This window comes from Streptomyces sodiiphilus (genome assembly GCF_039529215.1).
Classification (GTDB): domain Bacteria; phylum Actinomycetota; class Actinomycetes; order Streptomycetales; family Streptomycetaceae; genus Streptomyces; species Streptomyces sodiiphilus.
The window spans coordinates 170,742-224,902 of sequence record NZ_BAAAMJ010000015.1 but is presented as its reverse complement, the minus strand read 5'-3'; the positions used below and the strand labels follow the sequence as shown (position 1 = coordinate 224,902).

Annotated in this window: 57 protein-coding genes and 3 pseudogenes (2 of these 60 cut by a window edge); 21 read left to right on the top strand and 39 right to left on the bottom strand. The window is 72.6% G+C overall.

Going from position 1 to position 54,161, the window contains the following annotated elements; translation table 11 throughout:
• On the top strand, positions 1-138 hold the 3' portion of the coding sequence (locus ABD299_RS09580) for a tetratricopeptide repeat protein (RefSeq protein WP_344260399.1). 453 nt of this gene lie to the left of the window's left edge; 138 of the gene's 591 nt are visible here — the last part of the coding sequence; the start codon falls outside the window, past its left edge; the stop codon is at positions 136-138.
• On the opposite strand, the gene ABD299_RS09575 is transcribed toward ABD299_RS09580, so the two are convergent.
• From ABD299_RS09575 to ABD299_RS09555, 5 genes are all read right to left on the bottom strand, one after another.
• A complete protein-coding gene (locus ABD299_RS09575) occupies positions 125-394 on the bottom strand; it encodes a metal-sensitive transcriptional regulator (RefSeq protein WP_344260397.1) in 270 nt (89 codons plus the stop codon). The two genes, ABD299_RS09580 and ABD299_RS09575, sit on opposite strands and share 14 nt — an antisense overlap.
• Before the next feature lie 162 nt (positions 395-556).
• Complete coding sequence (locus tag ABD299_RS09570) at positions 557-973, bottom strand: carbonic anhydrase (RefSeq protein WP_344260395.1); 417 nt, start codon at positions 971-973, stop codon at positions 557-559.
• Position 974: 1 nt separating this feature from the next.
• The gene (locus ABD299_RS09565; RefSeq protein ID WP_344260393.1) at positions 975-2,741 is read right to left on the bottom strand and encodes a SulP family inorganic anion transporter; all 1,767 of its coding nucleotides are present in this window, start codon (positions 2,739-2,741) and stop codon (positions 975-977) included.
• Positions 2,738-3,319, bottom strand: a complete 582-nt coding sequence (locus ABD299_RS09560; protein WP_344260391.1) for a rhodanese-like domain-containing protein — start codon at positions 3,317-3,319, stop codon at positions 2,738-2,740. Before ABD299_RS09560 ends, ABD299_RS09565 begins: the two co-directional genes overlap by 4 nt.
• Before the next feature lie 131 nt (positions 3,320-3,450).
• A complete protein-coding gene (locus ABD299_RS09555; RefSeq protein ID WP_344260458.1) occupies positions 3,451-4,836 on the bottom strand; it encodes an MBL fold metallo-hydrolase in 1,386 nt (461 codons plus the stop codon).
• Positions 4,837-5,251: 415 nt separating this feature from the next.
• Between ABD299_RS09555 and ABD299_RS09550 the strand changes: the two genes are divergently transcribed.
• Positions 5,252-6,934 carry a DUF885 domain-containing protein gene (locus ABD299_RS09550; protein ID WP_344260389.1) on the top strand — a complete coding sequence of 561 codons (1,683 nt, stop codon included), beginning with the start codon at positions 5,252-5,254 and terminating at the stop codon, positions 6,932-6,934.
• A gap of 310 nt (positions 6,935-7,244) precedes the next feature.
• Here ABD299_RS09550 and ABD299_RS09545 read toward each other — a convergent pair whose 3' ends face one another.
• Positions 7,245-7,367, bottom strand: a complete 123-nt coding sequence (locus tag ABD299_RS09545; RefSeq protein WP_344260387.1) for a hypothetical protein — start codon at positions 7,365-7,367, stop codon at positions 7,245-7,247.
• A gap of 270 nt (positions 7,368-7,637) precedes the next feature.
• Between ABD299_RS09545 and ABD299_RS09540 the strand changes: the two genes are divergently transcribed.
• On the top strand, positions 7,638-8,120 hold the full coding sequence (locus ABD299_RS09540) for a hypothetical protein (protein WP_344260385.1): 483 nt from the start codon (positions 7,638-7,640) through the stop codon (positions 8,118-8,120).
• Positions 8,121-8,206: 86 nt separating this feature from the next.
• Here the strand turns inward: ABD299_RS09540 and ABD299_RS09535 are convergent, their stop codons facing one another.
• From ABD299_RS09535 to ABD299_RS09520, 4 genes are all read right to left on the bottom strand, one after another.
• On the bottom strand, positions 8,207-8,431 hold the full coding sequence (locus ABD299_RS09535; RefSeq protein WP_344260383.1) for a CsbD family protein: 225 nt from the start codon (positions 8,429-8,431) through the stop codon (positions 8,207-8,209).
• A gap of 90 nt (positions 8,432-8,521) precedes the next feature.
• A complete protein-coding gene (locus ABD299_RS09530; protein WP_344260381.1) occupies positions 8,522-8,734 on the bottom strand; it encodes a DUF2277 domain-containing protein in 213 nt (70 codons plus the stop codon).
• Between the two features lie 196 nt (positions 8,735-8,930).
• Positions 8,931-9,998, bottom strand: coding sequence for a L,D-transpeptidase family protein (locus tag ABD299_RS09525; protein ID WP_344260379.1), 1,068 nt, complete (start codon positions 9,996-9,998; stop codon positions 8,931-8,933).
• A gap of 284 nt (positions 9,999-10,282) precedes the next feature.
• Complete coding sequence (locus ABD299_RS09520) at positions 10,283-11,818, bottom strand: ATP-dependent DNA ligase (RefSeq protein WP_344260377.1); 1,536 nt, start codon at positions 11,816-11,818, stop codon at positions 10,283-10,285.
• 248 nt (positions 11,819-12,066) lie between these two features.
• Between ABD299_RS09520 and ABD299_RS09515 the strand changes: the two genes are divergently transcribed.
• Positions 12,067-13,284 (top strand): S8 family peptidase, encoded by a 1,218-nt coding sequence (locus tag ABD299_RS09515; protein WP_344260375.1) that lies wholly within the window; start codon positions 12,067-12,069, stop codon positions 13,282-13,284.
• A gap of 69 nt (positions 13,285-13,353) precedes the next feature.
• On the opposite strand, the gene ABD299_RS09510 is transcribed toward ABD299_RS09515, so the two are convergent.
• From ABD299_RS09510 to gvpO, 10 genes are read right to left on the bottom strand one after another with little or no spacing between them, the layout of a single operon-like run.
• Positions 13,354-13,635, bottom strand: coding sequence for a gas vesicle protein K (locus ABD299_RS09510; protein ID WP_344260373.1), 282 nt, complete (start codon positions 13,633-13,635; stop codon positions 13,354-13,356).
• Complete coding sequence (locus ABD299_RS09505; RefSeq protein ID WP_344260371.1) at positions 13,632-13,862, bottom strand: gas vesicle protein; 231 nt, start codon at positions 13,860-13,862, stop codon at positions 13,632-13,634. Before ABD299_RS09505 ends, ABD299_RS09510 begins: the two co-directional genes overlap by 4 nt.
• Complete coding sequence (locus ABD299_RS09500; protein ID WP_344260369.1) at positions 13,849-14,697, bottom strand: GvpL/GvpF family gas vesicle protein; 849 nt, start codon at positions 14,695-14,697, stop codon at positions 13,849-13,851. The genes ABD299_RS09505 and ABD299_RS09500 overlap by 14 nt, the downstream gene beginning before the upstream one ends.
• On the bottom strand, positions 14,694-15,077 hold the full coding sequence (locus ABD299_RS09495) for a gas vesicle protein (RefSeq protein WP_425581291.1): 384 nt from the start codon (positions 15,075-15,077) through the stop codon (positions 14,694-14,696). Before ABD299_RS09495 ends, ABD299_RS09500 begins: the two co-directional genes overlap by 4 nt.
• On the bottom strand, positions 15,074-16,285 hold the full coding sequence (locus tag ABD299_RS09490; RefSeq protein ID WP_344260367.1) for an SRPBCC family protein: 1,212 nt from the start codon (positions 16,283-16,285) through the stop codon (positions 15,074-15,076). The genes ABD299_RS09495 and ABD299_RS09490 overlap by 4 nt, the downstream gene beginning before the upstream one ends.
• 6 nt (positions 16,286-16,291) lie before the next feature.
• Positions 16,292-17,200 carry a histone protein gene (locus ABD299_RS09485; RefSeq protein WP_344260365.1) on the bottom strand — a complete coding sequence of 303 codons (909 nt, stop codon included), beginning with the start codon at positions 17,198-17,200 and terminating at the stop codon, positions 16,292-16,294.
• Between the two features lie 25 nt (positions 17,201-17,225).
• Positions 17,226-17,489 carry a gas vesicle protein GvpG gene (locus ABD299_RS09480; RefSeq protein WP_344260363.1) on the bottom strand — a complete coding sequence of 88 codons (264 nt, stop codon included), beginning with the start codon at positions 17,487-17,489 and terminating at the stop codon, positions 17,226-17,228.
• A 1-nt stretch (position 17,490) separates the two neighbouring features.
• A complete protein-coding gene (locus tag ABD299_RS09475) occupies positions 17,491-18,258 on the bottom strand; it encodes a GvpL/GvpF family gas vesicle protein (RefSeq protein WP_344260361.1) in 768 nt (255 codons plus the stop codon).
• Positions 18,259-18,261: 3 nt separating this feature from the next.
• The gene (gene gvpJ, locus ABD299_RS09470; RefSeq protein ID WP_344260359.1) at positions 18,262-18,729 is read right to left on the bottom strand and encodes a gas vesicle protein GvpJ; all 468 of its coding nucleotides are present in this window, start codon (positions 18,727-18,729) and stop codon (positions 18,262-18,264) included.
• A 39-nt stretch (positions 18,730-18,768) separates the two neighbouring features.
• Positions 18,769-19,104, bottom strand: a complete 336-nt coding sequence (gvpO, locus tag ABD299_RS09465; protein ID WP_344260357.1) for a gas vesicle protein GvpO — start codon at positions 19,102-19,104, stop codon at positions 18,769-18,771.
• Between the two features lie 269 nt (positions 19,105-19,373).
• Between gvpO and ABD299_RS09460 the strand changes: the two genes are divergently transcribed.
• Together ABD299_RS09460 and ABD299_RS09455 are read left to right on the top strand one after the other, a co-directional pair.
• A complete protein-coding gene (locus tag ABD299_RS09460) occupies positions 19,374-19,796 on the top strand; it encodes an Asp23/Gls24 family envelope stress response protein (RefSeq protein WP_344260355.1) in 423 nt (140 codons plus the stop codon).
• Positions 19,797-19,876: 80 nt separating this feature from the next.
• Positions 19,877-20,035: a hypothetical protein gene (locus ABD299_RS09455; protein ID WP_344260353.1), complete on the top strand. Its 159-nt coding sequence runs from the start codon at positions 19,877-19,879 to the stop codon at positions 20,033-20,035.
• A 73-nt stretch (positions 20,036-20,108) separates the two neighbouring features.
• On the opposite strand, the gene ABD299_RS09450 is transcribed toward ABD299_RS09455, so the two are convergent.
• From ABD299_RS09450 to ABD299_RS09440, 3 genes are read right to left on the bottom strand one after another with little or no spacing between them, the layout of a single operon-like run.
• Positions 20,109-22,253 (bottom strand): M48 family metalloprotease, encoded by a 2,145-nt coding sequence (locus ABD299_RS09450; protein WP_344260456.1) that lies wholly within the window; start codon positions 22,251-22,253, stop codon positions 20,109-20,111.
• Positions 22,253-23,125 (bottom strand): RNA polymerase sigma factor, encoded by an 873-nt coding sequence (locus tag ABD299_RS09445; RefSeq protein ID WP_344260351.1) that lies wholly within the window; start codon positions 23,123-23,125, stop codon positions 22,253-22,255. Before ABD299_RS09445 ends, ABD299_RS09450 begins: the two co-directional genes overlap by 1 nt.
• Entirely contained in the window at positions 23,122-23,331 is a 210-nt protein-coding gene (locus ABD299_RS09440; RefSeq protein WP_344260349.1) for a hypothetical protein, read from the bottom strand. The genes ABD299_RS09445 and ABD299_RS09440 overlap by 4 nt, the downstream gene beginning before the upstream one ends.
• A 220-nt stretch (positions 23,332-23,551) precedes the next feature.
• Between ABD299_RS09440 and ABD299_RS09435 the strand changes: the two genes are divergently transcribed.
• The 5 genes from ABD299_RS09435 (at position 23,552) to ABD299_RS09415 (ending at position 27,284) form a co-directional block, all read left to right on the top strand.
• Positions 23,552-24,352, top strand: coding sequence for an SAM-dependent methyltransferase (locus ABD299_RS09435; RefSeq protein WP_344260347.1), 801 nt, complete (start codon positions 23,552-23,554; stop codon positions 24,350-24,352).
• Between the two features lie 126 nt (positions 24,353-24,478).
• On the top strand, positions 24,479-24,916 hold the full coding sequence (locus tag ABD299_RS09430) for a hypothetical protein (RefSeq protein ID WP_344260345.1): 438 nt from the start codon (positions 24,479-24,481) through the stop codon (positions 24,914-24,916).
• Positions 24,917-24,965: 49 nt separating this feature from the next.
• On the top strand, positions 24,966-25,472 hold the full coding sequence (locus ABD299_RS09425) for a hypothetical protein (RefSeq protein WP_344260343.1): 507 nt from the start codon (positions 24,966-24,968) through the stop codon (positions 25,470-25,472).
• A 67-nt stretch (positions 25,473-25,539) separates the two neighbouring features.
• Entirely contained in the window at positions 25,540-26,364 is an 825-nt protein-coding gene (locus ABD299_RS09420; protein ID WP_344260341.1) for a DsbA family protein, read from the top strand.
• Entirely contained in the window at positions 26,364-27,284 is a 921-nt protein-coding gene (locus ABD299_RS09415) for a cytochrome c biogenesis CcdA family protein (RefSeq protein ID WP_344260455.1), read from the top strand. The genes ABD299_RS09420 and ABD299_RS09415 overlap by 1 nt, the downstream gene beginning before the upstream one ends.
• A 490-nt stretch (positions 27,285-27,774) precedes the next feature.
• Here the strand turns inward: ABD299_RS09415 and ABD299_RS09410 are convergent.
• Positions 27,775-27,876, bottom strand: a pseudogene (locus ABD299_RS09410) (SDR family oxidoreductase); the annotation flags it as partial.
• Between the two features lie 503 nt (positions 27,877-28,379).
• Between ABD299_RS09410 and ABD299_RS09405 the strand changes: the two are divergent.
• The 3 genes from ABD299_RS09405 to ABD299_RS09395 all read left to right on the top strand — a co-directional run bounded on the left by ABD299_RS09405 (position 28,380) and on the right by ABD299_RS09395 (position 31,666).
• Entirely contained in the window at positions 28,380-29,657 is a 1,278-nt protein-coding gene (locus ABD299_RS09405) for an extracellular solute-binding protein (protein WP_344260339.1), read from the top strand.
• 177 nt (positions 29,658-29,834) lie between these two features.
• Complete coding sequence (locus ABD299_RS09400; protein ID WP_344260337.1) at positions 29,835-30,836, top strand: carbohydrate ABC transporter permease; 1,002 nt, start codon at positions 29,835-29,837, stop codon at positions 30,834-30,836.
• Positions 30,833-31,666, top strand: coding sequence for a carbohydrate ABC transporter permease (locus tag ABD299_RS09395; RefSeq protein ID WP_344260335.1), 834 nt, complete (start codon positions 30,833-30,835; stop codon positions 31,664-31,666). Before ABD299_RS09400 ends, ABD299_RS09395 begins: the two co-directional genes overlap by 4 nt.
• 82 nt (positions 31,667-31,748) lie before the next feature.
• Here ABD299_RS09395 and ABD299_RS09390 read toward each other — a convergent pair whose 3' ends face one another.
• Positions 31,749-32,372 (bottom strand): DUF305 domain-containing protein, encoded by a 624-nt coding sequence (locus ABD299_RS09390; RefSeq protein WP_344260333.1) that lies wholly within the window; start codon positions 32,370-32,372, stop codon positions 31,749-31,751.
• A gap of 209 nt (positions 32,373-32,581) precedes the next feature.
• On the opposite strand from ABD299_RS09390, the gene ABD299_RS09385 reads away from it, so the two are divergent.
• Positions 32,582-32,860 (top strand): SHOCT domain-containing protein, encoded by a 279-nt coding sequence (locus ABD299_RS09385; RefSeq protein WP_344260331.1) that lies wholly within the window; start codon positions 32,582-32,584, stop codon positions 32,858-32,860.
• 84 nt (positions 32,861-32,944) lie between these two features.
• Here the strand turns inward: ABD299_RS09385 and ABD299_RS09380 are convergent, their stop codons facing one another.
• On the bottom strand, positions 32,945-33,829 hold the full coding sequence (locus tag ABD299_RS09380) for a F510_1955 family glycosylhydrolase (RefSeq protein ID WP_344260329.1): 885 nt from the start codon (positions 33,827-33,829) through the stop codon (positions 32,945-32,947).
• Between the two features lie 171 nt (positions 33,830-34,000).
• Between ABD299_RS09380 and ABD299_RS09375 the strand changes: the two genes are divergently transcribed.
• From ABD299_RS09375 to ppsA, 4 genes are all read left to right on the top strand, one after another.
• Positions 34,001-34,957: an ABC transporter ATP-binding protein gene (locus ABD299_RS09375; protein ID WP_344260327.1), complete on the top strand. Its 957-nt coding sequence runs from the start codon at positions 34,001-34,003 to the stop codon at positions 34,955-34,957.
• Positions 34,954-35,739 carry an ABC transporter permease gene (locus ABD299_RS09370; RefSeq protein ID WP_344260325.1) on the top strand — a complete coding sequence of 262 codons (786 nt, stop codon included), beginning with the start codon at positions 34,954-34,956 and terminating at the stop codon, positions 35,737-35,739. Before ABD299_RS09375 ends, ABD299_RS09370 begins: the two co-directional genes overlap by 4 nt.
• Positions 35,740-35,744: 5 nt before the next feature.
• Positions 35,745-36,365: a TetR/AcrR family transcriptional regulator gene (locus ABD299_RS09365; protein ID WP_344260323.1), complete on the top strand. Its 621-nt coding sequence runs from the start codon at positions 35,745-35,747 to the stop codon at positions 36,363-36,365.
• A 274-nt stretch (positions 36,366-36,639) separates the two neighbouring features.
• Entirely contained in the window at positions 36,640-39,027 is a 2,388-nt protein-coding gene (ppsA, locus tag ABD299_RS09360; protein ID WP_344260322.1) for a phosphoenolpyruvate synthase, read from the top strand.
• Between the two features lie 36 nt (positions 39,028-39,063).
• Here ppsA and ABD299_RS09355 read toward each other — a convergent pair whose 3' ends face one another.
• The 5 genes and pseudogenes from ABD299_RS09355 to ABD299_RS09335 form a co-directional block, all read right to left on the bottom strand.
• Positions 39,064-40,389, bottom strand: a complete 1,326-nt coding sequence (locus ABD299_RS09355) for a hypothetical protein (protein ID WP_344260320.1) — start codon at positions 40,387-40,389, stop codon at positions 39,064-39,066.
• Positions 40,379-42,382, bottom strand: coding sequence for a hypothetical protein (locus ABD299_RS09350; RefSeq protein ID WP_344260318.1), 2,004 nt, complete (start codon positions 42,380-42,382; stop codon positions 40,379-40,381). Before ABD299_RS09350 ends, ABD299_RS09355 begins: the two co-directional genes overlap by 11 nt.
• Positions 42,383-42,637: 255 nt before the next feature.
• The gene (locus tag ABD299_RS09345; RefSeq protein WP_344260316.1) at positions 42,638-43,771 is read right to left on the bottom strand and encodes a methyltransferase domain-containing protein; all 1,134 of its coding nucleotides are present in this window, start codon (positions 43,769-43,771) and stop codon (positions 42,638-42,640) included.
• Entirely contained in the window at positions 43,768-43,926 is a 159-nt protein-coding gene (locus tag ABD299_RS09340) for a hypothetical protein (protein ID WP_344260314.1), read from the bottom strand. The genes ABD299_RS09345 and ABD299_RS09340 overlap by 4 nt, the downstream gene beginning before the upstream one ends.
• Positions 43,927-44,202: 276 nt before the next feature.
• Positions 44,203-44,566, bottom strand: a pseudogene (locus ABD299_RS09335) (VOC family protein).
• Between the two features lie 63 nt (positions 44,567-44,629).
• Here ABD299_RS09335 and ABD299_RS09330 point away from each other — a divergent pair.
• Positions 44,630-45,310, top strand: a pseudogene (locus ABD299_RS09330) (helix-turn-helix transcriptional regulator); the annotation flags it as partial.
• A 60-nt stretch (positions 45,311-45,370) separates the two neighbouring features.
• Here ABD299_RS09330 and ABD299_RS09325 read toward each other — a convergent pair.
• Positions 45,371-46,687: an ABC transporter permease gene (locus tag ABD299_RS09325; protein ID WP_425581294.1), complete on the bottom strand. Its 1,317-nt coding sequence runs from the start codon at positions 46,685-46,687 to the stop codon at positions 45,371-45,373.
• A 206-nt stretch (positions 46,688-46,893) separates the two neighbouring features.
• Complete coding sequence (locus tag ABD299_RS09320) at positions 46,894-47,562, bottom strand: ABC transporter ATP-binding protein (protein ID WP_344260310.1); 669 nt, start codon at positions 47,560-47,562, stop codon at positions 46,894-46,896.
• Positions 47,563-47,874: 312 nt separating this feature from the next.
• On the opposite strand from ABD299_RS09320, the gene ABD299_RS09315 reads away from it, so the two are divergent.
• Complete coding sequence (locus tag ABD299_RS09315) at positions 47,875-49,008, top strand: glycerophosphodiester phosphodiesterase family protein (RefSeq protein ID WP_344260307.1); 1,134 nt, start codon at positions 47,875-47,877, stop codon at positions 49,006-49,008.
• A 27-nt stretch (positions 49,009-49,035) separates the two neighbouring features.
• On the opposite strand, the gene ABD299_RS09310 is transcribed toward ABD299_RS09315, so the two are convergent.
• The 6 genes from ABD299_RS09310 to ABD299_RS09285 form a co-directional block, all read right to left on the bottom strand.
• Entirely contained in the window at positions 49,036-49,989 is a 954-nt protein-coding gene (locus tag ABD299_RS09310; protein WP_344260305.1) for an NADP-dependent oxidoreductase, read from the bottom strand.
• A 47-nt stretch (positions 49,990-50,036) separates the two neighbouring features.
• Positions 50,037-50,747: an HAD family hydrolase gene (locus ABD299_RS09305; protein WP_344260303.1), complete on the bottom strand. Its 711-nt coding sequence runs from the start codon at positions 50,745-50,747 to the stop codon at positions 50,037-50,039.
• Between the two features lie 77 nt (positions 50,748-50,824).
• A complete protein-coding gene (locus tag ABD299_RS09300) occupies positions 50,825-51,079 on the bottom strand; it encodes an acyl carrier protein (protein WP_344260301.1) in 255 nt (84 codons plus the stop codon).
• Positions 51,080-51,156: 77 nt separating this feature from the next.
• On the bottom strand, positions 51,157-52,170 hold the full coding sequence (locus tag ABD299_RS09295; RefSeq protein ID WP_344260299.1) for a beta-ketoacyl-ACP synthase III: 1,014 nt from the start codon (positions 52,168-52,170) through the stop codon (positions 51,157-51,159).
• Between the two features lie 29 nt (positions 52,171-52,199).
• Positions 52,200-53,183: an AvrD family protein gene (locus ABD299_RS09290; protein ID WP_344260297.1), complete on the bottom strand. Its 984-nt coding sequence runs from the start codon at positions 53,181-53,183 to the stop codon at positions 52,200-52,202.
• A 121-nt stretch (positions 53,184-53,304) separates the two neighbouring features.
• Positions 53,305-54,161 carry the 3' portion of an MFS transporter gene (locus ABD299_RS09285; protein WP_344260295.1) on the bottom strand. It continues 598 nt past the right edge of the window, so only the last 857 of its 1,455 coding nucleotides appear in the window; its start codon lies beyond the right edge, outside the window — the gene reads right to left on this strand; the stop codon is at positions 53,305-53,307.

Below are 54,161 nucleotides of genomic sequence, written 5' to 3'. Positions count from 1 at the left end.
CGGCGGGAGAAGGAGGACCCGGAGCTGCTGGCGTCCACCGAACAGGCGCTGGCGTACTGCCGGCGCCGGGCGCGGGAGGCCGGTGCGGCGGACGCCGGCGCGGTGCGGGAGGGTGGGGAGGGCGTCAGGCGAGGGTGAGGAAGAGCTTCTCCAGCTGCTCCTGGCTCATGGGCGGCTTGTTGTGCTGCTGCTCCTCGGTCAGGCACTGACGCATCCCTCCCGCCAGGATCTTGAACCCGGCCCGGTCCAGTGCCTTGGAGACGGCTGCCAGCTGGGTGACGACGTCCTCGCACTCGCGCCCCTCCTCCAGCATGGTGATGACGCCCGACAGCTGGCCCTGGGCTCTGCGCAGCCGGTTCAGCACGGCCGCGGTGGTTTCCTGCTCAACTTTCATGGTGTGCTCCTTGGGTTGCCTCTGGGGCGGTATGTCCGATATCCAGTATACCCCTAGGGGTATATAAGCGGGAGTGCGCACCGGAAGCCGGTGCGCACGGATGGACAGGGAATGGGGCCGGGACGGCGCCCGGACCGGCCGGCAGCAGCCGGCCGGGCGGGCTCAGGCGGTCACGGCGGAGGGGGTGATCTCGGTGACCACGACCGGAAGCCAGCAGTCCTCACCGCACTGGCCCGCGTGCAGCGCGATGATTCTCAGGTCCGGCAGCAGGGCGGCGAGCTGTGTCGCGGCCTGCCGGAGCTGGCGGTGGTGCTCCTCGTCGGCGACCGGGTTCCCGGCGCAGTCCGAGTGCCCGGCCACCACCAGGACCCCGCTGCCGTGCGCCCGCTGGGAGACACGGACCTTGGCCACCAGGGCGGCCAGCCCTTCCTCGCCGAGCGAGCCGATCGCCGAGTCCGGGCCGGGCTCGGTGACGGTGTCGACGTAGTCGACTTCCAGGTGGGACTTCGCCCACTCGCTGAGCGGGGCCTGGATCCGGCCGTCGATACAGGTGAGCATGGTCGCGAAACGGTGCGGCACCTCAGAACACCTCCTGGGTGGGTGACGGCGACCGGGTACCGGAGCCGGAGGACCGGCCGAAGCCACCGGCGGCACTGACCGCCGCGGCGACGTCGGGGTGGACCTGGTTCGCTTCGCGCAGAGACTGCCACACTCCGGCCCTGGTCAGAAGGTCTCTGACAGGACCTCGTACGGTCGCCAGACGCAGCGTGATACCACGGTCACCGAGACGTTCCCGCAGCTCGGCCAGCGCGTGCGCGCCGTCCGCGTCGGCGTCGTTGACGGCGCTCGCGTCGAGCACCAGCGTGTGCAGCTCCGGCCGCTCCTCCACGAGACCGGTCAGCGAGTCCTCGACCTGCTGGGCGCTGGCGAAGTAGAACGGTCCGTCCACCCGGACGACCGCGATGTGCGGGTCGGTCGTGAGCCCGCTGTACCGGGCGACGTTGCGGAACGTGTCGGTCCCGGGCACCCGGCCCAGTTCCGCCTGGTGCGGGCGCGAGGACCGCCACAGGAAGACCGCCAGGCTGAACGCGACTCCGGCGGCCAGTCCGGGTTCCACACCGGCCAGCAGCGTCACCACGAAGGTGATGCCCAGGGCGATGCCGTCCACCCGCCGGGTCCGCCAGGCGCCGGCCGCGCTCTTGACGTCGATCAGTCCGACGACGGCCACCACGATGATCGCGCCGAGCACCGCCTTGGGCAGGTGGTAGAAGGCGGGGGTCAGCAGGAGCGCGGTCAGTGCCACCACCAGGGCGGTGACGACGGTGGCGAACGGGGTCCGGGCGCCGGCCGAGAAGTTCACCGCGCTGCGGGAGAAGCCACCGGCCACCGGGAACGCCGCGAACATGCCGGCCGAGACGTTGGCCGCGCCGACCGCGACGAGTTCGGTGTCGGGGTTCACCTGCTGCTTGGACTTCGCGGCCAGGGCCTTGGCCACCGCGATGCCCTCCATGTACGCGACCAGGGCGATGGCCAGCGCGGCGGGCAGCAGCGCGGTGACGTCCTGGGCGGACAGCGTCGGCAGGGCCGGCATGGGCAGTCCGCTGGGCACATCGGTGAGGATGCTCACCCCCCGGTCGCCGAAGGACAGCATGGCGCTGGCCGCGGTCACACCGGCCACCACCAGCAGCGCGCCCGGCAGCTTCGGCCAGAAACGCTTCAGCAGCACCAGGCCGGCGATGCTCACCACCGAGATCACGACGGTCAGCCCGTGGGCGGTGCCGGCCGCGTGCCAGACCGAGGAGACGATCTCCGGGAAGCCCTCCGCCCGCTCGGCGTCGAGCCCCAGCAGGTCCTTGACCTGGCTGGCCGCGATGATGATCGCCGCCGCCGAGGTGAAGCCGGCCAGCACCGAGTGGGACATGAAGTTCACCACCGCACCCAGCCGCAGCACGCCCATGGCCAGCTGGATCGCACCCACCAGGAGGGCGAGCAGCCCGGCCAGGGCCGCGTAGCGGCCGGGGTCCCCGCCGGCCAGCGGCGCCAGTGCGGCGCTGGTCATCAGCGCAGTGATCGCGACCGGGCCGACCGCCAGCGAGCCGGAGGTGCCGAACATGGCGTAGACCAGCAGCGGCACGACCGCGGCGTAGAGCCCGGTGACCGGCGGCATCCCGGCGAGCGCGGCGTACGCCATGCTCTGCGGGACCAGCATCACCGCGACCGTCAGGCCGGCGATCAGGTCGTGCCTCAGGTACCGGCCGTTGTACTCGGGGAGCCACCCCAGCAGCGGCAGGAACCGGGCTGCCCCGGTCCGCCGCTGCTTGGGGTAGGCCTGAGCGGTGTCGCTCATGCCTTCACTCCCCTCCGGCGCATCCGGGCCAGGGAAGCCTTGACGTCCACGGGCTTGGAGGGCCGGTTGTAGGGCAGCTTGGTCAGCATCATGCCCATCGCGCAGGTGTTGGTGACCGCGGCGAAGGTCAGCCCGGCGCCGACGAATCCGGCGACGAACCGGGCGGCCGGCCACCACAGGGAGGCGACGATGGCCACCAGGATGATGCTGCCCGCGACCAGGCGCACCTGACGCTCCAGCTCCCAGCGCTCCCGGCCGCGGACGACGGGGGCGCCGGCCGAGGACCAGGCGTTCATGCCGCCCGTCATGACCACGGCGTCCTTGATGCCGGCGGCCTCCAGCTTGGACTGGCACTGGCCGGCGCGGTTGCCCGACTGGCAGATCAGCACCATCTTGCCGCCGGCGTCGGCGACGATCTGCTGCAGGTGCGGGTCGACCTGGTCCAGCGGCAGGTTGATGGAGTCGGCGATGTGGGCGCTCTCGTACTCGCCGGGCGTGCGGACGTCCACCAGCAGGACGTCGGGGTTGCTGTCGATCAGGGTGCGGACGGCTGCGACGTCCATGGTCTTGTCAGTCACGGGGTGCTCTCCTGAGAGGTGAGGGGTCCGGTGTGGGGGTCGATGTGACGGCCTCCGTTTCCGGCGGGAGCCGGAGGCCGTGGCCCGTCCGGCTCGGGAGGNCCCCCCCCCCCCCCCGCCCGCCGGGCGGGTCAGGCGTGGGCGGGTGCGGTCAGCACTGCCCAGGCCCCGTAGCCGCCGAGCACGTCGGAGACGTCCTCGAAGCCGTGGTGCCGCAGCACGCTGGCGGCGATGGACGAGCGGTGTCCGCCCGCGCAGTGGACGACCAGCGCGCGGTCCCGGGGCAGTTCACCGACCTGGCCGGGCAGCTCGTTGAGGGCGATGTGCTCCGAGCCCTCGATGAAGCCGGCCTCCCGCTCGCTGCACGAGCGGACGTCGATGACCAGCGGCGGGTTCTCGCCCTGGAGCGCGGTGCGGAGCTGGTCGGCGGTCAGCCGGCTGGCCGGGGCCACCTCGTCGGCCATCTCGCCGAGCGCGGACTCCGGGTCGCGCAGGTAGCCGGTGACCTGGTCGAGACCGATGCGGGCCAGCCGGGTGACGATCTCCTCCTCGCGGTTCTGCGGGGCGATGACCACGATCTCCCGGCCGGGGGAGACGACCGTGCCGGCCTGCTCGGCGAACCGGCCGTCGGCGGGGACGTTGATCGCCCCCCGCAGGTGACCGGTGCCGAAGTCCTGCGGGCTGCGGGCGTCGACCACCACGGCACCGGCGTCGCGACGGGCCAGGAACTCCGCGGCGGACAGCGGGCGCATCCCCGAGGACGGGTCGTACAGCTCGCGCTCCTTGCGGTTCTGGGTGGCGTCGAAGACGAAGTAGGCCGGGGCCGGGGGCTGGCCCGCGGTCACCACCGCGAGGAAGTCCTCCTCGGACATCGGGGCGCAGGCGTAGTTGGTGGCGCGCTGCTCACCGATGGTGGACTGCCGCTGGGTGGAGAGGTTCTTGCCGCAGGCGGAGCCGGCGCCGTGGGCGGGGAAGACGCGCACCTTGTCGGGCAGCGACATCAGCTTGCGCTGGACGCTGTCGTAGAGCATCCGGCCGAGCTCGTCGGCGGTCACGCCGAGGGAGGCCAGCAGGTCCGGTCGGCCGACGTCGCCGATGAACAGCGCGTCTCCGGTCAGCACACCGTAGGCGGTCTCGTCGTCGGCCTTCTCGTAGACCAGCACGCTGATGGACTCGGGGGTGTGGCCCGGGGTCTCCATGATCTCCAGGGTCACGTCGCCGAGGCTGACCCGCTCGCCGTCGGCGAACTTGCGGATCGGGTACTCGGTCTCGGCCTTGCGGCCGTAGCCCATCCAGGCGCCGGTGCGGGCGGCCATCTCCAGGTGGCCGGCGATGAAGTCGGCGTGGAAGTGGGTGTTGATGACGCCGACGATGGTGAAGCCGTGCGCGTCGGCGTCGGCCAGGTACTCGGTCACGTCCCGGCGCGGGTCGACGACGACGGCCTTGCCCGTCTTCTCGTCGGCGATCATGTACGAGGCGTGGGACAGGCAGTCGAGGTAGTACTGGGCGAAGAACACGGAAACCTCCGGATGGGTGGGCCGCACCTCTGTGGTGTGCGGTGGGACGTCGGGGTCGAGGGGCGGCCGGGTCACGGTGCGGTCGCGCGTCCGGGCCTGCCCGGGGAGCGGACGGGCCCGGACGGGCCGCCGCAACGGTCCCGGCCTTTGAGTGCCGTGGGGGTGCGTCCGGACGGCGGCGCCCTCGTCCCGGCAGCCAGGGGCTGCCTCGAACGCCTGGGGATCCACGTCACGATCCATGCCGGATGCTCCTCCTGTTGATACCCCCTGGGGTATCTCTGCCCCGAAGGTAACCCCTTCTCCAGGGGGCTGTCAAATACCCCCCTGGGTATCCCTCTCCAGTGTCCCGGATCCGCCGCGAAACGGCACGGCCGTCGCCTTCCCCGCCCGCCGGGGGATCTTGCAGGATGGCCCGATGGAGTCCACCGAATCCGCACCCCGCCGCATAGCCGACCGCTATGTCGAGACCCTTGCCGACCTCGACCCGATCGTCCGCACCTCCCTGGGCATCCGGCCCGGCACCGACGACCTGCCGGACTACTCGCCCGACGGCTACCGGGCCAAGGCCGATGCCGAACGCGCCACCCTTGCCGAGCTGACCGCCGCGGAAAAGGCCGCCGAGAGGGACGGAGGCTTCCCGGAGAACGAGCGCCGGGCCGCCCGGCTGCTCCGCGAACGCCTGGACTCCTCCCTCGCGCTCGACGCCGCCGGGGAGAACCTCCGCCACGTGAGCAACCTCTTCTCCCCCGTCCAGCTGCTGCGCTCGGTCTTCCTGATGATGCCCGCCGCCACCGGGGAGGACTGGGCGGTCATCGCCAGGCGGCTGCGCAACATGCCGTCGGCGCTCGACGGCTACCGCACCACCCTGGAGACCGGCGCCGCCCGGGGCCTGCCGGCCGCGCCCCGGCAGGCCGCCACGGTCGTGGAGCAGATCGACTCCTGGCTGGCCGCCGACTGGTTCACCGGCTTCGTCTCCGCCGGGCCGGCGGAGCAGCAGGAGGAGCTCAAGGGCGCGGCAGCCATGGCGAGCGAGGCCCTGGCCGGACTCCGCGGCTACCTGGCAGACGGCTATCTGCCGGCCGCCGAGGGCACCCCGGACGCCGTGGGCCGCGACCGCTACGCCCTGCACGCCCGCCGGTGGACCGGGGCCGACCTCGACCTGGAGGACGCCTACGCCTACGGCTGGGAGGAGTACCACCGGCTGGCCGCCGAGATGAGGGCGGCCGCCGGGCAGATCCTGCCCGGGGCCACCCCGCTGGAGGCCATGCGCCACCTCGACGAGCACGGTGAGGCGGTCCATGGAGCCGAGGAGATCAGGGCCTGGCTCCAGCGTCTGATGGACGAGGCGATGGATGCCCTGGACGGCACCCACATCGACCTCGCCGAGCCGCTGCGGACCGTCGAGGCGATGATCGCGCCCCCGGGGAGCGCCGCCGCCCCCTACTACACCCGTCCCTCGCTGGACTTCTCCCGGCCGGGCCGGACCTGGCTGCCCACCCTGGGGGCCACCCGCTTTCCGGTGTGGAACCTGGTCAGCACCTGGTACCACGAGGGCGTGCCGGGCCACCATCTCCAGCTCGCGCAGTGGGTGCACCTCGCCGACCGGCTCTCCCGCTTCCAGGTGAGCGCCGGGTCGGTCAGCGCGACCACGGAGGGGTGGGCGCTGTACTCCGAGCGGCTGATGGACGAGCTGGGCTTCCTCACCGACCCCGGACACCGGATGGGCTATCTGGACGCCCAGATGATGCGGGCGATCCGCGTGATCATCGACATCGGCATGCACCTGGGGCTGCGGATCCCGGAGGGGGAGGCCTTCCATCCGGGCGAGGTGTGGACCCCCGGGCTGGCCCGGGAGTTCTTCGCCGCCCACAGCGGACGTGAGCCCGCCTTCATCGACTCCGAGATCGTGCGCTACCTCGGCATGCCGGGCCAGGCGATCAGCTACAAGCTCGGGGAGCGGGCCTGGCTGAAGGGCCGGGAGGCCGCCCGGGCGGCCCGCGGCGCGGGCTTCGACCTCAAGGCCTGGCATATGGCGGCGCTGTCCATGGGCTCCCTGGGGCTCGACGACCTCGCCGACGAACTCGCCCGGCTTCCCTGAGGCGGGCGGGCCACGGGCCCGGACGCGGCGGCCGCATCCGCGCCGGCCGCCGCGTCCGGGCCCGCCGCCCGGGACTCACGGTCAGAACCGCCGGACGCGCTCGGGCCCCTGCCGCCCGGCCCTTCTCCGCCGGAACCAGCGCCACGCCGCGTAGGCCACGGCCAGAACTCTCGGATTCATGTGCACCTCCGGGTCGGTTGTCTCCGCCGGCCCCCGAGTGTCATGAAAGGGGCCTTCTGACACCTCCTGGCGCCCGTCAATCCGTAGCGGCCCTCTGCGACAGGTGGCCGCGGGAATGACTGACGGGCCGTCAGAACCACGGCCACGGTACGTCCGGCACCTCGTGCAGCCATGTCCCGCAGGCCGGCGTCTGTTCCAGGCCGTCGGCCCGGCCACCCGCGCCGTCCCCGTCCGGCAGGACGGCGAACGTCATGTCGGCCGGCATACCGGGACCCGACGCGGCGGGCGGCCGGTGCCCCCGAACGGCCCGGGGGCTGCCTCACCTGCTCCGGCCCGGTGCTCCATGGCGCTCCTCCCCGAGGCCGCGGCGGACGGGGGCGTCCCACCGGCCGACGGCAACGACACTGTGTCGCCGCGCCGGGACTACGGGCAACAGAAGAGCGCAAAGACCCCTCGAAAGTGTTCATGCGGGTGTTCTGCGCGAAGCCGTGCTAACCGGGGAAGGAGGGGGTACCCGCCCGCCATGGAGAAACTGCTGAGCATCTATCTCAACGACCACCTGGCCGGATCGACCAGCGGCATCGAACTGGCGCGCAGGCTCGCCCGGCAGCAAGCCGAGTCGCGGCTGGGCGAGCCGCTGGGCGCCGTCGCGAAGGAGATCGCGGAAGACCGGGACGACCTGCTGGAGATGATGCACGCGCTGGACATCACCCCGCGCCGCGCCAAGGTCTACGCGGGGTGGGCCGCGGAGAAGGCGGGGCGTCTGAAGCTCAACGGACGGGTGATGAACCGCTCCCCGCTCAGCTTCGTGCTCGAACTGGAGACGCTGATGCTGGGAGTGGAGGGCAAGCAGGCGCTGTGGCGGACGCTGCGCACGCTGGCGGAGCACGAGCCGCGCCTGGACGACGAGCGGCTGGCCCGGCTGGAGGAGCGCGCGCAGCGGCAGCACGACGCTCTGGAGGAACTGCGCAGCCGCAGCGCGGGGCGCATCCTCACCACGCACTGAGCCGGTGCCGGGAGCGGCACAGGCGGACGGCCCGTCCCCGGCCGGTGCCGGGGACGGGCCGTCCGCCTGCGGAAAGGAGCGCGTCGTCAGAACCGCTCGTCGCTGCCGCGGTCGCGGTCCCGGAGTGAGTCGCCGACCCCCTTGGCCTTGCCCTTGGCGTCGTCGAAGGTTTCCTTCGTGTCGCCCTTGGCCTGGTCGGTCCTGCCCTCGGTCTCCTTGCGCTTGTCACCGGTGAGCTTGCCGGCCATCTCCTTGGCCTTGCCCTTGATCTTGTCGGTGGTGCCGCGATCACCGCTGTTGTGCTCGGTCATCGTCGTCTCCTCTCTCCCGTGGGCCCCGTTGGTGTCGCGGGTACCCCGGTTTCGCGGGACGAATCGGGCACGGCCGGGTATTCTGCCCGCTCAGTGCCGACCGCGCACCTCCAGCCCGTCCAGCAGCCGCCGGGTGGCTTCCGTCACCGCCTCGACCGCCTCGTCGAAGACGGCCCGGTTGTGAGCGGCCGGGGCCCGGAATCCGGACACCTTCCGGACGTACTGCAGTGCGGCGGCCGTGATGTCGTCCTCGGTGACGTCGGGGGTCGCGGGCGCCCGCAGCGTCTTGATGCTTCTGCACATGACTCCAGTGTGCCGCGCCCCCGCGGGCCCCGGAGGGCTTTCCGGGCGGAGCCGCCGGCCGCCCGGGACCCGCGGAACGCGCGGTCAGCCCACCTCGGCCGCGACCTGCGAGGCGGTCAGCGAGCCCGACGCCCGCCCCTCCCGGGCGAAGGCGTTGGCCGGCCCTCCGGTGGCGGGGGTGGTGTGCCGGGAGCGGTCACCAGTGCACGACCACCTTGTCGCCCTCGCGGACCTCGTCGAAGAGCTTGGCGAGCGCCGGTTCGTCACGGACGTTGACGCACCCGTAGGACCCGCCGTTGTAGCCGTTGGCGGCGAAGTTCTCCGAGAAGTGCACGGCCTGGCCGCCGTCGAAGAACATCGCGTACGGCATCGGGGAGTCGTACAGCGTGGAGTGGTGGTGGCGGGACTTCCAGTAGACGGTGAACTGGCCCTCGCGGGTGGGGTACTCCTCCGTGCCGAACCGGACGTCCATGGTGCTGCGGACCTTGCCGTCCACCACCCAGGACAGGGTGTTCGTCGACTTGGAGATGCACAGTGCCCGGCCGGTCATGCAGCGTTCGTCCAGCCCGGCGGGCGTGGCGGTCGGTACCTCGGGCACCTCGATCGGCGGGAACATGTCGTCCCTGGACGGCTTGGCCGTCTGCGAGACCAGTTTGTCCCAGGTGGGCTCGTAGACCGTGCCGGAGACCTCCAGGCCGGCCGCCCGCTGGTAGGCCGACACCGCCGAGGCGGTCACCTCGCCGTAGTAGCCGGTGGGGTTGTCGTCGAAGTGTCCCAGCTGCCCCAGGCGGGCCTGGAGTTCACGGACCTTGTCGGAGTTCTCGCCGTACCCCATGACGAGCTTCTTCGGGTACATCTCGTCCCGGGTGGGCTCGGTGGTCTCGGCGGTCAGGGCGGCCCAGGTGCTCTCGTAGACGGTGCCGGAGACCTCCAGGTCGCCGGCCTCCTGGTACTGCGACACGGCGCCGACCGTCACGTCGCCGTAGTAGCCGGTGGGCTCGCCGGCGAAGTGGTCCACCTGCTTGAGACGGGCCTGGAGTTCGCGGACCTGCTCGGAGTTGTCGCCGAATTCGAGGACGATCTCCTCCTCCGGCTCGGTCTCCTCGGGTTCGGGGGAGCTCTCCGCGCTGGCGGGTTCCGGCGAGGGGGCAGCGCTGCGCTCGGCCGCGGAGGGGTCGTCAGCCCCCTGTGAGCCGCAGCCGGTCATCAGCACGGCAGCGGCGGCGAATCCCGCGAGGGATCTGCGGAACAACGCGGAGCGCATCGGTGGTACCCCCAGAGGTCGGTGTCATCCACTGATAAGGATGGTCCACGACTCGCGATAGTTGCCCGCAGAAGCTAACGAATGGGCCACGACTGCCCCAAGATCACCGGAGGTTGGGGTGTATGTGCCGCCATGGGGCTTTCGCTCCCACTCTCTCGCGGGACGGCGCGTCGGAGTGCACAGGGGCGTGAAACGGCAGAAAGGGGGCGTTCGTTGCGGAAAGGGGGGAGCTCCCCTCCATGAGCGCCTTGTCCGGGCCCCGCTCAGGGGGACGGTCCGACGGGTCAGCCGCGCAGAGCGAGAACGCTGTCGACCGGGTCCGCCTCGGCGGGCGTCTTGTCCTCGCGGTAGCGGAGCACCCGGGCGAAGCGGAGTGTGACCCCCGCCGGGTAACGGGTCGAGCGCTGCACGCCGTCGAAGGCGACCTCCACCACGAGCTCGGGGCGGACCCGCACGCCCCACGGCTCCTCGTCGACCGCCAGTTCCCGCAGCCGCCCGGTCTGCCAGGCGAGCATCGCGTCCGTCATGCCCTTGAAGGTCTTGCCGAGCATGACGAAGCCGCCGTCCGGCCCGCGGGCGCCCAGGTGCAGATTGGAGAGCTTCCCGGCCCGCCGGCCGTGTCCCCATTCGGCGGCCAGCACCACCAGATCCAGGGTGTGCACCGGCTTCACCTTCAGCCAGGACGCGCCGCGCCGCCCCGCGCCGTAGGGCGCGTCCAGCGCTTTGACCAGGACTCCTTCGTGTCCGCGCGCCAGGACCTCGGCGGCGAACTCCTCGGCCGCGTGGCGGGAGGCGGTATCCGCGGGGTCCTCCACCACCAGCCTGCGCACCCGCCGGGGTGCGGGTGCCACCCGGGCCAGTTCGGCGTGCCGCCGGTGGACGGGAAGATCCAGCAGATCGCGGCCGTCGACCGCCAGCAGGTCGAAGAAGACGGGCGAGAGCGGCGCGGTCGCCTGCGCGCCGGCGACATCGAGCCGTGAACCGACCCGGGCGGAGGTCTCCTGGAAGGGCCGGGGCCGGCCGTCGGCGTCCAGTGCGATGACCTCTCCGTCCAGCACCGCCCGGTCCGCCGTGAGTTCCCGGGCCGCCCGGACCACTTCCGGCAGCCGGCCGGTGATCTCGTCCAGGGTGCGGGTCCACACCCGCACCCGCTGTCCGTCCCGGTGCACCTGAACCCGGATGCCGTCCAGTTTCTCCTCGACGGCGCACGGCCCCAGCCGGTCCAGCGCCTCGCCCAGGCTCTTCGCGCTCTGCGCGAGCATCGGCTGCACCGGCCGGCCCACCTCGAGACGGAAGTCCGCCAGGGCCTCCGGTCCGCGGGCCAGCAGCGCCTCGGCGACAGCGCCCGGTGAGCCGCCCAGCATCACGGCCCGGCGCACCTCGCCGGGGTCCGCCTCCACCGCCGCCGCCAGTCCTTCGACGGCGAGCGCGTCGAGCGCCCCCTGCCGCAGCTCCCCGCCGATCAGCCGGACCAGGAAGTCCTGCTCCTCCTCGGTGGCGGTGCCCAGCAGTTCCTCCAGCAGTTCGCCGCGCGCGGTGCCCGATCCCCTGCCGGAGAGCGCGGCGATGCGGTCCAGGGCCCGGTGCACGTCCAGGACGGTCAGCCGGGGTGCGGCGGTGGGCGCGGGGCGCCGGCTCAGCGCCCGCCATCCGATCCCGGTCCGGCGCTGCGGCAGCCGGCCGGCCAGATAGGTGATCACCACCGGCGCCTCGTCGGGCCCGGTGGCACGGAACAGCCGGGCGAGTGCGGCCACCTTCCGCGAGCGGGCGGTGGTGGCGGCGATCTCCCGGGAGGTCTGCGCGATCTCGGCCAGCAGCATGCTTCTCATCCTTGCCCGGCCGGCCCCGCCCACGCGTTCCGGCACGCGCCCGGCGTGGTGCCTTCGTGGACGGTGAGACCCGGCAAGGCCGGTCCGCGGCCTTGCCGGGCGGGAGCGGCTGCGCCACTCTGGACCGGCGACGGCGCCCCGCGCGGCCCTGCCGGGCGGACCCAGCCCGGCAGAGTTTGTCATGTTCGGGGCAATCGCAGTTCTCGTCCGGGCACCACCGCGAATGAGGAGACCCCTTCATGACGCTCAGCAGAACGGTCCGCCGCAGATCCGGCACCGCCGTGGCGGCACTGATCGCCGCCCTCTGCCTCGGGGCAGGCGCGCCCCTGGCGGCCACCGCCGCCGAACAGTCCGAACGCCTCGGCACCATCAGCGGCGCGAACGCCCCGGGGGCTGTCGCCGGCAGCTATCTCGTCCTTCTGCACGACACCGACGCCCAGGCCGTGGCCGCCCAGGAGACACGGCTCGCCGCCCGCTACGGCGTGCGGGTCACCGAACGCTGGGACAGCGCCCTGGGCGGTTACGCGATCGAGGCCACCGAGCGGCAGGCCCGCCGGATCGCCGCCGACCCCGCCGTCCGCCTGGTCGAGCAGGACGCCGTTGTCCGGCTGGCCACCGAGACCCAGTACGACCCGCCCTCCTGGGGACTGGACCGCATCGACCAGCCCGACCTGCCCCTGGACGGCAAGTACACCTACCCCGCACACGCCGCCCGGGGCGTCTCGGTGTACGTGATCGACACCGGAATCCGTTACAGCCACCAGGACTTCGGCGGCCGGGCCGTCCCCGGCCACGACGCCTTCGGCGGTGACGGATCCGACGGCAACGGCCACGGCACCCATGTGGCGGGCATCATCGGCGGCACCCAGCACGGAGTCGCCAAGAAGGCGCGCGTCGTCTCGGTGAAGGTCCTCAACGCCAACGGCTCCGGCACCATCTCCGGCGTCATCGGAGGAGTCGACTGGGTCACCGCCAACGCCGCCCGTCCCGCGGTCGCGAACATGAGCATCGGCGGGGGTGCCAGCGCGGCCCTGGACACCGCCGTGCGCAACTCCATCAGCGCCGGCATCACCTACACCGTCGCCTCCGGCAGCAGCGCCGCGTCCGCGGCCAACTACTCCCCGGCCCGGGTCGCCGAAGCCATCACCGTCGCGCCCACCGCGAGCAACGACAGCGTCCCGCCCTCCGCGAACTACGGATCGGCCGTGAACATCTACGCGCCGGGAGTCCGCATCACCTCGCTGTGGCACACCTCCGACCAGGCCACCAGCACCCTCTCCGGCAGCTCCCTGGCCGCACCGCACGCGGCGGGCGTGGCCGCGCTCCACCTCGGCGGCAACCCCACGGCCACACCGGCCCAGGTGGCGGCTGCCCTGTACAGCTCGGCGGCGGTGAACAAGCTCACCGGTGTCCCCGCCAACACCCCCAACAGGCTCCTCCAGCTCACCGGATCCTGACCCCGGCCGCACGGCCTCGACCCGCCCGCGCTCCGGGATGCCGGAACGCGGGCGGGGAGAACCCGCCGCTCACTCCACCGGCAACAGCGAACCCAGCGGACCCAGGTCCAGATTCAGATCCTCCGGCCGCAGCCCGAAGTGCTCGCGCAGTTCGGTCATCCGCTCCTCCAGCAGCATCAGCGTCGTCCCGATCCGCTCCACCTGGTCATCGGACAGCTCGCCGTCGTCCACCCGGCGCAGCGCCTGACGTTCGAGCAACTGACGCAGCAGCTCCACCACGGTGAGCACCAGCGCCACCAGATCCCGTCCCACGCTGTCGGGATCGACGTCGAGCCGGCCGGCCGCCGTCACAACGGCCCTCCGTCCGCCCAGGGAGCCGGGACCCGGTCGTTGACCGAGGCCAGCAGCGCGTGCAGCGACAGCCGCACCAGCGGCACCTCCGCGATGGCGATCACCACATCGCCGCTGATCACCACACCGGTGGCCAGCACCCGGTCCAGCAGATCCACCAGCGGCATACCGATCGGCCCGTAGGGGCCTTCCTCGCCCTGCCACGGCACCGGCTCAGTCGTGACCATCGGCCGCACCTCCCTCCGCGAACGAGTACGGCACCCACGGGCCCGTCAGCTCGACCCGCACCCCGTCGCCGAAGCCCGGCTCCCGCCCCAGCGCCTCGACCCGCTCCCGCAGCTCCCGCTCCCGCCCGGCTTCCACGAGATACGCGGCGTTCAGGACCTGGCGCCGGTGCTTCCCGGTCACCTCGGGACCGTGCAGCCGCAGGCGGCGCGCGGCCACCGCCACGCCGCGCAGACCGGCGTCCACGCGGTCCGCGATCCGCAGTGCGGCCTCCTCCCGGTTCTCCCGCGCCTGCCGCCGCCCGCGGACCCGGTCCAGATACGCGCGGCCGGAGGCCGGCTTCTCTCCCGGGGGCGGGCCCCCGGTCCGGGAAGTGGTGCCGGCACCGGCGTCGTCGCCGTTGCCGACGTGCACCTTCACCCCCCACTCGACGTGGCCCTCGATGCGGTCCAGGGCCGTCACGAAGCGGTGGGCGTCGTCGATCACGGCCTGCCGGGCCCGGCCCTCGTCGAGGTAGAGCGTCGCCATCGGCAGCGGAACCACGGCCGCCGAGCGGGCCACCGCCGCCACCACCTCGTGGTGCGCCCTGGCACACAGTTCCAGTTCCTCCCGGTCGGAAAGCCGGTCGTGCAGCGCTGCCTCGGTGAACTCCCCGGCGGGCACCTCCTGTACGACGGCGGAGAGTGCCCCGGCGGGCAGCAGCCGGACCGAGCCGCCGCCCGGCTGGCCCGGCACCCCGGCGAGATCCGGAGCCGCCCGCCTGGGGCAGACGGCGAAGACGTACACCGCGGTGGTGGTGTCCACCGCCGCGCGGGACGCGGAGGACGTAGTCGTCATGCCGACCGGGACTCCTTCCTGCGGCCGGGCCGCCGGGGCTGTTCGGGGGACTCGATACCGGTGGCCTGCTCCAGTGCGGTGAGCCGTTCGCGCAACTGCCGGTTCTCCTCCGCCAGCGCGTTGTCGGCGGCCCGGCTGGACAGCGCCGGCTCGGCCTCCCACCAGTCGATGCCGGCCTTCCGCGCGGTCTCGACCGAGGAGATGAACAGCCTGATCCGGACGGTCAGCAGCTCGATGTCCAGCAGGTCGACCTTGATGTCGCCCGCGATGACGATGCCCTTGTCGAGGACGCGTTCCAGGATGTCGGCGAGGTTGGCCGGACGCGGTACGTAGGTCTCCGGCGGTTCGCAGACATCCAGTTCCCGAGCGGTGCGCGTCACCTCTTCTCCTCCCCCTCGTCGTCCTCTTCCTCGTCCCAGTCCTCGTCCTCGTCCTCGTCCTCGTCCCAGTCCTCCTCGTCGCCGTCGTCCTCTTCCTCTTCCTCTTCCTCTTCCTCGTCGTCCTCGTCCTCGTCACCCTCCTCTTCGGGCTCCTCCTCTTCTTCTCCGTCCTCGCCCTCTTCCTCGCCCTCTTCCTCGCCTTCGTCGTCGCCTTCCTCTTCCTCTTCCTCTTCCTCCGGGCCTTCCTCTTCCTCTTCCTCGTCCCCCTCCGCGCCTTCCTCTTCCTCGCCTTCTTCGCCTTCGCCTTCCTCCTCCTGCTTCTGCCGTTCCTCTTCCTCCATGGCCTCTTCGTGGGTACGGACGACCTCACCGTCGCGGATCTCCCCGCGCCAGCCCTCCGGCCCTTCGTCGGACACGAGGGTCACGTAGCGCTGGAAGTGCTTCATGTCCAGCCGCAGCCGGCGCCCCACGGCACGCCACAGGTTGGCCGTCTTCTCGAAGAAGCCGGACGGGTAGTACTCGACCACCACGACGATGCGGGTCAGGGACGGCGTGAGCTCGTGGAACGTGACCACGCCCCGGGTGCTGCCCTTCGCGCCTTCGGAGGTCCATTCGATGCGGTCGTCCGGGATCTGCTCCTGAACGGTCGCCTTCCAGCTTCGATTGGAGAAGGCGACCTTGAGCTTCCAGTCGCTCTCGACGTCGTCGTTCATCGTGACGCTCTGGGCGCCCTTGGTGAAGTCGCTGAACTCCTGGTACTGCGTCCAGTAGTCGTAGACGGTGCGGAGCGGCATGCCGATGTCGAGGACTTCGACGATATTGGTGACCTTGATGCTGCCGCTCTTTCCGCTCTTCCCGCCCTTCCCGCCCTTTCCTCCGCCGTTGCCTCCTTCCTCGCCGTCCCCGCCGCCCCCGCCGAAGGCCTGCTTCACCTTGCCCACTGTCTTGTCCTTCACGGTCTTCGCACCGGCTCCTGCCAGTGCCTTTCCGGGGGACTCGCCCTTGAGGATGTCGGCGCCTGCTTTCGGTAGCGCACCGGCCCCTTCCGCCGACTCGCTGAGCTTGCCGGCGAAATCGGTGATCTTCCCGCCGGCCGCTTCGACCAGCTTCTGGGCCTGGTTGCCCAGGAGATCCTTGAACTCGGAGCGCAGCCGGTCCATGCTCTCGGAGAGCTCGCTCGAACCGCCGCCCTGATCGTTCTTCGCCATGACGTGCTACCTCCGGCGCTGGGAGCTCGATGCCGACTTCCTGGCCGTCGACTTCTTGGTGGCCGACTTCTTGCTGGTGGACTTCCTGGTTGTAGCCCTCTGCGCGGGTGCCTTCTTCGCGGCGGTCTTCTTGGCCGGTGCCTTCTTCGCGGTGCTCTTTCTGGACGGTGCCTTCCTCGCCGTCCGCTTCCGCGGCTCGTCCGCGGGCTCCTTCTTCGCGGCGGTCTTCTTCCCGGCCCGCTTCCCGGCCTCTTCCTTCTTGGCGGACTTGGCCGGGGCTGCCTTCCTGCCGGTGGACTTCCGCGCCGGGCGGGACTTCTCGCCAGGCTTCTCCTTCGGCCTGCTCCGCTCCTTGGACGGTTTCCCGGCCTTCTCCGCCCGTGCCCGCGGTTCCCGCTTCCTCGCCCTGGGCGGCTCGGGTTCTTCCTCCTCGCCCTCCTCCGCCGCGGCCTCCCGGTCCGGCTCCTCCTCCCCTTCCGGCTCCTCTTCCTCCTCGTCCCCCTCTTCTTCCTCCTCGCCTTCCTCCTCCTCGGGCTCCTCCTCTTCTTCTTCCTGCTCGTCCTCCGGGCCTTCGCCTTCCTCTTCCTCGCCCTTCTCCTCGTCCTCCTCGGCGCGGCCGGAGGCGGTCCGGTTGAAGGCCTGGAGGGAGTCGGCGAGGGTGTCGAGACGGCGGTTGGCCGCAGCGGACACGGCCTTGCGGCCGGCCTCCATGAGTTCCCCGCTCACCTGCTCGGTGAGCTGGGAGAACTGCGGACTCTCCTGGATGCGCCGCATGCCCTCGCCGGCCAGTGCCTGGGGGCTGAGGCCGAACCGGCGGCCGGCGATGTAGGTGGCGATGGCCACTGCGAGCTTTGCCTTCTTCGTACGTCCGAGCAGATAGCCGCCCGCGATTCCTGCCGCGAGTGCGGTTTTCATTGTCTCGTCCATCAATATTCTCCCGTCATTCGGTTGCGGGCCGGGCCCGTCGGTGCGGAGCTCTCTGCCGCCTTTCGAGCAGGTCGAGCAGTTTCTCTTCTTCGCTTTCGAATTCCGCCGTGCCGATCTCGCCGTTCTCCAGCTCCTGGTTGAGCTGTGCGAGTCGTGCGAGGACGGGTGAGGGGTCGCGCAGCTGGTCCTCGGCCGCGTCGGCGATGCGGTCGGCGATCCAGGCCACCCCGCGCACCGGGGCGAGGGGCAGCAGCACGATCTCGGAAAGCAGCCCCATGTCAGGACGGTCCGGCGGCTGCCCGCAGCGGGGGCTGCCCGTTCCGCGAGGGGTCGGGCACGAAGCTGAAGCAGGGCAGCGGGCCGGTGATCCGCATCTCGGCATGGGCGCCGTGCTCGCCGGCGCAGCGCTCGGCGTCCGCCCGGAATCCGGCCACGGCGTCCCGGGGGACCAGGAACGAGGTGTTGAGGACGCACCCGGTGACCTCCGGACCCGCCGCCGTGGCCGTCGACCTCGGGGTCAGGCGGCGCACCGCCTCGGCGGCGGCCACGGCTGCCCGGCGGTGCAGACCGGTCGCGATCGCCTCGCCGAGCCGCAGGCTCGCCTCGTATCCCGGCCGGCGGCGGGACGCCTCGTGCAGCAGCCGGATCTGCGGGTCCTCCCGCACCAGATCGGCGAGGGAGTCCTCGGCCGGGAAGACCTTGAGGTTCATCTCCAGCTGTCCGTCGAGGCGTTCCAGTGCCTCCAGGTGCTGTTCCTCCTCCTCGGACAGGCGGCGCACCACGGTCTCCTCGTCGGGGGAGACCATGCCGAAGCGCATCGGCAGTACGGGGCCGTCCTCAGCGAGCGCGAGCAGCGTCTCCTGGTGGGCCATCAGGTCCCGGCGTCTGGCCCGAAGTCCCGCCGGGGCGGAACTGACCACGGCGGAGAGCCGTCCTGCGGGCAGCGGCCGCAGGGGGGCCGGGGGAGAGCCGACTCCGGACCGTCCGGCGGGGAGTTCCTGGCCGGCCCTGATGACGCCGTAGACGTAGACGGTGGCGTCCGTCATCGGTCAGTCCTCCTCGCCGCGACGGCTGCGGGATCCGCTGCGCGACTTCTTGCCGGTGCTGCGGCGGCGGGGGGCCGTCTCCTTCTCCTCGTCCTCCTCCTCGTCGTCCGCGTCCATTCCGGGAATCGCCGACTTGACCTTGTCCCCGGCGGACTGGGCGGCCTTCTTGGCACCCTTCTTTCCGGCCGTTTTCATCGCGCCGCCGCCACCGAAGAGTTCGGGGACCGTCCGGCTGCGGGAGTCCTCCTCCAGGTTCAGCCGGTTGCATGCCTCGGCGAACCGCAGATAGGTGTCGACGCTGGCGATCACGATGCGGATATCGATCTTCAGGATCTCGATGCCTACCAGGGAGACCCGGAGAAAGACATCGATGACCATGCCTCGGTCGAGAATGATCTCGATGACGTCGTAGAGCGTGCCGGCCCGCGGTACGCAGGCGATGTCGTCGGTGTACGTGGTGGTGGTGCTCATCGAGGATTCTCCTCTGGTGGCGGCGGAATACCGGGTCCCTCAGTCGTCGGCCGAGCCGCGTCGGTAGCGGCGCACTCTGCGGTACTGCAGGAGCTTTCCGTCCGGGTCGAGTTCGACCTCGTAGGTGGCGAGCAGACTGGTGGTGTCCGGGATGCGCGGCACCTCCAGCACGTCCACGCTGACGCGCCAGCCGTTCTCGTCCCGCTGCACGGCGGAGACCCCTTCCACCTGGTGGCCGGTGAGCCCTTCGAGACGGCGCCCGGCGCGGCGCGCGGCCCCGGCCGGACCCCGCACCGGGGAGGACCGGGAGGACGACCCGGACCGTTTTCCCGTTCCGCGCGCACCGCGAGCGCGCTGTTCACGTTGGTCTGCCATGGAGAACAGTCTGGGCACGTGGCATTTCCGGCCGCCCGGGATGATGGGCTGTCCGGGGCACTCCGGAAAATCCCGTGGCACTCGGGCGACCAGGGGTTTTGTTCCGCGTCTGCGGGAGATCGCGCGTGCGGAGGCGAAGTGTGCCGGGGTGTTGCACGATGGAGGAGTGGCGGTGCAAGCCCGTGCGGCCGTGAGAGCCACCCGGGCGGCCCGCCGTGAACGGAGCCGTAACGGCATTTTCCGGCGAGAGCTTCCAGGAGGCAGCACTCATGGCGGAGCAGAATTCTTCGAACGGGCAGCGCGGCAGCACCACGATCGCGGACATCGTCGTCGCAAAGACGGCGGGCATCACCGCGCGACAGGTTCCCGGAGTGCACGATCTGGGGTCGGGCCCCGCGCGGCGCATCGGTGCCGTCAAGGAACGCTTCACGAGCGGCGACGGGCCCTCCGGCCCGACCCGCGGGGTGTCCGTGGAAGTGGGGGAGAAGCAGACGGCCATCGACCTGGTGGTCGAGGTGGACTACGGGGAGCGGGTGCACAAGGTCGCCGACGAGGTACGGCAGGAGGTCATCTCCGCGGTGGAGGGGATCACCGGTCTGGAGGTCGTCGACGTGAACATCACCGTGGACGACGTCTACATGGAGGGCGAGGAGAGCGAGCAGGAGAGCGAGAAGGAACCCGCTCTGCGCTGACCGTCCGGCAGCCACTTCCCAACGCTCCACGCGGTCGCTGGGGCGCCGAGCAGTACTGGCTGCAGCCGCGGGTCGGCGCGGTGCTCGACCGCGCCGTCGCGCAGTGGCGGCAGGAAGGGCCCCGGTACGCCGCCGCGGTGGCCGACGACAACCTCGCCGCCTATGCGCTGGTGAAGGCCGCACGCTCCCAGGAGGCGGAACCGTTCCTGCGCGGCACCCAGGGCCTGGTCACCGCCTGACCCTGGGAATGTGAGGGGAACCCGGTGGAGCACTTCGCCTTCCGGTACAAGCAGCTCGGGCGCTGACTCGCCCTCAGGGGCAGGGGCCGGTGTACTTCAGCGGGAGGCCCGGCACGGTCAGCTTCTGCCCCACCCGCAGCTCGGTGCTCTCCAGGCCGTTGACCTCGATCAGTTCCTCCACCGTCGTCAGGTGTCGGCAGGCCAGGCCGAAGAGCGTGTCCCCGGACTCCACCGTGACGGAGTACCCGGGCGGGACCGCGGGCTGATCGCCGGCTCCCGGAAGGCGGATGCCGGCCAGCGGCACGCAGTCGCCGCCCAGAGGGAGCCGCCCCGGCCCGCACTCCTCGACCGGGGACACCTCGGGAAGGACGTCGGCGGGGAGCCGCTCCGGCGGTGCCGGACGCTCCGCCGCTCCTTCCGTGCCCCCTTCGGCGGCCTCCCCGCCGGGCGCGGGGAGCACCTGCCGTCCGGCCACCGGAGGTTCCGGCCGGTCGTCCGTCCCGTAATAGCTCCACAGGAACACCGCGCCGATCAGCAGGAGCACCGCGATCCAGCCCGCCTGGACCGGGTGCCGGGGCTCCTTCCCGCCGTGCTCCTTCCCGCCGGGCCGCGTCCCGCTCCGTTCCGGTGCGCCGGGCGCCCGCGCGGGCCGGTCCGTCCCGGCCGTCGGCAGGTCCAGCCGGACCCCGCACAGTGCCAGCCGGAAGCGCAGGTCGGGCACCACCGACGGATCCTCCACCGCGGCCACCGCGAGCCGGACGGCCTCGGCGGAGTCCTCGTCGAACGTGACCAGCCCGCACGGCCCCGTCCAGGACACCTTCCATCCGGCCCGGCCCGCCGCGACCAGTCCCTGTCCGACCAGCATCCGGACCGCGACCCGCGTCCGCCGCGCTCCGAGATCCCCCCACTGCGGTTCGCCCCAGCCCGTGGTCCGCAGCGCCGACGACAGCTCCCTGCCGCGCCCGTCCTCCAGCAGACCGAGCACACCGTCCAGCGTCGGAGCCGAGCCGCCCAGGGCGGCCGCCGTCCCGCCCAGCTCCTCGACGGCCCGCTCCACCTGCAGTGCCGCGGCGTCGTCCAGCCAGTCGCTCCAGGGCACCCGCTCCCGCCCGGCCGGGGCCGGACCAGCAGCAGTCCAGCCGGACAGCCGGCGGTGGACGCTCTCCGGCAGCCGCTGGGCAGGGCCCATCAGGACGGACGCCGGTGCGCTGTCGCGCCGCACGGGCGCACCGTCCGCGGCCCGGCGCTCCAGCGCGGCCAGCCGCCGGCCGAGCGGAGGATGCGAGTCCAGCAGGGACGCCCGCCGGCCGGGCAGGCCCCGCTCCAGGCGGTCCAGCAGTTTTCCGTACTCCGGATCGGTGACCATGGCGCCGAACGCCCGCAGCGGATCGTCGGGAAGCCGGCCGGACTCGGCCATCGGCACCAGGAACCGGACCCGGAAGTCCTCCCAGGCGAGCCCGGTGAGCTGCGCCGTGGTGAGCGCCGACGCCGTGGCCTCGCGGCCGGCGACCGCCGCCGCGGTGGCGTCCGCCTCCAGCTCCTGGCGCCGCCGCACCGCCAGCGACACCACGTCGTACAGCCGCGCGTACGTGCGCAGCGTGAACCGCTGCACTCCCGAGTACATCGCCACCAGCGCGTTGCCCGACCCGGCCTCCGCGATGCCGTCCACCACCCGGTGCAAGGTGACCGACCCGCGGTAGACCGTCGCCCCGAACCGGGTGTGCCGGCGGCTGTAGTGCCCCAGCTCGTGGCACAGCACCGCCCGCATCTCGTCCGCCCGCAGCGCCGCCAGCAGCGGCACCCCGATGTACAGCCGGCGCCGCGCCACCCGCAGCCCGGCCCGGACGTCCTCGCTGACCGCGGCGTTGGCCTCCATGGTCAGCCGGATCTCCGTCGGGGCCGGGGTGCCGACCCGCCCGGCCAGGGCGGTCACCGTCTCCCACAGCTCCGGGGCCTGCTCCCGGCCGACCGGCACCGAGCCGGGCTCCGGCAGCGGACGGCCCGAACCCGCCAGCAGGCCCCGCACGATGGCGAGTGCCGCCGGTGCCCCGAAGGCCACGAAGAACAGCGGCACCGGGGAGGGCACCCGGACACCGCCGTCCAGGTACAGGGCGATCACCAGCAGGCTCACGGTGGCGTACCCCAGCACCAGCAGCCAGGACACCAGGTGGAAGCCGGTCACCAGCACCAGCGCGAGCAGTGACCGCAGCGCCGGCATCACGGCCGGTGCTCCCGTTCCGCGTCCCCGTCCGGTGCCGCCCGTTCCTGGCCGCGCGGGCCGGTCTCCGCCCGGCCCGCCGAGGCCAGTACGGCGTCCCGCAGCCGGTCGCGCAGGTCCGGCCGTGCGGCGATCCGGCCGCGCAGCCACAGCTCCGTCCGGGCCACAGCGCCGTCCGGCCCGTCGGCGGGCGGTGCCGCTCCGGCCCCGGCCAGGGGCAGCGGGCGCGCCTGCGGCGGCCGGCTCACCAGTCCGTCCCGGTCGCGGTGTGGCGTGTCCCGCCCGGTGCGGCGGCCGGTTTCCCGCTCGTGCTCCACCACGTCCAGCACCTTCTCCAGTTTCCGGCGGGCCTTGAACAGGCCGGCGGCGACCCCGCCGCGGGTCAGCCCCAGTTCCCGCGCGACGGCCTCCTGGCTCATGCCCTCCAGGGAGTGGAGGACGAGCACGGTGCGCTGCCGCGGGGGCAGCGCGGCCAGGGCGTCCAGCACGGCCCGCGCCTCGATGCTCCGGTCGGCCCCGGCCACGGACAGCTGCGGCAGATCCTCCAGGTCGGTGGGGCGCGTCCGGGCGGCCCGCCGGGAGACCGAGGACAGCCGCTGACGGACCACCCGGTGGACCCACCCCTCCGGGGAGTCGTATCCCCGCAGCCGCTCCCACCGGCGCAACGCCTCGGTGTAGGCCTCCTGCACGGCGTCCTCGGCGTCCTGGCGGTGCCCGGACAGGAGGATCGCCCGGGCCAGCATGCCGGGGAAGGACCGCTGGAAGAACGCGTCGAAGTCGGTGGGCGGCCCGCTGCCGGGGCTGTCCGCGTCCACCGCGTCCACCGGGCTCGTACCCGTGGGGCCTGTCTCCGCGACCGGTTCGGCGTTCATGGCGTTCCCCCCTCGCTTCGCGCTCCGCTGCGCAGGGCCAGCCGGGAGTGCGTCCCCCGCTGTTCCACGATGACATCGGCATGCCCGGAACGCAGCACTTCGGACACAATGCTCCGGCGTTCCCGGGACATCAGCCAGAAGAGCAGGATCTGGAACGCTCCGACGAGCCCGATGGTCACCGCAGCGGTGATCACTGATTCCCGCATCCGGACACCCCCTTCTTCGGTGAGTTCGCATGCCGATAACAGCCCTGGACCCCCTCGGATGTTTACCCGGCTGTTTGCCCGGCCGCATCCGGTGCGTTCCCGGCCGTCGCCGTAACCCGCCCCCTCGCGCCGGGTGTTGGTCCGGTTGCCCGGCCGAGGGAGCAGGCCAAGTCGGATAAAGTGACCGCCCATCAGCGGTGAAAAAGAGAGCAGTGGGCCCATGAGCGACGGAACGTACCCCGGAATCGACCTGACCCAGCCGAGCATCGCCCGGGCCTACGACTACATGCTCGGAGGAAAGAACAACTACGCGGTCGACCGGGCGGTGGTGGACCACATTCTGGCGAACCTGCCCGGCTCCCAGTCCCTGGCCGTGGAGAACCGCAAGGCCCTGGTGCGTGCCGTCCGCGAGATGACGGTCGGCCGGGGCATGCGCCAGTTCCTGGACATCGGCAGCGGCCTTCCCACGGCCGACAACGTGCACCAGGTCGCCCAGAGCCACGTCCCCGGGACCCGGGTGGCCTACGTCGACAACGACCCCGTGGTGCTCGCCCACGGCCGTGCCCTGCTGGAGGAGAACGACCGCACCGCCGTCATCCGGGCCGACCTGCGAAACCCCCAGGAGATACGCGAGCACCCGCAGGTCACCGACCTGATCGACTTCCAGCAGCCGGTCGGCATCGTGCTGTGCGCGATCCTGCACCACCTCAACGACGAGGAAGACCCGGCCGCCGTGGTCCGTTACTGGATCGACGCGGTTCCCTCCGGCAGCTGCTTCTTCCTCACCCACTTCCGCACCCGGCACACCCCCGAGACCGAGGAGATCGAGCGCATCGCGCAGGAGAACTTCGGCCGGGGCCGCTGGCGCGACGACGACGAGATCCGCGCCCTCTTCGACGGCCTGGAGATCCTGGAACCCGGTATCCTGCCCGCGGCCGAGTGGCGGTCGGGGCCCCGCGCGAGCGACGAGCTGACCGTGTGGGAGCAGATGATCGTGGCGGGTCTCGCCGTCAAGCCGTGATCCGCCAGGACCACCCGTCCGGCCCGCCGGACGGCCCTCCCGCCCCGCACCCGAAGGGCGGGTCCCGCCGCTCGGGCTCCCGTGCCCTCCTGCCGGGCGCCGGGGGCCGGGCGTAGGCTGTGGGCCATGACGGTCAGGCGGAGCGGTTCCGGCGCGCACCGGCTCTTGGGCCTGTGCGCGCTGATACTGATGCTCGCCTGCGCCGTCATGGGCACCGCGGCCGTCGCGTCCGCGGCGGCCACCGCGGCCCCCGGTCACGACGGCGGCTCACCGGCGGCCACCGACCGGACACCCCCGTCCGCCGCTCCCGCCGCTCCCGCCGCGCAGCAGCCGGAAGTCCGGGCCGCCGACGGGGACGGCGCGCCACGCTGCTCGGGATCGGCGCATACCCCCGAGCCGGTGCTCGCCCCGCGCCACCAGCCCGAACTGACACAGCCCGCCGCCGTAGCCACTCCGGCTCCCGCGCTGCCGGCCGTACCCCTCGCGGACCGGGCCCACCCCCCGGCGCACGGCTCCCACGCGCGGCCACCCGACCTCGCCCAGCTCTCGGTCCTGCGGATCTAGGAAACGCCCGCACCCCGCTGCCCGTTTCCGTCCGTCCGAAGGATCCCTCGTGTCCTCTCTGCTCCGCACGCTCCGCGGCTGGCCGCGCCAGCGCCACCTGGTGGCCCTGGCCGCCGCGGTGCTCACCGCCGTGCTCATCGGCGTGCCCACGGCGGTGGTTCCCTCACCGCTCTTCGACCGGATGACGCCGGTCGAGTGGTGGAACATCCCTGTCCTTGCCGCCACCTCGCTGCTCGCCGGGGTGCTGCTGGCCAGCTACGTCCGCATCACCGCCGACCCCGCCGACCCCGCCGCGGGCCCCGCGGCCGGATCCTCCGGCGAGGCCGGTGACGACGACGCCCGCAGGAGCGTCCGGCTCGGCGGCGCGGGCGGCCTGCTGGCCTTCTTCGCCGTCGGCTGCCCGGTCTGCAACAAGCTGATCGTCCTCGCGCTCGGCACCTCCGGCGCGCTCACCCTGTGGGCCCCGGTGCAGCCGGTCGTCGCGCTGGCCTCCCTCGCCCTGATCGGCTGGGCGACGGTTCGCCGGCTGCGGGCCGAAGCCGCCTGCCCGGTCTGACCGGCCCCCTCGACACCGATCCCCGACCCGACGTCTGCCGCGCGGTCCGCGCGGCGTGGAGTCCGCCATGCACAGCACCCGTTCTTCCCAGTCCTCCTCCGACCCCGGCCCCTCCGGTGACAGCCGGTCCGGCGACAGCCCGTCCGGAACCGGGAAGCGCCTGCCCGTCAGCGTGATCGTCACCGCGCTCGCCGTCGTGCTCCTCCTCGCGGCCTTCTCCGTCTTCGGCGGGGAGAACGACAACCGGCCGGCCGCCGGGAACCCGCCCGCCGCCGGCACCGGCGACGACGACCCCGCCGAGGTGCGGGAGTCCGGTGACGCCCCCGACGAGCGGCTGCTCGCCCTCGCCCGGCGGGACGCCGGCGACCCCTACGCCCTCGGCGAGGCCGACGCCCCGGTCGTCCTGATCGAGTACTCCGACTTCCAGTGCCCCTTCTGCGGCACCTTCGCCCGCGACACCAAGCCGGAGCTCGTCCGGCAGTACGTCGACGAGGGCGTGCTGCGCATCGAGATGCGGCAGTTCCCGATCTTCGGCGAGGAGTCGCGGAACGCGGCCCTGGCGAGCTGGGCGGCCGGACAGCAGGGTGTCTTCTGGGAGTTCCACGACGTTGCCTTCGGCGAGGACCGGCCGCGCGACAGCGGCGCCTACGCGCAGGAGAAGCTGGAGGACATGGCCCGGGAGGCCGGCGTCGGTGATCTCGGCCGGTTCCGCGCGGACATGAACAGCGACGAGGCGCTGGCCGCGCTGGAAACCGACCTGGAGGAGGGCTACCGGCTCGGTGTCTCCAGCACCCCCGCCTTCCTCATCAACGGGACCCCGGTGCTCGGCGCCCAGCCCACCGAGGTGTTCTCCGGCATCGTCGAGGACGCCCACCGGGCCGCCGGCCGGTGATCGCCGAGACCGGGTACGCCGTCGCCTTCCTCGGCGGACTGCTGACCCTGTTCAGTCCGTGCAGCGCGCTGCTGCTGCCCGCGTTCTTCGCCTACTCCTTCGGGACCCCGGGCGGTCTGCTGGCCCGGACAGCCGCGTTCTGGGCGGGACTGTGCCTCACCCTGGTCCCGCTGGGGGTGGCCGGTTCGCTCGCCGGCCGGTTCTTCCACGGGAACCGGGACCTGCTGATCGCGGTCGGCGGCTGGACGGTCATCGCGCTGGGCGTCGCCCAGATCCTGGGGCTCGGCTTCGGCTCGCGGCGGATGCAGCGCGCGGCGGCCGGCATCCGGCCGTCGTCCGTCCCGTCCGTGGTGGCGCTCGGCGCGGTCTACGGGCTGGCCGGCTTCTGCGCCGGGCCGATCCTCGGTTCCATCCTGACCATCTCGGCGATGGGCGGCTCCCCCGCGCACGGGGGACTGCTGCTGGCCGTGTACGCGCTGGGCATGGCGGGGCCGCTGTTCCTGCTCGCCCTGCTGTGGGACCGCTACGACCTGGGCCGGCGCCGCTGGCTGCGGGGCCGGGCATTCACCGTGGGCCGCCTGCGGCTGCACACCGTCTCGCTGCTGTCCGGCGTGTTCTTCATCCTCATCGGCGTCCTGTTCCTGGGGTTCGGCGGCACCGCCGCGCTGCCCGGGCTGCTCGGCGCCGACCAGGAGGCCCGGCTGGAGCAGTGGGTCCACACGGTGGCTTCCGCCGTCCCCGACACGGCCCTGCTGCTGGCGCTGGCCGCTGTCCTGGCCGCCGCGCTGGTGCTGCGGCTCCGCGGCGACAGGCGGCGCGGCCGGGGTGGCAGTGACCGCCAGGACGGTGCGGAGGACGCGCGCCGGCCGGAGACGGAGAACCCGGAACCCGGCCGCCGCGACGCCGAATCCCGGCCCTGAGCGTGAGCGCCCGGCCGGTGCGGCTCACCCGTGGTGACCGCACCGGCCGGCCTCGGACGTGAGAAGCCGGTCAGACACCGCCCCCCGTGTCGGGGAGGCAGGCGTGGCCGCCCCGGTCGATCCGGTACAGCGCGTGGGAGAAGCCGCCCGCCCTCGCCCCGGTGTGGGGGACTGCCGGCGGGCCGGGGAGCCGGGCGAGGCCGTGCGGGCGCGGGCGGTGCCGGTCACCGGGGCAGCCGCTGCCGCGCCGGCCGCCGGGCCGGTTCCGGTGACACCGGTCACGCATCGGCGGCGCCCTCGGGGAGCACCGGCCCCGCGGCCTGCCGCCCGGCGCCGTCGCGGGCCGGGCGGGAGGTGGCAACGGCGAAGGGCTGCGCTTCACTTGTGCGTTCCAGCATGCCGAGAATCTACGCCGTCCCGGTGACAGAGCGGAGGCCGAGGTGCGGGGAATCCGTGCACGTTCCCGTTCCGGTGGTCGCCCGGGCAGGCGTCACGCGATGCCGCCGTCGCTCTTGAGCAGCTGCCCGTTGATCCACCCTCCCCGGTGCGAGCACAGGAATTCCACCAGGTGGGCGGTGTCCCGCGGGGTGCCGGGGGCGGTCGCAGGGTCGTCGGCCGGTCCGGGATGCGGTGTGCTGTCCATGGCCGGGAATCGTCTCTTTCCGTCCGTCCCGCCGGTAACGGGTTTATGCCGAGGGGCCCTTGGGTCTCGCCGCGCCGGCCGTGGCGGAGGGGGCGGCCCCGGGACGGGTGGACAGGACATGCTTTCCGTCCTCTTGCCGTGGCGCGTGGGCCGCGTTGTACTTCCTCCAGTGCGGCAGCGGACGGTGACCCCGCGGGTGCGAACGGTGCGTCCCGGTCCTTCGGCCGCCCCCGGGCTGTCGGTGTCGTCCTGAGCCGGGCCCGGGGCCGAGTCATGCCCGCATCCGGATTGCGTCACCGAAAGTTTCCGGAAGCTGAACATCGCTGTGACCAGCCTAAGTTCATGGTCTGTGTCCAATCCGTTGACGTGCTCATCACCTTCTCCCTATGGTGCGCCTACAAATTTTCGGTCCGGAGCCGATAATTTTCACTCGGGAGCAAAGGGGCACGATCATGTCGCTACGTCGGCGCAGTGCGGTGGCACTCGTGGCCTCCGCGCTCCTCCTCAGTGCCTGCGGGGGAGGAGACTCGGGGGATGCCGGGGGCGGTGGGGTGACCGTGGACTGGTGGCACATCGGCACCGCCGAGCCCGTCAAGTCCGTGTACGAGCAGTGGGCCAAGGACTTCGAGGACCAGAACCCCGGCGTCAAGGTCAAGATCACCGCCATGGAGAACGAGGCGTTCAAGTCCAAGATGACGGCGCTCACCGCCTCCGGCGACGTGCCCCACATCTTCTCCACCTGGGGCGGCGGTGTCCTGAGCCAGCAGGCCGAGGCCGGGCTGGTCACCGACCTCAGCCAGACCGGCGTCGCCGACACGCTGGACACGTTCACCACCGCCGCGCTCTCCCCCTACGAGATCGACGGCGTGCCCTACGGCATCCCGGTCGACGTCGGAATGGTGGGCTTCTGGTACAACAAGGCCCTCTTCGCCGACGCCGGCGTCAACGAACCCCCCACCACCTGGGACGAGTTCCTCGACACGGTGGAGAAGCTCAAGGACTCCGGCACCACCCCCCTCGCCCTGGCCGGCAAGGAGAAGTGGCCCGGCCACTACTACTGGTCCTACCTCGCCATGCGGGTGGCCGGCCTGGAGACTCTCGAAGCGGCGTCCGAGTCCGGCGACTTCGGCGACCCGGGTTTCGTGGAGGCGGGCGAGAGGCTGCGGGACCTGGCCGAACTGGAGCCCTTCCAGAACGGCTTCCTCGGCGCCGACTACTCCACCCCGCAGGGACAGGCCGCGGCCGTGGGCGGCGGGAAGGCCGCCATGGAACTCATGGGCCAGTGGGCGCCCCAGGTCCAGGTGGACACCGCCGGCGGCATCGGTGACGACCTCGGCTTCTTCCCCTTCCCCGAGGTCGAGGGCGGGCGCGGCAGCATCACCGAGGCGTTCGGCGGCGGCAACGGCTTCGCCATGGGAGCGGGAGCGCCCCCCGAGGCCGCGGACTTCCTCAACTTCATCTCCGAGGTTGCCCAGCACGGCACCTTCGTGGAAGAGGGCGCCGGTCTCCCGGTGATGGAGGAGACGGTGGACCTGGTGCCCGACGAGAACATGAAGGCCGTCGCCGAGGCGCTCGCCGAGGCCACCGGGTTCCAGCTCTACCTGGACCAGGCGTTCCCGCCCGCGGTCGGCCAGCAGGTCAACGACAGCGTCGCGGAACTCCTCGCCGGAGTCGCCACACCCGAGCAGGTCACCGAGGCCATCACCCGGGCGGCACAGGCCGAGGGCTGACGGCACCACCCCGTACAGGCCGCGCCGGGCCGGGACCCGAACCCGGCCGGCGCGGCACCGCACCAGCCCCCGCAGGCCGCGCCGGGTGCTCACCGGATCACTCCCGGCGCGGCCCCTTCGCCGTCCTCCCCGCCGTCCCGCACCCGGTGACGCATCGTGAAGCGGAGTTCCCCGACCATGACCTCTCCGGTGATGACCGACGAACCGCCGGTGGCGGACCGGAGCCCTCGTCCCCGGCACGGCCGGCCCCGGTCCGGTTCCCGGGAGCGGCGCCGGCGCAAGACGCTGATCACTCTGGCGCTGTTCCTGCTCCCCGCGCTGATCCTCTACGGCCTTCTCGTCCTCGCACCCGTCCTGATGGCCATGTACTTCAGCCTGTTCAAGTGGAACGGGCTGGGGGGAATGCCCACCGACTTCGTCGGCCTGCAGAACTTCACCGACCTGCTCGGCGACGACATCTTTCTCGGCGACCTCCGGCGCGGTGCCATCCTCATCATCCTGTCCCTGGTCATCCAGCTGCCGCTGTCGCTGGGGCTGGCGCTGCTGCTCAACCAGCGGATCCGGGGCCGGGCCGTCTACCGGTTGCTGTTCTTCGCGCCCTACGTGCTCTCCGAAGTCATCACCGGCGTGCTGTTCACCATGATCCTGGCGCCGGACTCCGGGCTGCTGAACTGGCTGCTGCGGTCGGTCGGCCTGGAATCGCTGGAACGGGCCTGGCTGGCCGACCCCGACACGGTGCTGATGGCGCTGTTCTTCGTCATCACCTGGAAGTTCTTCGGTTTCCACACCATCCTCTACCTGGCCGGCCGTCAGGGCATCCCGCGCGAGTTGGGGGAGGCCGCCTCCATCGACGGCGCGAGCCCCTGGCAGCAGTTCCGCTACATCACCCTGCCGCTGCTCGGGCCCACCATCCGCATCAGCGCGTTCCTGTCGGTCATCGGCACCATCCAGCTCTTCGACCTGGTGTGGATCCTCACCCGCGGCGGGCCGGTGCACGCCTCCGAGACCCTGGCCGTCACCATGTTCGACTTCGGTTTCCAGCGCTACCAGATCGGCTACGCCAGCGCGATCAGCGTGGCGATGTTCTTCATCAGCCTGATCTTCGCGCTGCTCTATCTGCGCTTCGTCATGCGCCGTGACACCGAAGGCGCGCTCACCACCATGGGAGGCAGGAAATGACCGCCCGACGGTCGGCCCTGAGAGGGGCTTCCCTGCATGTGCTGGCCCTCGCCCTGGCCGCGGTCGTCCTCGGCCCGCTGGTGTTCGCCCTGCTCGGCGGGTTCAAGGACACCGCCCAGCTCTCCGGCAACCCCTTCGGCCTGCCCTCGCCGTGGCGCCCGGAGAACTACACCGAGGTGCTGGCCTCCGGCGACTTCTGGCGGCAGATCTTCAACAGCCTCCTCATCGGCGTGAGCACCACCGTGCTCATCGCCGCCACCGGTGCGATGGCGGCGTTCGTCTTCGCCCGGTTCGCCTTCAAGGGCCGGGAGGTGCTGTTCACCTTCTTCACCATCGGCCTGATGTTCCCGTTCGCCGTCGCGATCCTGCCGCTGTTCGTGCTGTTGCGCAGCCTCGGCCTGCTGGACAACCCGCTGGGCGTGATCCTGCCGCAGGCGGCCTTCGGGCTGCCCATCACCATCATCATCCTGCGCGGCTTCTTCCGGCAGATCCCCCGGGAGGTGGAGGAGGCCGCCATCCTGGACGGCTGCACCCCGCTGGGGTTCTTCTGGCGGATTCTGCTGCCGATGGCCCGCCCGGCGCTCGCCACGGTGTCCGTGCTCGCGATCGTGGCGAGCTGGAACAACTTCTTCCTCCCGCTGGTGGTCTTCACCGATCCACAGCTGTGGACGATTCCGCTGGGCGTCCAGCAGTTCCAGGGCCAGTACGCCTCCGACACCGCCCGCATCCTCGCCTACCTGGTGCTGGCCATGGTTCCCGCGCTCGCGTTCTACGCGGTCGCCGAACGCCACCTCGCCAGCGGCCTGACCGCCGGCGCCACCAAGGGCTGAGACCCGCCCGCCCCGACCATCCGGCGCAGGAGGGGACGGCCGGGGGCCCGTCCACCAGGACGCGCCCCCGGCCGCGCGCCGGTCAGCGGGCTTCGAGGAGGCGGCGCATCTCGTCGATCTCGGCGCTGCGGGTGGTGACGATGTCCTCGGCGAGGTCCGTGGCGGGGCCGTAGAAGCCGCGGTCCCGTTCCGTCTCGGCGACCTCGACCGCGCGCTTGTGGTGCTCGATCATCATCGTCAGGTACATGGTGTCGAAGGTCCCGCCCGTCGCACGCCTGAGGTCGTCGAGCTGCCGGTCGTCCATCATGCCGGGGCCGTGGCCGTCGTCCTCGTGGCCCGGGCCGTGCCCCTCCCGGGGAATCTGCTCGTCCCATGACTCCAGCCAGCCGGTGAGGGTGTCGATCTCCTGGCCGCGGCTCTCCCGGACGGACTCCGCGAGTTCGGCGACCCGCTCGTCCTCGGCCCGGTCCCGGGCCAGCTCGGACATGTGCACGGCCTGGCGGCCGAGCGGGATCATGTCCTGGGCGAAGTCCGTGTCGGCCTGGTTGTGCAGGCCCTCCGCCGTCTCGGTGGCGGGCGGTGACTCCGGGGTGCGGGTACCGGTGTCCTCCTCGTCGCCGCAGGAGGACAGGGCCAGCGTGGCGGCTGTCGCGACGGCGACCGTCACGGCCGCACGGCGGGAGCGGGGCGAGCGAACGGCTGTCATGGGCGTGCCGTCCTTTCTGCGCGAGTCGTGCACGTGCTTTCGGCAGACCGCCGCCGGGTACCCCGGGGGCGGCCGGGCCAACCGGCCCCCCGGACGGCCCTGACCGGCCCCTGCCGCCGGAGAGCGCGGCGGGAAACGGTGGGGGCAGTCGGGCACGGACGGGCCGCACCCCTGCGGCCGTCCCCCGGACACCGAGAGGACGTGACGCGATGATGTTCTGGAACGGCCACAACGTCAGCGGCTGGGGTGTGTTCCTGATGTCGTTCGGCATGCTCCTGTTCTGGGTGCTGATCATCACCGCCGCGGTTCTGCTCTTCCGGTCCCTCGGGCGGCCGGCCGAGCGCGGCGGTGACGGCCAGGGACCGTGGTCAGGGCCGGAGCGGGTGCTCGCCGAGCGGTACGCGCGCGGCGAGATCGACGACGAGGAGTACCACCGGCGGCTGGACACCCTGCGTGTCTCGGGACCGCCGGGAACGGGAAAGAAATGATCCTCCCGCGCGGCTGACACGCGGTGCCGGACGAGGCCGCGCCGCTCCTCGGCGGCGCGCCCCGGCGCGCGTCCGGCCGGTGCGTCAGGAGGAGAGGCGCTCGGTGAAGGTCTCCCCGCCGTCCCGCGACTCGTAGACCCCGCCCTCCGTGGCGGCCAGGATGTGGCCGGCGTCGAGGGCGGTGAGCGCCTGGGCCGCGCCCCCGGGGACGGTGCCGACGGCCTCCCAGGTGTCGCCGCCGTCCGTGCTGCGGCTCAGCTCCCCGTCCGGGGCGATGCCGAAGAGGCTGTCCGGAGCGGGCCAGGAGAGATACAGCAGGACGGGCGCGCGGCCGTCGGCGAAGGTGTCGCCGCCGTCGGTGCTGCGGGCGATGCCGTTCTGGGTGGTGGCCAGGAGGACATCGGGGCCCTCGGGACTGACGGCGATGTCCGCGGCCGGGAGGGTGGCGCGGTCCTCCCAGGTGGTGCCGTCCTCGCTGACCCGCAGACCGCCGCGGGTGCTGTCGTAGCCGTAGACCGTGTCGTGCGCGTACACCAGGGCGTGGAAGTCCGCCTCGCCGCCGAGCGAGAGGGTGGTCCAGGTGCGGCCGGCGTCGGTGGACTCCAGCAGCCCGAAGTGGTGCACGTCGGTGTCGGCGTCCGGGGCCGGGTGTCCGCTGCCCAGGAAGGTGCCGGGGCCGGTGACGGCGAAGCCCATGTAGTCGGAGGCGTCGCCGACGCGCTCGGCGGTGCCGTCCTCGGCGATCCGGACGAGCCCGTGGTGGGTGGCGACGTAGACGGTGCCGTCGGCCGGGTCGATGCCCAGGCCGTGGACGTGGCCGATGTCCAGGTGCGCCGCGTCCTCGCCGTGGCCGGCCCCGCTGTCGGCGGGACTCTCCTCCGCGGGATCCGAGGCGCCGGAGCAGGCGGTCAGGGCGGCGGCCAGCAGCAGGGCGGTGACACCGGCGGCGGGGCGGAGGCGGAGCGGCATCGGCCTTCCTTCGCGTACGTAGGGGGCGTGCGTGCGGCGGGCGGCCGGAGCGGTGGAACGGTCGCGCGGCAGTCCGCGGCACCCAACGTACGCGGAGCCGGGCGCGGGGCCGGAGCGGGGGCGGAAGGGAACGGCTTGCAAAACCTACCTAACGATAGGTAGGTTTTGCTCATGGACGTCACCGATTCCTCTCTCCACGCGGCCGGACTCGGCCGGGACTTCGGGGAGCGCACCGCCGTGCACCAGCTGGACCTCGACATCGGCCCGGGCGAGATCTACGGCCTGCTGGGCCCCAACGGCTCGGGCAAGAGCACCACCGTCCGCCTGCTGACGACCACCCTCCGCCCCGCCCGCGGCACGGCCCGGGTGGCCGGCGCGGACATCGCCGCCGCCCCGGACCTCGTGCGCTCCCGCATCGGCGTGGTCCTCCAGGGCACCGCCCTCGACCCCCTGATGACCGGGACGGAACTGCTGCGGCTGCAGGGCAGGATGCAAGGGCTCACCGCCGCCGCCGCACGGCGGCGCGCCGAGGAACTCCTGACCGACTTCCGCATGGAGGAACACGCCACCGCCCCCGTCGGAAAGCTCAGCGGCGGCCAGCGCCGGCGGATCGACCTCGCCGTCGCACTGGTCCAGCGCCCGGCCGTGCTCTTCCTCGACGAACCCACCACCGGCCTGGACCCCGCCGCCCGCCGCGGCCTGTGGGACGCGATCCGCCGGCTCAACACCGTCCACGGCGTCACCGTGCTGCTCACCACCCAGTACCTGGAGGAGGCCGACCAGCTGTGCGGACGGGTGGGCATCCTGCGCGAGGGACGGCTCATCGCCTCCGCGTCACCGCAGGAGCTCAAGCGCAGCACCGGAGAGCGGACCCTCATCCTCCGTTACCCCGGAGCCGCCGAGGCCGCCCGCGCCCGCGACCTGCTCACCGCCCGTGGCGAGGCCGCCGAGCCCGCCGCACCGGACACCGTGCGGGTCCGCCTCTCCCGGCCGGGCGCCGAGGCCGGCCTGCTGCCGGACCTGGCCGCCGCCGGCCTGCCGCCCGCGTCCCTGGGCGTCGAGGAACCCAGCCTGGAGGACGTCTTCCTCCGCCTCGCCATGTCGTCAGGAAACGAGATCCCCGCATGACCACCGCAGCCCCCGCCCCCACCGGGGCACTCCGCGCACTGACCGCGCGCTCCCTGCGCGCCACCTGGCGCACCCCCTCGCTGATCCTCTCCCCCCTGCTCATGAGCGCCTTCTTCCTCGTCGTCTACGAGGCGCAGCTCTCCACGCTGGGGGACGCCCTGAGCCCCGGCGGACGCTACGTCGATGTCGTCCTTCCGCTGTGCCTGCTCACCACGGCGTTCACCGGCGGTGCCGCCGCGGGCCAGCTGCTGGTCCGCGACATCGAGTCCGGCTACCACACCCGGCTGTGGCTGACCCCCGTCCGCCGCCCGGTGCTGGTGGCCGCTCCCGTCCTGGCCGGCACGGCCGTGCTCGCCGCCCAGGCCACCGCGCTGACCGCACTGGGCGGGCTGCTCGGGATGCGCCCGGCCGGCGGTTTCCCGGCGGACGCCGCCCTGGTGGCAGCGACCGTACTCGTCGGGCTCGGGTTCCTGCTGCTGGCCGCCGCGGCGGGCCTGTGGGCGGGAACGGCGTCCGCGGTCAGCTCCGTGACACTGGTGTTCTTCCCGCTGTCCTTCTTCACCGCGACCTTCGTGCCCCGCGAACACCTGGAAGGATGGATGTCCGTGGCGGCCGGCATCAACCCGCTCACCCCTCCGCTGGAGGCGATGCGCGGACTGCTGTCGCCGGGATGGACCGGACACGACCTGCTGCCCGGTGCCCTCGTGGTGGCCGCCGTCCTGGCGGCGGGCGTGGCCGCCGTCCGCTTCGCGCTCGACCGTCGCACCCGGACAGGAGTCTGAGAACAGTGCCCCGCCAGACCGACACCCGTGCCCGTGCCCGTGCCGAGTTCGCCGCCCAGCTCACCGAACGCGGCTACCTGGGCGTCTCGCTCGACGAGATCGCCAAGGCCGTCGATGTGCGCAAGGCCAGTCTCTACCACCACTTCCCCGGCGGCAAGGCCGCACTCTTCACCGAGGTCGCCCGCCACTACATCGACGAGGCCGGCACCGTCCTGACCACGGCGCTGGACAGCGGCGGCACGCTCCGCGAACGCCTGGAGGCCGTCGTCCGCACCTACGCGGCGGGGGCCTACAACTCCGCGCTGGGCATGCGCGTCTACGACGCCACCCGCCACCTCGACGACTCCACCCGCACCGACATCTCCCGCCGTTACGTCGACACCCTCATCGCCCCGGTGACCGCCCTGATGGCCGGTGCCGTGGAGGCCGGTGCACTGCGCCGCGCCGACCCCGGTTTCCTGGCCTCGGCGTTCCTCGAACTCGCCTCGGTCGCCGAACCGCTGCCCGACGACGTGGCCATGCCGCCCCAGGAACGCCCCGAGGGGCAGCCGGCCCACGACCTGGTGAGCGACGTCGTGACCCTCTTCCTGCGCGGCGCCGCCCCGGATCGCCCCGGCACGGCCTGACGGCACCTGCCCCACCGCGCCCCCCGGAGTGGGGCAGGGAGCCGGACCGTGTGGCGCGGATCACCGTCGGGGGGCGGGCGTGGCGGGCACGTTCCCGGCGGGGGCGGGTAGGTATGACAGTGCCTGTTCGGACGGCCGGCGTTTCCACCGCCGGCCCGGGGTTACCCGGCAGCAGCCGGCCGGAAGCACAGGTCAGGGCCGGTCCGGCCGTGCAGCGCCGGGCCATGCGACGGCCGGCCCCGGGAGTGCAGGGCGCGGACTGAAGGAAGGCATCATGGGCGAGCAGGACAGGGTGAGGTGGTTCGAGGACCTCACCTCCAAGGACGTCGCGGTGGCCGGGGGCAAGAACGCCTCGCTCGGGGAGATGATCAGCAGCCTCGCCGGGCAGGGCATCAGGGTGCCGGGAGGCTTCGCCACCACGGCCCACGCCTACGAAGAGTTTTTGACCGTCAACGATCTGCGCACCCGGCTGGGCGAGCAGATCGACGCGCTGCACGACGGAGCCGAGCTGTCCCGGGTCGGCAGCGCCATCCGGGAGATGTTCCTCGGCGCCGAACTGCCCTCCGGGCTCGCCGACGACGTCAAGGACGCCTACCGGCGGCTCGCGGACCGCACCGGGCGCACCGACCCGGACGTCGCGGTCCGCTCCAGCGCCACCGCCGAGGACCTGCCGGAGGCGAGCTTCGCCGGACAGCAGGAGTCCTTCCTCAACATCACCGGCGAGAAGGCACTGCTGGACGCCGTCCGCCGCTGCTACGCCTCGCTGTTCACCGACCGGGCGATCAGCTACCGGGAGCACCACGGATTCGACCACCTCCAGGTCGCCCTGTCGGTGGGGGTGCAGGAGATGGTCCGCTCCGACCTCTCCGGTGCCGGGGTGATGTTCTCCCTCGACACCGACAGCGGCTTCCCCCGCGTGGTGCTGATCAACGCCTCCTGGGGCCTGGGGGAGTCGGTGGTGTCGGGCACCGTGGACCCCGACGAGTACCTGGTGTTCAAGCCGTTGCTCGACGACCAGGAACTGGACCCGGTGATCTCCCGGACCTCCGGCCGCAAGGAAACCAAGATCGTCTACGGCGACTCCCCGGACACGCCCACCGTGACCGTCGATGTGCCCGGCGACGAACGCGACCCGTACGTCCTGGACGACGCGGAGATCCTCCAGCTCGCCCGGTGGGCCGCGGCCATCGAGAAGCACTACGGCTGCCCGATGGACATGGAGTGGGCCAAGGACGGCCGCACCGGTGACCTCTTCATCGTCCAGGCCCGTCCGGAGACCGTCCAGGCGCGCAAGGAGGCGGCCACGCTGCGCTCCTACCGGCTCAAGGAACGCGGCCCGCTGCTGATCAGTGGCCTGGCCATCGGTGATGCCATCGCCTCGGGCCGGGTGTGCAACCTGCGCACCGCCGCGGACATCGACCGCTTCGAGGACGGCGCGGTCCTCGTCACCGGTGCCACCGACCCGGACTGGGAACCCATCATGAAGCGGGCGGCCGCCGTCGTCACCGACCACGGGGGACGCACGTCGCACGCCGCCATCGTCAGCCGCGAACTGGGCGTTGCGGCCGTCGTCGGAACCGGCGACGCCACCTCCACCCTCACCGACGGCCAGGAGATCACCGTCTCCTGCGCCGAGGGCGACCAGGGCCACGTCTACGAGGGCATCCTCGACTTCGAGGACCACGAGATCGACCTGTCCGGCATCCGCTCCACCCGCACCCACGTCATGCTCAACATCGCCAGCCCTGCGGCGGCGTTCCGCTGGTGGCGGCTGCCCGCCGACGGAGTCGGCCTGGCCCGCATGGAGTTCATCGTCAACAACCACATCAAGGCCCACCCGATGGCCCTGGTGCACTACGACTCCCTCAAGGACCCCGAGGCCCGCGAGCAGATCGCCGAACTCACCCGCGGCTACGAGGACAAGGCCGAGTTCTTCGTCGACCGGCTGGCCTACGGCGTGGCCCGGATCGCCGCCGCCTGGTGGCCCCGCCCGGTCATCGTGCGGATGAGCGACTTCAAGACCAACGAGTACGCCCGGCTCATCGGCGGCGAAGGGTTCGAACCGGCCGAGGAGAACCCGATGCTGGGCTGGCGCGGCGCCAGCCGCTACTACAGCGAGGGCTACCGGGAGGGCTTCGCGCTGGAGTGCCGCGCCCTGCGCCGGGTCAGGGACGAGATGGGGCTGACCAACACCGTCGTCATGATCCCGTTCTGCCGCACCCTCGACGAGGCCGACCAGGTGCTGGCCACGATGGCCGGACACGGCCTGGAGCGCGGCCGCAACGGCCTGGAGGTCTACGTGATGGCGGAGATCCCCTCCAACATCATCATGGCCGCGGACTTCGCCGACCGCTTCGACGGCTTCTCCGTGGGCAGCAACGACCTCACCCAGCTCACCCTCGGCGTCGACCGGGACTCCGGCCGGCTGGCCCCGCTGTTCAACGAGCGCGACCCGGCCGTCACCCGCAGCATCGAGAGCCTCATCGGCGCGGCCCACGCCAAGGGCCGCAAGACCGGGCTGTGCGGGCAGCGGCCCAGTGACGACCCGGAGTTCGCCCGGTTCCTGGTCGAGGCGGGCATCGACTCCCTCTCCGTCACCCCGGACAGCTTCCTGGCGGTCAAGGAGAACGTCGCCGCGGCGGAGGAGGAACAGCCGGGGTGAGAACCCCCGGGGGCCGCTGATCAAGGGCCGGGCCGGTCAGGCGCGTTCGCCGCGGGTGAAGTCGCCGCGGCGGACGCGCTCGGTCATCGACGCCCCGCCGAGCGACCCGTAGCCGGTGGCCGCCCACACACTGCGCTCGGCCGGCACCTCGAAGTACGGTACATCCCTGCCGTCATGACGGTCCATCAGCACCTCCGGTGGCCGGTGCGCGCGGACCGCGGCCGCGCACGTCGCGCAGACTGCTATCCGCAGGGACTGCCGGCGCCCCAGCGGGCGCCAGCGCGCCCGGCGCTCGGCCCTGCCGTGCAGGGGGTGGAAGAAGCACAACGGCAGCGCGGCCGCCGCCCCCTTGCCCAGGAGTGCGTTCCCGCCCTCGGTGACCAGCGCGAGGACACCCGCCAGATCGGCCTCCGAACGCGCCCGGTCCAGGACCGAGCCGGCGGCCGCGTAGGCGTCCAGCGCCCGGTGCAGCGCGTCCGCATCGGTGCGCCCGTCCTCCTCCAGTGAGCTGAGCCGCTCTCCGAGCCCGACCACCTCCTGCCGCGCCCGCTCCCTCAGTTCGTCCTCGGCCGCCCGGCGGGCGGCGGCATGCACCGAGCGGGGCGTGCCGTACGGGACGCCGGACCGGCGCCTGCGGGCCGCCGGCAGCCCCAGTCCGCCCGCGGCGAGCACCACGGTGCCCGCGATCAGGAGGGGGAGCAGCGGCAGACCACTGCCGGTCCCCTCGTCGCCGTCCTCCTCCCCGCCGGTCCGGTCCGGTACGGGTCCACCGAGATCCGCGGTCGCCTCCTCGTACGCCTGCTCACCGTTGCCGGCCTCGATGATCTCGACGATCCGCTCCAGCCGCGCCCCCAGGCCGGCGTCCCGCATGTCGTCCTGGAAACCGACCGCCCGGACCGCCGCCACGGCCTGCAGTTCGTCGTCCGGCCACTCGAACCCGCGCAGGTGGCGGGTGCCGAAGTCCTGGTCGGCGGTGACCAGGACAGCCGGCTCGCGGTCGCCCTCGTGCAGCCGGTCGTAGACCACCTGCGCGAGGTTGCCCGCGTCCCCGTCCCACTGGTCGCCCTGCACCAGCGGCACCAGCACCACATGGATCGGCAGCCCGGTCTCCGCGATGCGCCGTGCCAGTTCCTCCTGCCGCTGCGGCGGCAGCGCGGGCTCGTAGGCCGGATCCGTGTACACGGGGGACTCGCGCAGCGACTCCGCGATCCGCTCGCCCCGCGAGGGCTCCTCCGCCCGCGCGGCACCGGACGCCGCCACCACCGGCGCACACGCCAGCGCCGCCGCGCACACCAGGGCCGCCGCGATCCTGCGGCGGCGGTACGCCGCGGGGACGGAGACGGACGGTCTGTCAGTGGACACCGCGGGCCTCCCGCACCTTGGCGATCACGTCATCGACGGCCACGGCGGCCCGCGAACCGGGTTCCAGGAGGCCCGGCGCCTCGTCGTAGGGGACTCGCGGGCCGGTGCCGGCCACCCGCAGCCGGAGCACCAGCCGCTCCGCCGGGGCGGACGGGCCGCCGTCAGCCCCGCCGTCCAGTACGGCGGCGCACCCTTGGCACACCGGCCGGGACGCGGGGCGGGCCCGGGGAGAGCGACGCACCCGCCCGCGCGTGGTGGCAGGACCGTGCAGCGGGTTGAGGGAGCAGAGCTGCCCCAGGCCGGCCGCGTCGCCCGGATCGCTCAGCACCGCGCGCCCGGTCCGCAGCAGGGCGATCGCTGCGGCCAGGTCCTGCGGGCCGGCGTCCGGGTCGATCCGGCCGTCGTCCCGTTGGTCCAGCAGCAGTGCCGCGGCGTCCAGGCACTCCCACGCCCGCGTCCGCGCGGCCTTCGGCACCTGCGCCTCCAGGGCGCCGAACTCCTTGTTGAGCAAGTGCAGTTCGCGATGGGCGGTGCGGCGCAGCCAGCGGTTCGAGGGCATGCCCGGCGCGCTCGGCCCGCTGGTCGCGGCCCTGCCCGGCCGGAACTTCCCGGCCCGTCGGACCCGGCCCGTCCCGCCCAGCACGCCGTACACCGCGCCGCTGAGAATCCCCGCCAGCACGCCACCGGCCACCAGTCCGGGCCAGAACGGCCCGGAGAACAGCGGCGCCAGGGTCACCCGGGTCCGCGGATCGTCGATCTCGGGAAGCCGCGAGGGAACCCCGGGCTCGGCCGGGGGCGCGTCCGCCACCCGCGACAGCAGGCCGTCCAACTGCTCGTACAGCTCCACGCCGGCGTCCCGGCTCTCCCACAGGTAGCGGGTCAGGTCCCAGTCGTCCAGCGGCAGCCCGTAGTTGACCACCTGCACCCGCTCGCCGTCCGGTTCGAAGACGACGTACAGCGCGTCACCGCCGAGCACGGTGTGCAGCCGGTCGGCGAACACCTCGGGACGCCGGGCCGACTCGTCCTCGGAGTTCTGCATCACGGAGACCATGCGCACCGGCACGTCCAGCTCCGCCGCCCGCTCCGCGAGCCGCTCCTCCTCGGCCGCGCTCAGCACCCGCCGCACCTCGGGATGCACGAACAGCGGCCCGTCGCGCAGCCCTTCGGCCACCCGTTCCACGCGTGCGGCCATGTCGCGGCCGGTGGGCAGCGGATCGTCGGTGGTGCGGGTCTGGTGGAAGACCAGGGACGCGCCGATGCCGACGGCCACTGCCGCGACGGCGGCGGCCGGTGCGGCGCGACGCAGGGGATGCGGCCCGCCGCCGGTCCGCAGCCGTACCGTGCCGGCGACACCCAGGATCAGGGCGGGAACACCGAGCAGCAGCAGCCCCGTCAGGAAGCTCTGGTCGGCCCGGTCGGTGTGGGTGGTGAAGAGCGTGGCCGGGCGCGGGCCCTCGGCCGCCTCCTTCGCCCTGACGGCGGCCTCTCCGGACGTCAGGACATCGACGAAGTGCGTGAAGGTGTGCAGGGTGCCCGCGTCGTAGGGGAGTTCGTAGAGCGTGGCGCGGGCCGCGTCCCCGGCGGGCACGTCCACGCCGAAGCCCTCCGCCGTCACATGGGCGGGCCGGGTCTCGATCAGCACGTACAGGCCGTCCTCGCCCAGCCGGTCCCGGACGGAGGCCAGCAGGCCGCTCCCGGACGTCACCGTGTACTTCGGCAGGACGATCACATACGTCGGCACACCGGTCCGCCCGGCCTGCTCGGCATAGGCGGGAGCGGCCGACAGCGGGGCGGTGCGCGGCAGGCTGTCGGAGAGGTACACGGGGTTCTCGGCCAGCCGTTCGGCGAACCAGGCGGCCTGGCCGCGGACGTCCGCGGCGGGCTCGTCGGCGGCGGCCCGCACGGCGGAGGCCGGAGCGGTGGCGGTGAGGCCCGTCAGCACCACGGCCACCAGAAGCAGGCACCGCAGCGCCCTGCCGGCGCGGCCGGTCACGAGGCTCCCACCACGGTCGGGCGCGCGGCGCGGCCCGGCCCGCCCCGGGAGTGGTTCCCGCCCAGCGGCATGATCGGCTCGCCCCTTTCCCCGTACCGGCCCGGCGACCGGTCATGGTCCGGTGGGCCGCCGGCCCGCCCGTTCCCGCCCGGCCACGACACCCCGGGCCGTTTCCATGCTAGGCGCTGCCCCCCCCCGCGGGGCCCGTGGCCGGTCGGCCGCCGGGCGCGGGGACGACCGGCCGGAGGCGCCCGGTCACGAAGCGGCGGGAAGGGGCGGGTCGCCGAGGGGGTGCGCGGGGGAGTCCAGCCAGGCGGTCCGGGTGCCGGGCGTGACGGTGAGCCCGAACCGCTCGACGCCGGGGCGGCCGACGGCGGTCCACCAGGCGTGGGCCGCCAGGAGTTCGTTCCACAGCCGCCGCTTCCCGGCCTGCCGCACCCGGGTGACACCGGCACCGGCGGGGCGTTCGGCGACGGCCCAGGCGGCGCCGTCCAGGGCGTACAGCCACAGCGCCCGGCCGCCGTCGTCCAGGGGCCGCACCGCGTGCGTGACGCCGGGGACGAGAAGGCCGGCGGCGAAGGTGAAGGGATGCCAGGGCCCGTACAGGGGGAGGCCCACACCGGTCGCGGAGTCGTCCACCGGCCGGAGCTCCCCGGCGAAGTCCGGCAGCACCAGGCGGTGGGAGCGGGCCTTCATGAACTCCAGCGGCCGCAGGAACGGCCCGCTCGCGGTGCCGTCCCCGGCCACGGTGAGGACCACGAGTACGTCCGCGTTGCTGTAGTGGGTGCCCCAGGGAGCGACGAGGAGACCTCCGGGGCGCACCTGCGCCGGCCAGGCGGCGGGGATGTCGCGGACCCCCACGGTGGAGATCAGCCGGTCGTACGGAGCGCCGTCCGGCACCCCGGCGAGACCGTCGCCGGTGACCACCCGGGGACGCAGTCCGGCCGCGTCCAGAGCCGCCCGCGCCGCGGCGGCGACGGCGTCGTCCACCTCGACCGTCGTCACGGCCCCGGCACCCAGCCTGCGGGCCAGGAGTCCGGCGGTCCAGCCGGTGCCGGTGCCGATCTCCAGCACCCGCATGCCCGGGACCGGTGCGGCGGCCTCCAGCATTCCGGCCACCACGCTCGGCATGGACGCCGAACTGGTGGGCACCGTGCCGGGCTCCGGGCCGGTGTGCCGGCCGTCGTCCCACTGCGTGACCACCGGGATGTCCGCCGACGCGGCGGCCCGCCACCGGCCCGGGTCGGTGCGCCGGTCGACGGCGGCGCAGGTGCCGGTCGCCGTGTCGTACGGCCAGATCAGCTCCGGCAGGAACAGCGCCCGGGGCAGCGCGGCGAACTCCGCCCGCCCGCCGGTGTCCGCCGGAACCGGCGTGGCGGCTCCGGTCACGTGCCGTCGTCCTCGCCGTCCGGTTTGCGGTGCTCGCCCTCGCCCGGCGGTGACCCGCTGTCGGGCTGTGGCGGCGCCGACGGCGGTGTCCACGGCGTTCCCGGGAGCCCGTCGCCGTCACGGCCCGTGCGTAGTCCGCGGTGCCCGCTGGTCATACCGGTTTCCTTCCCTCCTGCGGCCTGCTGTCGCCCCATCGTCCCGCCCGGGGGCCACGGGCGGCAGACCGCAGAAGAGAGCTCCGCCGCCGGCGCACGTCCCGGGCGACGGCCCGCCCGGCCCCCGCCGTATCGCCGCAGGCCAGAGTGGGTGCACGAGGTGAGGGCGGGGGAGTGCGTCCGGCGCGACGCCCGCCCCGCCGCACCAGTGCGCCCCGTGGGGGAGTGCGGGACGGGAAGGATCAGGACCGTGTTCCCCCGGTCGAGCGGTTCGGCTCAGGCCAGAGTGGAGATACAGAACGGGTGTCCCGCGGGGTCCAGCAGGACCCGCCACCGGCCGGGGTCCGGCTGGTGTCCGGGCTCCACCGCGCCCAGGGCGAGCAGCCGCGCCTGCGCGGCATCCAGGTCGTCGACACCCACGTCGATGTGGACCCGCTTCTCCTGGGAAGGGTCCGGCCAGCCGGTTGAACCCCAGGCCGGCTCCGTTCTCCTGTCCGAGAAGAACGAAGTCGTCCGTGGAGAAGACGACGGGAAGGCCGAGAAACTCGCCGTAGAAGCGGGCCAGTTCGGCGGGGTCCGGGCAGTCGAAGGTGACTGCCGAGTAGCGGAAGGCGGGTGCGGGTTTCCGGGGTGTGCTCATGGGGCGGGACGTGATGGCACGACCAGGACAGAACCGGTCCTGGTCACATGACACACTCCCACTGTGCTGAGCGCATCCGCCCGCCTGCTGCGACTGGTCTCCCCGCTGGCCGCCCGGCCGTCCTCGACCTGTGGCGAACTGGCGGCCCAGATGACGGTGACGGAACGCACGGTGCGGCGTGACATCGCCAAGCTGCGTGAACTCGGCTACACCGTCGAGTCCCACCCCGGCCCGTGGGGTGGCTACCGTCTCCGCGCCGGATCCCGGATGCCGCCGCTGATCCTCGACGACGAGGAAGCACTCGCCGTGGCTGTCGGGCTGCGCGAGGCCGCGCTCTGCGGCGCCCTCGGCGACGACCGGGCCGCCCTGTCGGCGCTGCTGAAACTGCGGCAGGTTCTGCCGCACCGGATCGCGGACCGGCTGGGCGAGTGGGATGCCGCATTCGTCCACACGCCACGGCTCGAGGAGCCCCAGATCACTCCGGCCATGCTGCTGGAGCTGGCCGCCGCGTGCCGCCGGGAGGAGCGGGCCCGGCTCTCGTACCGCGACCGGGAAGGGAGAACCACGGTCCGGGATGTCGACCCCTATCGCCTCGTCCACACCGGGCGCCGATGGTACTTCGTCGCCCGTGACGTCGCGCGAGGACAGTGGCGCACCTTCCGGGCCGACAGGGTCGACCGGCTGCAGCCGAACGGGTGCCCGGTGGAAATCGTCGACCCGCCCGACCCGGCACTGCTCGTGGCCTGCTCGCGCTGTCCGCCCCGGCGGTGGCCGCGGCTTTCGGACCGGCCGGGCTGCCGGAGGTCACCCGCCGCGGCCCCGGCCCGAGGGCCTGGCGGTGGCGCGGAAGACCCCGGCGGCGGCCAGGGCCAGCACGGCGGGCCAGGCCAGCGCGAGCAGCAGGGGACCCGTCTCGTCGAAGCCGGCGGTCAGCGCACCGTCCGTCAGCACCCGGGTGGCACCGTAGCCGGGGAGGGCGACGGCCCAGTCGGCGGGCTCGGGGCGGAGCATCGGACTCTGCGCGATCCCGACGTCCAGGAACGGCACCATGAAGGCGATGAGCACCCCGCCGACCCGCCCGAACAGCGGGCCGAGCAGCACCCCGAGCAGCGCGTAGGTCACCGCCACCAGCACGTTGCCGGCGAGGTACGGAACCCACTGCTCGGCGTCGAACACGGCGGCGGTGGTGACCAGAGCGGCGGTGGCCCCGGNGACCAGAGCGGCGGCGCCCCCCGCCAGCGCCCCGAGCACGACCACCGTCAGCCGCGCGACGAGCAGACTGCCGGTGCGGAACCCGGCCAGCGCCAGCCGCCGGTCCCCGGCGCGGGCGTTGAGCACGACGAACATGCCGGTGAGCGCCGCCAGCGACGCCACGGCCATCGGCGCCATCAGCCCGCCGTGGACATCGGGCAGCCAGAAGTCACGCGAGAGTGAACTTCCCCCCTCCCGCACCGTGATGGTGGTCCACCCGTCCTCGGTGAGGTACTGCGCGAACAGGACGAACACGGCGGGGACCACCAGCAGCAGCACCCACAGCACGTGATTGCGGGCGGCCTCCCGCAGCCCCAGCCGCACACCGGTGCGCGTCTGCCCGGCCCCCGGCCGCCCTCCGGTCCGGGCGGTGCCGGCGGCCCTGCTGGTCACGGCGATCACCGTCCAGCTCGCCGCCAGCGCGAGGACCGCCCACACCAGGGCCCAGCCCAGGCCGCCGGCCGGACCGGTGTATCCGGCGGGCAGTCCGGTCATCCACAGCGTCACGAAGTACGTCGGCAGGGCCCGGGTCTCCGGGTGCTCGGTGCCGCTCATCGCCGGGCCGAAGAAGACATCGATGATCCAGATGAAGAGGACCAGCACTGTCCCGTTGACCGGGTTGCGCACCAGCACACCGGCCAGCGCGCCGATCGCCAGGTAGATCAGGGCGAACAGCAGCGTTCCGGCCACGGCCCGGCCCGGGCTGCCGGTCCCGGTGCGGACCGCCAGGGCGAGCAGCGCGGCCGTCGAGGCCAGCGACGCCAGGGCCAGGCCCGCCATCATGCGGGCCGCCACCAGCCGCGACGGGGGAAGACCGGCCAGAACCAGCCGGCGGTCGGCTGCCCGGGCCGCCCGGGTCTGGAAGTACATGGCGACGGCCGCCACGAACCCGGCCGACCAGCCCGCCGAGGCGGTCGGCACGGCCGGACTGTCCGGGCCGGTGACCGACTCGGCCGCGTCGGCCAGCGCCCCGGACGCCACGAGCACGAACACCACCGGAACCAGCACCAGCGTCAGCAGGTTCATCGGCGTCCGGGCCGCCTCGGTGAGGAAACAGCGCGCGGAGAAGAAGGAGTTCACCGCGGCACCGCGAGCCCCTCGCACAGGTCCACGATCCGGTCGAAACGCTCCTCGTCCGTCACGAAGTGACTGATGATCAGCACCGAGCGGCCCGCCGTGCGACGCTCCCGGACCAGGTCCCAGAACCGGAGGTAGGTGTCGAAGTCGAAACCCGCGTACGGCTCGTCGAGCAGCAGGACGTCGGGATCGGCGAGCAGCGCCAGCCCGAGGTTCAGCTTGGACAGGGTCCCTCCGGACAGCCGGTCGGCGCGGGTGGCCGCGTACCGCTCGAAGCCGAGCGAGGCGTAGATCTCCCGCCGGGAGCGGCGTTCGGCGTCGGCCGGCAACCGGTAGGCGCGGCCGAACAGTTCGAAGTGCTCGTCGCAGGTCAGCCGTTCGTAGAGCACCGGCTCCTGTGGGCAGTGGCCCGTCCGCCCGGTGTGGGTCACGGTGCCGGCGTCGGCCGGCAGAGCACCGACCAGGATCTTCATCAGGGTGCTCTTGCCGGAGCCGTTCTCCCCGACCAGGCCGACCACTTCGCCGGGCGCCAGCGTGAGATCCACCCCGCGCAGCACCTGGTGACGGCGGCGGGCCGGCCAAGTGCCGCGCCGGTAGCTCTTCTCCACCCCGGAGGCCCGGAGCACCTCGGCGGGCGGGGAACCGCCGGCGGCAGTGGAAGGAACCACGACGGGCTCCTCTCGCTCGTCTCCGCCGTCCTGTCCGGCGGACGGTACTCACAGGGGTACCACCCGCCGGGCCGGGCAACCCCGCGACACTCCCCGGGGCGGGACCGATACCGTTCAGCCCGGGCCGGCCGGCGGCGGACCACCGACGGGGGGCGGCCGGGCCCCCGGAACAGCTTTCACCCGGGCGCCACCCCGGCGGCACACGCCCTCCCGCTCGCGGCCACTCTCGTCCCGCATACTCCCGCGGAGGGGCGAGGCGGCGGGCCCCCCGGGCCGGGCCCCGCCCGGCACGGCCGACAGGAAGGTCCCCCCATGCCGCACCGGCCCCCGTCCCTCCGGCGTCCCCGGCTCTCGCGGCACCGGCTGCGGGGCGGGCTGCTCGCCCTTGTGCTCCTCGCGCTGCCGGCGACCGCCGCCTCGCCGGCCGTGCCCGGCCACGGCCCGGGGCCGCGGCAATTCGACCTGCAGGCGCACCGGGGCGGACTCGGGCTCGTGGTGGAGAGCACGATCGCGGCGTTCTCCCACGCCCTGGAGACCGGCGTGACCACACTCGAACTCGACGTGCAGATCACCGCCGACGGACACGCGGTGGTGACCCACGACCGGCGCGTGGACCCCGCCAAGTGCCGTGACACCGGTCCGGTCCGGCCCGGCGATCCGCAGTACCCCTACGTCGGCTCCTACGTCGTCCACCTCACCCTCGCGCAGGTGCGCACCCTCGACTGCGGCTCGCGGACGCTTCCGCAGCACCCGGGCCAGCGGCCCAGTCCCGGCGCGCGGATGCCGCTGCTGTCCGAGGTGTGCGACCTCGTGGACCGGTACCGCGCCCACCGGGTGTGGCTGAACATCGAGACGAAGGTCGAGGCCGCCGCGCCCCACGAGACGGCGCCCCGCGAGCAGTTCGTCCGCGTGGTGGCCCGCGAGGTCCGCCGGGCCGGGAAGCTCGACCGGGTCACCATCCAGAGTTTCGACTGGGGTGCGCTGATGCGCATGCGCCAAGTCGAGCCGCGGCTGCCCCTCGTCGCGCTCACCAACGGGCAGCCGTTCCTGCAGGTGGGGCAGCCGGGCAGGTCGCCGTGGCTCGGGGGTATCGACATCGACGACTTCGACGGCGACCTCGTGGCCGCGGCGGCGTCGTTCGGGGCCGACGCCATCTCCCCGGTGCACGGCGACCCTCAGGGCGGGCGGGTGGGCGATCCCGGCTATGAACCCTTCGTCACCGCCGGGATGGTCGCCGACGCCCACGCCGCGGGCATGAAGGTGATCCCCTGGACGGTGAACGACGCCGCGACGATGCACAAGCTCATCGACGACGGGGTGGACGGCATCATCACCGACTACCCCGACCGGTTGCGCGAGGTGATGAGGGACCGTGGCCTCGACCTCCCCCGGCCCTACCGGCTGCCCGGACCGCTCCTGCCCGGCCGGCCGGCCGTGAGACCGTGAGGCGGCCGGCCGGGCCGGGCCGGGGCGTCAGGTCGCTGAGGGCGTGGAGAACATGAGGAGCTGCCGTCCGCGCACACCTCCCGCCTCCAGGCGGCGGTGGGCCTCGGAGGCTTCCTCCGGTCGCAGCACCGAAGCGGTGCGGGGAACCACCGCTCCCTCGCCGGCCAGAGCGGCGAGCCGGGAGAGGACCTTCCCTTTGCCGGGGTAGTCCAGCACGTTGACCGCGTGGCGGGTGATGCCGCGCTCCATCGTCAGGTCCCCGGGACGGCAGGTGACGACCTGGCCGCCGTCCCGGACCGCCCCGAGGGCGGGCGAGCCGATGACGGCGGCGTCGACCAGCGCGTCCACCCCTTCCGGCACCGCGGTCCGGTAGGCGCGGGCCGGATCGCCCCCGCGCGGCACGACCGTTTCCGCCCCGAGCCACTTGAGCAGGGGCTCGTCGTCGGGAGCGGCTTCGGCCACGACCCTCAGTCCTCGTCGTGCGGCGAGCTGGACGACGAAGCCGCCGAGTGCTCCCGCTCCGCCGGTGACCGCGAGGGTGGAACCGGGCGGGAGATCGAGCCGCCGCAGGGCCTGGTGTGCCGTCAGGCCGTTCATCGGCAGCCCGGCGGCATCCGTGAGGCTGAGCCGCCGGGGCACCAGAGCGGTGTCCTCGGCCGGGACCACGACGTACTCGGCCTGGGCGCCGCCGTCCGGGCGGAAAGGGTTGACGAAGGCCATCACACGGTCGCCGAGCGCGAACAGGGTGTCCGCTCCGGTCGCGTCGATGACGCCCGAGACGTCCATTCCCGGCACGTACGGCGGCTCCAGCCCTCGCATCCAGGGAGTCAGCAGTCCGGCCCGCAACATGAGGTCGGTGGGATTCACGGCCGCGGCCACGACCCGCAGCCGGACCTGCCCGGGGCCGGGGTCGGGGATGGGCCGGTCGATGACCTCCAGCACATCCGGGGTGCCGTGTTCGAGAATGCCTACTGCACGCATGGTGATGATCCGTTCCGTCCAGAACAGTGGTGGTGTGGGTCTGCGGCTCAGCGCGGCGCGGGAAGAGCGGGGAGAACCAGCGGAGGAGGGGGCGGAGGGCCGGGCAGTTGCCGCCAGCCCTCGCAGCGGGCGCGTTCGCGCATCACCGGGTCGGAGCCGATGACGACGGAACGACCGGTGGCCTCCAGCATCGGCAGGTCGGAGGGGTGATCCCCGTAGGCCGTCGAGTCCTGCAGGGACACTCCGTTCTCCTTCGCCCAGCGACGTACCGCGTCCGCCTTGGCCGTGCTGATCATGGGCTGGTGCACGGTTCCCGTGTACCGGCCGTCGACGATCTCCGGCTCGGAACAGATCACCGCGTCCGGGGACAGCAGGCGGGAGACCGGCGCGAGGGCGGCGGGGAAGGAACCGGAGACCAGCACCACGAGATCCCCTCTCCGCTGGTGCCGGCGCAGCCGGTCCACGGCGGGAAGGTGCAGAAGCCCACCGGAGCGCTGCTCTGTTTCGAACCACTTCTCGGCGGTCTCGGCGACGCGGCGGGCACTGTGGCCGGAGTAGGCGGCGAAGTACGCTCGATTGGTCTCCGTCCGGGAGGCCCCGGTGGCTGTCATGGCGCGCAGTTCCTGCCGCCTGTGACGGTAGACGTGGGGCGGCTCCCCGCCGGCGGCCAGCCAGTACTCCAGGAACCGGAAGATGGTGGCGGCGGTGGTAAGCGTCCCGTCGACGTCGAAGAATGCGGCGCGTCGCTCGGCGGTCACACGAACTCCTCTGGGAAGTGGGGGACACGGCGGCGGGTGCCGGAGGGGTGCGCCCGCCGCCGCGTCCGGTCCTTGTGTCAGCCCTGGACACCCTTGCGGGCCAGTAGCTCGACGGTTTCCTCGACGTTCCCGGCCTGGAGGATCTCCTCGTCGGTGATGTCGACCCCGAAGAGCTCCGAAAGATGAACGGCGAGCTCGACCAGGACGAGCGAGTCGAACTCCATCTCTTCGTACGCGGTGGCCGCGGTGATGTCGGCGGGTGCACCGAACTTGGTGTGGACGATGTCGAGCACCCTGTCTGTCAGGGTCTGTACGGACTGCTCCATGCTCATGTCCTCACTGTGAGAGTGCTGAAGATGGGCGCGCCCGGCGCGGTGGCGCCGAGGGCGGCCGGCCTCCGGGCCGGGAGTCAGGCAGGGGTGATGCCGGGCCAGGTGATCGCGACGGAACCCCAGGTGAGCCCACCGCCGAACGCGGTGAGCAGGAGCCGGTCGCCAGGGGAGAGGGCACCGTGGGCTGCGGCGTCGGCGAGAGCGAGCGGTATGGACGCGGCCGATGTGTTGCCGACCTGGTCGAGGTTGACCACCGTGCGTTCGGCGGGAACTCCCAGGTGTTCCGCCACCGCCCGCAGGATCCGGATGTTGGCCTGGTGCCCCACCAGGTGGTTCAGCGTCCCGACGGGCCAGCCGACACGGTCCAGCAGCGTCCTGGACGAGGCTGCCATGTGCTGCACGGCGGAGACGAAGACCTTTCGTCCGTGCATGGTGAAGTACTGCTCCGCCTCGGTGGGCACGGTGCCGGCGGAGCGCTGCCGGGAGCCGCCCGCGGGGATCGAGATGAGCTCGCGCTGGGAGCCGTCGGATCCCAGGTCGAATCCGGCGATGGCACCGGGTTCGTCTGCCCGGCCGGTCCGCAGGACCACCGCGCCGGCACCGTCCCCGAAGATCACGGAGGTCGACCGGTCGGTGGGATCGAGGATGGTGGAGTAGGTCTCCGCACCGATGACCAGTACCTTGCGGGAACGGCCGGCGAGGATGGAGTTGGCAGCGGTCTCCAGGGCGTAGACGAATCCGGAGCACACGGCGCTGATGTCGAACGCCGCGACACTGCCGAGCCCGAGCCGTGCGGCGACGTCCGGAGCGGTCCCCGGGCACGGGTGGTCGGGGGTGGTGGTGGCCAGTACGAGGGCGTCGATGCCGGTGTGGTCCGCGGCGATGTTCGCCGACTTGAGCGCCCGGTGCCCCGCTTCCACGGCCAGATCGCCAGTGCACACACCGGGGTCGACCCATCGCCGCGTCCTTATCCCCGTTCTGGTGGTGATCCACTCGTCGGTGGTGTCGAACCGGTCCGCGAGTTCTTCGTTGGTGACACGGCGGGGTGGCAGGTAGGCACCCAGGCCCGTGAGCACGGCAGCTTCGGTCATAGCTGGTCAAGCCTCCCGAATAGACACTTCTACCGATGTGGTCTCGGCAACAGGTGGGCGACGGAGCACTCCAGGTGCCATCCGCCGAAGGTGGTGACGATGTCGGCCGAGCGCCAGGTCCCCTGCTTGGTGGGCAGCAGACGAGCGTTCGCCAGCCGCGTGCCGAACCGTTCCCCCGAGGGCGCCCCGGCCGGAGCGATGGTGGTGCGCCGCATCCAGAGGGTGTTGCTGTCTGCCCGGCTGACGTCGTCGAGCGAGTAGAGCAGGAGTTGGCCGAGCTGCAGGGCGGAGACGAACAGGTCGATCATCGACGGCCGGTCTGCTGCTGCGTCACCGCTGTTGCCGTCATCGGTCAGCAGGAGGTCGGCCGTGGCGGTCAGCCCTTGTGTGTCGGCCTCGACCGCTGTGAGCAACTGGCTGCGAACGCGGTGAGAGACGCCGAAGGGAGCGTCGTTCCACCGTCCGGGAAGAGCGTCCGCCGAGCCGTAATGGCCACTCGAGAGCTCCCCGGCCTCGCCCTCTGCCGGGTGCTCAACCTCGACCTGGACGGTCAGCAGGCCGATCCGGCATTCCATGGCCGTGACCGCGGTGCCGGGCGCCACCGTCTCGGTGGACAGATGCCGGCCGGACACGGAGAAGGTCGCCAGACCGTCTTCCTGCGGCTTCCGGCCGGCCTTGATGGTGAGGGACCGGACACCGAAGACGGCCTGGCGGCCGTACCCGTGCGCATGCGCCAGGTACAGGCCGGTCAGCTGGGCCCCGTACAGCATCACGTCGATGGTGGACAGGTGGGGACGCTGACCGGTCTCGCCCTTACGGGACCAGGTGCCGGGTATCGACAGGCCGGCCGTGGCGTCGATGGTTCCGCCCTGGAGGGCGGGGTGGACGGCGATATCGGTCAGGGAGTGCCGGACCCGCTTGAAGCCTTCGCCGAAGAAACGTTCCGCCCTGTCGCCGAGAAAGTCGTCGACGGAAGCCAGGGCCGTGGGTGTGGTCGGTGGTGAAGTGGTCATAGAGTGTCCTCCGTATGACAGGGCTCCGTCGTGAGCCCGCGTTGTACGGCGTCGGCGGCGCCCGGGGATTCCCCTCGACAGGCGTCCAGGGCTGTCGCCGACGTTCCGTTCGCGGCTGGGATCAGGCGGTTCCCGCCACCTCCGCGGTCTTGTCGGCCGGCGGAGCGGGTTCCTCCTTGTCGGTCTCCGACGGCTTCTTGAGGTTCAGCACGACCAGGACCGTCAGCACGATGCCGATGGCGATCCCCCATGTGGCCGTGGTGACACCCTCGGTGAGCCGTGCGGGGTCAGCGGTTCCGCCGACAGTGACGGTGTTGACGACGGCGATCAGCACCGCGAGACCCACAGCGCCACCGATCTGCTGGCCGGTGGTGGCGATTCCGGAGCCGATGCCCTGGTCCGCGGGCGGAACACCGGTGGTGGCCGCCGCGTACATCGTGGTGAACACCATTCCCTGCCCGAGGGAGAGCACCAGCAGCGGCGGGACCAGCGCCCAGTACGACACGCCTTCGGAAAGCGTGAAGGCCAGCGCGACGGTGCCGACGAGACCCATGGCGAGGGCCACGAGCAGCGTCTTGCGGACACCGATCCGTGTTGCGGACCGGCCACCGAGGATGGTGCCGATCAGTACGCTGCCGGACGGCACCACGAACGCGAAGCCGGTTGCCCACGGGCTGAACCCCTGTGCGACCTGCCAGAACTGGGTCAGGAAGAACGCCAGGGCACCGAAGGTGGCCATGAACAGGAAGGTGATGCACGCACCGGTCGACAGGTTGCGGTTGCGGAACAGCCGCAGCGGAACCATGGGCGCCTTGGCCCGGCTCTCGATCACCAGGAACAGGGCGAGCATCACGATCGCGACCACCAGCGGCGTCATCACCCGGCTCGAGCCCCACCCGGACTCCGGACCCTGGACCAGTGCGAACACCAGCAGAGTGGAGGCGAGGGTGCCGGTCAGCGCCCCGGGCAGATCGAAGA

Bases quoted from the DNA above. Each gene is read 5' to 3' on its own strand.
- ABD299_RS09575 (WP_344260397.1), bottom strand. From the start codon at position 394: ATGAAAGTTGAGCAGGAAACCACCGCGGCCGTGCTGAACCGGCTGCGC.
- ABD299_RS09565 (WP_344260393.1), bottom strand. From the start codon at position 2,741: ATGAGCGACACCGCTCAGGCCTACCCCAAGCAGCGGCGGACCGGGGCA.
- ABD299_RS09550 (WP_344260389.1), top strand. From the start codon at position 5,252: ATGGAGTCCACCGAATCCGCACCCCGCCGCATAGCCGACCGCTATGTC.
- ABD299_RS09545 (WP_344260387.1), bottom strand. From the start codon at position 7,367: ATGACGTTCGCCGTCCTGCCGGACGGGGACGGCGCGGGTGGCCGGGCC.
- ABD299_RS09540 (WP_344260385.1), top strand. From the start codon at position 7,638: ATGGAGAAACTGCTGAGCATCTATCTCAACGACCACCTGGCCGGATCG.
- ABD299_RS09535 (WP_344260383.1), bottom strand. From the start codon at position 8,431: ATGACCGAGCACAACAGCGGTGATCGCGGCACCACCGACAAGATCAAG.
- ABD299_RS09530 (WP_344260381.1), bottom strand. From the start codon at position 8,734: ATGTGCAGAAGCATCAAGACGCTGCGGGCGCCCGCGACCCCCGACGTC.
- ABD299_RS09525 (WP_344260379.1), bottom strand. From the start codon at position 9,998: ATGCGCTCCGCGTTGTTCCGCAGATCCCTCGCGGGATTCGCCGCCGCT.
- ABD299_RS09520 (WP_344260377.1), bottom strand. From the start codon at position 11,818: ATGCTGCTGGCCGAGATCGCGCAGACCTCCCGGGAGATCGCCGCCACC.
- ABD299_RS09515 (WP_344260375.1), top strand. From the start codon at position 12,067: ATGACGCTCAGCAGAACGGTCCGCCGCAGATCCGGCACCGCCGTGGCG.
- ABD299_RS09505 (WP_344260371.1), bottom strand. From the start codon at position 13,862: ATGGTCACGACTGAGCCGGTGCCGTGGCAGGGCGAGGAAGGCCCCTAC.
- ABD299_RS09500 (WP_344260369.1), bottom strand. From the start codon at position 14,697: ATGACGACTACGTCCTCCGCGTCCCGCGCGGCGGTGGACACCACCACC.
- ABD299_RS09490 (WP_344260367.1), bottom strand. From the start codon at position 16,285: ATGGCGAAGAACGATCAGGGCGGCGGTTCGAGCGAGCTCTCCGAGAGC.
- ABD299_RS09485 (WP_344260365.1), bottom strand. From the start codon at position 17,200: ATGAAAACCGCACTCGCGGCAGGAATCGCGGGCGGCTATCTGCTCGGA.
- ABD299_RS09480 (WP_344260363.1), bottom strand. From the start codon at position 17,489: ATGGGGCTGCTTTCCGAGATCGTGCTGCTGCCCCTCGCCCCGGTGCGC.
- ABD299_RS09475 (WP_344260361.1), bottom strand. From the start codon at position 18,258: ATGACGGACGCCACCGTCTACGTCTACGGCGTCATCAGGGCCGGCCAG.
- gvpJ (WP_344260359.1), bottom strand. From the start codon at position 18,729: ATGAGCACCACCACCACGTACACCGACGACATCGCCTGCGTACCGCGG.
- gvpO (WP_344260357.1), bottom strand. From the start codon at position 19,104: ATGGCAGACCAACGTGAACAGCGCGCTCGCGGTGCGCGCGGAACGGGA.
- ABD299_RS09460 (WP_344260355.1), top strand. From the start codon at position 19,374: ATGGCGGAGCAGAATTCTTCGAACGGGCAGCGCGGCAGCACCACGATC.
- ABD299_RS09450 (WP_344260456.1), bottom strand. From the start codon at position 22,253: ATGCCGGCGCTGCGGTCACTGCTCGCGCTGGTGCTGGTGACCGGCTTC.
- ABD299_RS09445 (WP_344260351.1), bottom strand. From the start codon at position 23,125: ATGAACGCCGAACCGGTCGCGGAGACAGGCCCCACGGGTACGAGCCCG.
- ABD299_RS09440 (WP_344260349.1), bottom strand. From the start codon at position 23,331: ATGCGGGAATCAGTGATCACCGCTGCGGTGACCATCGGGCTCGTCGGA.
- ABD299_RS09435 (WP_344260347.1), top strand. From the start codon at position 23,552: ATGAGCGACGGAACGTACCCCGGAATCGACCTGACCCAGCCGAGCATC.
- ABD299_RS09430 (WP_344260345.1), top strand. From the start codon at position 24,479: ATGACGGTCAGGCGGAGCGGTTCCGGCGCGCACCGGCTCTTGGGCCTG.
- ABD299_RS09420 (WP_344260341.1), top strand. From the start codon at position 25,540: ATGCACAGCACCCGTTCTTCCCAGTCCTCCTCCGACCCCGGCCCCTCC.
- ABD299_RS09405 (WP_344260339.1), top strand. From the start codon at position 28,380: ATGTCGCTACGTCGGCGCAGTGCGGTGGCACTCGTGGCCTCCGCGCTC.
- ABD299_RS09400 (WP_344260337.1), top strand. From the start codon at position 29,835: ATGACCTCTCCGGTGATGACCGACGAACCGCCGGTGGCGGACCGGAGC.
- ABD299_RS09395 (WP_344260335.1), top strand. From the start codon at position 30,833: ATGACCGCCCGACGGTCGGCCCTGAGAGGGGCTTCCCTGCATGTGCTG.
- ABD299_RS09390 (WP_344260333.1), bottom strand. From the start codon at position 32,372: ATGACAGCCGTTCGCTCGCCCCGCTCCCGCCGTGCGGCCGTGACGGTC.
- ABD299_RS09385 (WP_344260331.1), top strand. From the start codon at position 32,582: ATGATGTTCTGGAACGGCCACAACGTCAGCGGCTGGGGTGTGTTCCTG.
- ABD299_RS09380 (WP_344260329.1), bottom strand. From the start codon at position 33,829: ATGCCGCTCCGCCTCCGCCCCGCCGCCGGTGTCACCGCCCTGCTGCTG.
- ABD299_RS09375 (WP_344260327.1), top strand. From the start codon at position 34,001: ATGGACGTCACCGATTCCTCTCTCCACGCGGCCGGACTCGGCCGGGAC.
- ABD299_RS09370 (WP_344260325.1), top strand. From the start codon at position 34,954: ATGACCACCGCAGCCCCCGCCCCCACCGGGGCACTCCGCGCACTGACC.
- ppsA (WP_344260322.1), top strand. From the start codon at position 36,640: ATGGGCGAGCAGGACAGGGTGAGGTGGTTCGAGGACCTCACCTCCAAG.
- ABD299_RS09340 (WP_344260314.1), bottom strand. From the start codon at position 43,926: ATGACCAGCGGGCACCGCGGACTACGCACGGGCCGTGACGGCGACGGG.
- ABD299_RS09315 (WP_344260307.1), top strand. From the start codon at position 47,875: ATGCCGCACCGGCCCCCGTCCCTCCGGCGTCCCCGGCTCTCGCGGCAC.
- ABD299_RS09310 (WP_344260305.1), bottom strand. From the start codon at position 49,989: ATGCGTGCAGTAGGCATTCTCGAACACGGCACCCCGGATGTGCTGGAG.
- ABD299_RS09300 (WP_344260301.1), bottom strand. From the start codon at position 51,079: ATGAGCATGGAGCAGTCCGTACAGACCCTGACAGACAGGGTGCTCGAC.
- ABD299_RS09295 (WP_344260299.1), bottom strand. From the start codon at position 52,170: ATGACCGAAGCTGCCGTGCTCACGGGCCTGGGTGCCTACCTGCCACCC.
- ABD299_RS09290 (WP_344260297.1), bottom strand. From the start codon at position 53,183: ATGACCACTTCACCACCGACCACACCCACGGCCCTGGCTTCCGTCGAC.